Source organism: Pedobacter hiemivivus (assembly GCF_005144565.1).
GTDB classification, from domain to species: Bacteria; Bacteroidota; Bacteroidia; order Sphingobacteriales; family Sphingobacteriaceae; genus Pedobacter; species Pedobacter hiemivivus.
Genome location: NZ_SWDX01000002.1, coordinates 115,343 through 173,013 on the forward strand (window position 1 = coordinate 115,343; position 57,671 = coordinate 173,013).

Here is a 57,671-nt window from a genome sequence, read left to right on the forward strand (position 1 = left end):
AGAAAAACTAGATTTGTTTCGAAAGTTTATACTAGAATCGATATTCGGTGTTATTCGAGGCCAATGGATGGATTGGAATGTACTGGGAAGAGGTATTTCCCGAATTGGGGCGACGCAAAAAGACTACTCGTCCTATCTCGAAAGACTGGAAAAAATTGACCCTCAAGGAAAAGAACAATACAGCAACATACGGAAGAGAATGAAAGGAGAAAAACCTGCGTCCTTTAACCTAAAACCCTTTCACAAGCATTATTGGAATACCGATTACACCGTGCATAGCCGACCTTCATACTTTATGTCTATACATGCGGTATCTAACCGAAAGTATTCTCAGGAAATTGGTAATCTAGAAAATATGAAAGGCTTTTGGGGATCGGAAGGAACGCTGAACCTCCAATTGAAAGGCAATGAATATCACAATATATTTCCTTTGTGGAATTGGGCAAAACTACCGGGCACAACCTTGCCGGATACGCTACCTATTATAAAAGATAAAGCGCCAGGTGTAGGAGACAGGAGGGGTACGCATTCTTTTTCGGGTGGCGTATCGGATGGGCGCTATGGTGTCACAGCTTATATAATGAATAATGACTTGCAAACATCAGCAAAAAAATCATGGTTTATGTTTGATGATGAAATTGTATGTTTAGGCGCTGGTATTACCTCTACACTACCTAATCGGGTCAGTACGACTTTAAATCAGGCGATTCTTTCAGAAAATGGGCTGACCTTAAGTACCGGTAGTCGCGTTGTACCTTATAAAAAAGACCTCCATCTAACTTTTAATGATCAGGTGGACTGGGTACTACATGATCACGTGGGGTACCTCTTTCCTCAAAAAGGCAAAGTATATTTATCTGCCGAAAAAAGGGTTAGTGATTGGAGTGAGATTAGTATGGGTGGTGAAGAAGCCAATAAAAAAATAGAAGATAAATCTGTTTTCCAATTAACCTTGCAGCACGGCATTCGACCTGGAAATGGAAAGTATGTCTATATTTTGTTGCCGGGTATCGAAAGTCCAACAGCGATGAAACAGTACTTGAAAAAGAAAAATGTGATAATCAAATCCAATACAGAAAACCTTCAAGCAGTATATCATCGCGGATTGAAACTATGGCAAATGGTGTTTTATGTTGATGGTGCTCAGTTTGATGATGAACAAGTCAAAATATCAACAGATGTTCCAGCAGTATTGATGCTCAGGAAATCACAAACGGGGAAATATCAACTCCATGCTGCAGATCCTTCCCATCTTCATAAGACCCTAAATGTTAAGATCAAGATAAAAGGATTGGCCGATACCAAAATGATTACTTTAGTACTTCCCCAAAAGGAATATGCCGGCCAAACGGTATCTACTATTATAAATTAGTAAGGGTTTCGTTTTCAATTACATTTCAGCGTGTGGTTTTATATTTTGATTCACCCTAAACAAATTATTAAGATCGTACTTGTTCTTAATCTTTACTAACCTTTCATAATTTTCACGGTAAGTAGCTTTCACGCGCTCTTCTCCTTCGTCCATCATAAAATTCACATAAGCACCACCTGCTGAATAAGGATGAACTGCTTCCCAGTACTGTTTAGTCCATGTCGTAATTTTTTCTTTGTTTGCCGGGTCTGGGTCAACACCTACAATTACCATTGCCCATGTAGCATCGCGGTAAGCCCAAGGGGTATCTGTATTGCTAAACCGTGATGCCGCACCATTAATAGGATACAAGTGCATGGTCGAATGCATGGTGGGCAGCTCATTGCCAAACTTGATATGTGCGGTAATTGCTTCATCACTTAATTCTTTCACAAAATCAGCACGCCAATACCATTGCAATCCCGTAGGATATAAACCATCAAACATACTTTGCAAAGCAGGTTGAGGTATGGGACCAACAAAGTCAAGTGCAGGAGTCTTGAAAGCCCTAATGGGTTTAAAGGTTTCTTCTGCGTTTTCCATAGGCCCGGTATAAGCCCATACAATACCGCACATTTTTTTAAGATGAAGATGTTCTGGAAAAGGAGCTACAGGAGGAACGGTGAGGAATGCAAAAAAACCGTTCAAGTCATCTGGAGCATCTTTTATCAGTTCACGATACCATTTCATCACCGCTTCTGCTTCGGTTAATTCGTATAATATAGGCCCACCATATACCATCGATACAGGGTTCAATTTAAATGTAAAAGAAGTCACTACGCCAAAATTTCCACCACCACCTCTCACCGCCCAAAATAAGTCTTGATTTTGATTTTTATTTGCGACAACAAAACTTCCATCAGCCAATACCATATCTACTGAGCGCAGATTATCAATACTCAGACCATATTTACGGGTAAGATAACCAATGCCTCCTCCGGTAGTTAAACCGCCTACACCCGTTGTAGAAATAATCCCGCTAGGTGTTGCCATTCCAAATGCATGCGTGGCATGGTCAACATCTCCCCAAGTGCATCCTCCACCTACCACGATAGTTTTTTCCTGTAGATCAATACGAGTATATTTCATCAAAGAAAGATCAATCACCAATCCATTTTCACAAATACCTAAACCGCCGGCATTGTGTCCGCCACTGCGAATGGAAAGCAGTATATTATTTTCTCTGGCAAAATTCACTGATTGTATCACATCCGCCACATCCATACAACGGGCAATCATCTGTGGATGCTTGCTGATCATTGCATTATACACCTTGCGGGCCTCATCATATTCCTTATCTTGAGGTTCTATTAAACCGCCTCTCAAACTTTCCCTAAATTCCTTAATAGTTACCATACCATATTCTTTAAATAATCCTAGGACTATTAAATTTAGGTTTTTTTTGTGTGAAACCCTGTTTACATTTTTACAACAGAGCCATAGGTTTTTTTATTGAAATTCGGCCCCTGTTAATCATTTATTAAACATTTATTAAGGCTCGGATTATAAGTTTGGAGAATGATAACAACCAAATAGAAACTAGATGAAAAAAATAGCATTAGGAGTAGACATAGGCGGATCTCACATTACAGCGGCATTGATAGATCTGGAACAAAAGGTGGAAATCGAGGATACCTGGTCAAGGAGTAGAATTCAGTCGGATGGAAGTGCCGAAGAGATCATTAACGCCTGGGCAGAGACACTTAACCAAGCAAGCAATGGATATGATCTTAAATCGTTGAAGATTAATATCGCGATGCCGGGACCTATGAATTATAAAAACGGCATTTGTAAGATTAAAGATCAGGATAAATATAAAACATTGTACGGTTTGAATCTTAAGCAGTTGTTGGCCAGTCGACTGGGTATATCGCCTTCAGCTATTCATTTTATGAATGATGCTGCATGTTTTCTAAAAGGAGAGGTATTTAGTGGAAGTTTGAAAGGTTATGACCATGCTATTGGTTTGACATTGGGAACTGGCTTGGGGACATCTTATATGCTAGATGGAAAGGTAAAGGACTCCGGATTATGGAACATGCCATTTTTAAAAGGAATCGCAGAAGATTATATTTCTACAAGGTGGTTCGTTAAACGATTTGCTGAGCTCAATGGAACGGCTATAAAAGACGTAAAAGACCTGGTTGATAATCATGTTGGCACAGCTCATTTTGAAACTATTTTTGCAGAATTTAGCCTCAATCTAGCTAATTTTATCCATAAATTTATTCGAAAAGATATGCCTTTAGCTGTAGTGCTGGGTGGGAATATAGTCAATGCTGAGCCCTATTTTGTACAAGATACACGAAAACACCTTGCCGAAATAATGGGCTATAGTTTTCCTGTAAAAAGATCGGCGCTAGGAGAGAAGGCTGCGCTATTAGGAGCCGCATCTTGGCAATAAAAACAAAAAAAGACTGTCCATAAAGGTATGCTCAACGTCACATTACCTTTTTGGACAGCCTGCGGTTAATTGAAAAACTGTTCTGTAACCCTTACAGTGTTGGTTTTGTCGGACGGGTTGCTGTCAGTGAAATCTCGCCCCTGAACATTTTCGCCCCATCACCTGAAAGTCTTAAATAGTAATCAGAAGAGCAAGGAGTGCCATCTTCATCTAGCGTTACAAAATTGGAGCCTGCAGGAATGTAAGCTGAGGTTTCCGCAGTCTTAGCAATCTGGTTTCCTTCATTATATTCGTCAAACATAGAGATATAAAGGCCATTCACGCTTATACTTTTCATGTTGTAAAACTGCCTCCACATAAAGTCGCCGTGCAGACGTTGGTGCTCCTGTAAATCACCCGGCAATACACAAGGTTGATAATCGATCCCATTGGCCTTGCAATAAGCCATATCTGGCATATTAATAGTCCTGAACTTATTGTCAATTTCATTGATGGTGCCGATTCTTCCGATCATCCAGGGGGATATCATATCCAAGGTTTTATAGGTATTGAGAAAGGCAGGCCTGGAATCGCTGTTTTGTGTCCGCCAGTTTGTAGGCACCCCACCGATTACATAACATCCTTTACTTTTAAACCAGTTGATCACATCCAGACAAGCGGCGGCAGTAAAAGGGTGGTTGTTATCACTAAAACCAAATCCCCAGATACAGATAACAGGTTTCCCGTTTTGTTTTGCGTAGGCTGAAGAGGAAGTATAGGCAGACATTTTATTGGTCCAGTCTGTTTTTATTTCCGATTGCATGTTCATCCAGCCACTGATGTCGTACATGATGTAAAACTTTCTTCCGTGTAGCTCTGCTGCTGTTTTTACTTTTACAGTTATGGCATCGCGAATAGGTCCTTCAATTCCGTTTGGATTAAAACGCTGAAGAGCAGCAACATCAAGTCCATTCTGTTTCATCCATAAAAACTGTGTATTTACGGTCTGGTCATTATAGGATGAAAATAGTTTTGCAGGCTGACCATTGCCAAGGTTTGCGAAAGATGTGGCATAAGTACTGGTATATTCACGGACATCAGGCCATGACTTTATTCCTGAGTTGTTTGTTCCAGGTGATTTAGCCCAGTCCTGTGTCCAATGCCACCAGGCATTGATCGGAGAACCATCCCCGTTTGCCGCAAACCAGCCCTGGTAACCAACAGTTACCTTACCCACTACATCGCCAGGAGGCGAAGGCGTGATGTCTATTTCCTCTCCCGGTTTATCCGGCGTTTCCGGCGAATTACTTTTACTTTTAGAACAGCTGCTCATTACCGTAAATATGGCAATGAAGGCTAGTATGTTAAGTTTTTGCGTGTTCATTATTCAGGTGTTTAGATTATTCATGATACTTGCAAGTATTTATTTTGTAATTCCGGTTGTTGGAACTACTTTTTTTATCGTGCCATCGGCATTGTAATAAAGCTTATCTACACAGATTGACCTTAACCAATCGTGATTGGAAAGTGAGCTGTTATGATAAAATGAATACCACTGGCCTTTGTATTTTACAATAGAGCCATGATTGGTATAGCTGTCTGTTGGATCCATATAGATTCCCTCACTTTTCCATGGGCCTAAAGGACTTTTGCTGGTCGCATAACGCATCCTGTTGTCTCCGCTAACCCCATCCTTCATATTGTCATCATGGTTATCAGAGTAGGATAGGTAATAGATGCCATCTTTTTTATGTATCCATGAGGCTTCATGGAAATCCGTTAAGCCTTCCATCTTTATCATCTCTCCATCTATTTCCATCATGTTGTCTTTTAGTTTTCCTGCTTCGCAGGTACCGCCGCCGCCATAATAGAAATACGCCTGCCCATCGTCATCCACAAATACACAAGGATCAATCATTGGTTTAAGACCGTCAATGTATCCTTTAACCTCAAACCCACTGGCCGGATTTTTACTGGTAGCTACACCGATTTTCCAGGTGGCGTTCCATTCTGTTCCTGAGGGATGAGGAAAGTAGAAATAGTAAGTGCCGTTTTTATAAGCACAATCAGGTGCCCACATAAAACCACCTTCCTTTCTTCCCCATGGTACCTGACTTGAATTTAAAATTTCTCCATGATCTTTCCAGTTCTCCATATCATCAGTCGAAAAAACATGGTATCTGTCCATTAGATCACATCCCTGAGGCGGAGCAATGTCATGCGAAGCATAAATGTATAGCCTACCATCTGCCCAAACGTGTGCGGAAGGGTCGGCCGTATACATCTGCGTAATGAAGGGATTTCTAAGCTTTGCGTTTGAAATCTTTTTCTGAGCGTTGCAAACCGTTGTAAATAAGATGAATATTGTTGCTAATATAATGGCTGGTAAATATGTTTTTAACAATTTAAGCATATCATTTGTGGTATTAAAAAGGCAGAGAAACATCGTTCTCTGCCTTTAATGGTTTAAAAAAAATGGTACTAAGGTTTCATCACAAATTTAAGGTCATCTATTCCGGTAAGGACATCTTCATGGGTTTTATCTTTTGTGAAGAAGAAGATACGGAAGTGGTTTATGGCTTTATAATCTGCTCCGCCATCTCCTGACTTATTAGATTTATCCAAATCGAGTGTAATCTCATTCCATCCATTCTTTAACGATGGCAGTAATGGCGTAATGTCCCAGGCGGATTCTTTTTCATCAGATTTGCCTGAGCTTGTGATCTCAATTGAGCCATCTGCTTTAAGTGCCGATACATCAGAAATGTACCACCAGAATTTGAATTGCCCGTTAGCTTCAGTAACACCTGAATTTACTGGTACAGTTGTATCCTTGATGAACTGCATAAAGTCATCACCTTTTTTGATCGTATTTTTTAAGAATCCGGCACCTTCCTTAGGTTTAGGATTAGTGGCCTCAATCACAGGTTCTCCAACAGTCTGCCAACCATCTTTTAAGTCTGCGTTATCGAGAAAAACAGCATCAGGAAGAGGAATTCCGTTAAATTTAATACCATCTATACCAATATCAATCCCATCTTCTCCTGTTTGTAAAAACATGCGGAAATAATTAATCGCAGCAAGGTTTACAGGCCCATTAGTTATTGCAGCATCCCTGATATTTAATTTTACTTCATTCCATGCTCCAGGTTTTAAGTTTTTAATAGATACAGGGTCCCAATTGTATTCTTGTTGATCTGCATCTCCTGAACTGGAAATTTCTATTTGGCCATTAAGCGTGGCTGCTTTACTGATATACAACCAGAAAGATAACTGCCCCGTTAGCTTTGTTAATTTAGTATCCACTGGTGTGTTGAATTTCTTTTTAAAGTGTAGATATCCAGCATCAGGATGTGTTTTACCAAAGATTGAACCCGTTCCTTCTTTTTTCTTTGTGACATCTATAACTCCTGTCCCTCCGGAAACTTCCCATCCGGTTAGGTTATCGCAATTGTCAAGATATAAAGATGGGCCTTCAGGTGGAGCTTCGGATAATCTAACATAGTCAATAATAACCTTGTTTTCTTCAGTTGCTTTGGCAGTTGTGATGATGTACATCCGGAACCACTTGATCGTACTCAAATCGGCTCCACCGCCATCTGCAGTGGCATTACTAATTTTTAGTTTTACCTCATTCCATCCTGGTTTAAGCCCTAGTCCTGGTACATCCCAATGAAATTCCTGTTGGTCAGATTGTCCTGAACTGGTGATTTCAATTTGCCCTTCCTTAATGGAGAGTGGTTTCTCCACATATAACCAGAAGGATAGCTGTGCTTTGTCTGCTGTAAGCTTACTATTTACGGGAGTACTTAATCTTTTTATAAAGTGTAGATAATCGTCGCCTACCTTAAATTTTCCTCCAACAGCGCCTTCACCTTCTTTTTTAGTTACGGTTTCTATTACACCTGTTCCTCCTGAAACCTCCCATTCGTCAAGCTTATCAGCATTATCCAAAAGGACTAAAGTCGGATCTACCGGTTCTGGTATTACCGGCTCTGGTACTATACCACTAGTGTCTCTGGAACTATATTCTTCTTTTTTACAGCTGGCAAATGTAAGTGCCAGTGTAAAAATGAAGCATGCCATCATTATTTTTACTAGTTTCATTTCTTTTAGGTTTAAGTTTGTTGATTTGGTCTATTGTTAAACTCTATTAAATCTTTACTAAATTTTATGGGTTGTTTATGGGGTTCTTGCTGGTTTCTGATAATTATAACCTGGCTGTCCATGAACCCATTTGGCGGCCTGACCTGTTAACCATAAGTAATAATCAGAAGGCAAATCGTTTTCGATGCCCATAAATCTCAGGTCTCCATTTAATGGAGTTTCAGATTCTCTTGCACATTTAAAAATTGCAGTTCCTTCATCAATTTCATCGAACATAGCCACATACAGGGATTTTGCGCCGAATTGTACGGCACCCGCTACCTGTGTCCATAAAAAGTCGCCCTTTCTTCTTGGTATGGAGTTATAAAGCGTGGGATCCTTGTGCATATTGCCCCAGCTAAAACCAGGAAACACCAATGGAACATAGTCTACGTTATTGGTGTTACACCATTGCATATCCTGTCTAAGGTTGTTTGGATTGTAATTATCCATACCGTATCTGCCCACTGCCCAAGGCATAATGATATCCGCTTTCTTTATCAGTTGGTGCAATGCAGGAGTATTTTCTGTATCTGATCCAAAAGATCTCCAGTAATAAGGAACACCTAACATAATCGAGACCCTTTTTTCGCCCGATTTTAACTTATCAACCAAGGCATTTACGTTTGCAATGGTGTAATTTCTGTTGTCATTAAATCCAACTCCCCAAATGGTCATTAGTGGTTTTTTATTGTGCCACAAATAAGTGGGGTTCTCTACTTTATCATAAAGCTTAAAAATAGTGACCAGTTCATTCCAGTCCTGCTCTAAGTAGGCTACATCGGCACTGGAGCATCCACTCAAATCATACATTACACTAATGGCCCTGCCATATTTTTTTGCTGCCTTTAAAGCATTGGTAAGCACTTTATTAAAGTGCCTTTTTCCAGATGCATTAGAAGATTTTATTTCTCCAACAAAGCGTTGCATGTGTACACCATCTATACCGTAATCTTTCATCCATTTAAAGTGAAGATCTACACTTTCCTCGTCGTACGGACTATACAGATAAGCATCAGATCCGTTGGCAAATTTGAAAGGGGATTTATAGGTTTTGGAGTATTCAGCCATATCCGGCCAGAAATCAACGTTGGTGATTCCTGGAGCGAATGTGTTGTTGGGCCCCTGATAGTGGTACCAACCTCGGTTAGATCCATCTCCCTGGGCAGCAAACCATCCCTGGTAACCGGCCATTACCAATCCTGTATAAGAAGGGTACAATAATCCTGAGGTATCATAGCCTGTTTTTTTCTCGTCTGCTACCGGGTCAACAGGTGGTGGATCCACTGGCTTTTCACTCTTCTTGGAACAGGCGATAACTGAACCAATTATCATTAGAAAAAGGAACAGATATTTTATTTTTTTCATTGTTATTTCTTTAATGATCTACCTTATTGTTAAATCAGGGAACTTTTACTTCTACAATTTGCGATAAATTTGAGCTCTTAAAGCTGTCGTTTAAACGCACGCCAACTCTTACATAGAATGTTCTTCCCGGAGTGAGGTCCGGAATAGTGAATTCTATAGATTTAGTGGCGGGATCCATGTTTAACCAGTCTTTGTTAATCACTAGCTTTAGTGCATCAGAATAGTTAAAGATAGAAGCCCCCGGACCAACCATTTTGGTGGTGTTTACATAAGGTTGTGCTTCTATAATCGTTGGCAAGCCTGCTCCAATAGGAGCGTCTATATCAAAATTCAATTTCAGGGTTTTGTTCTCTATCACGTAAGTGAAATTTTTGATCACCAGGTAGGGGGTAAGCTCAAAGTCATGCTTACTAGCCGAGCCTATATTTACTGTTGCAGTATCCAGTACCGGCCAGAATGCACCTCCAACCGGAATCACCTTGTACTTTCCGGCAAATAGTTTGGAATCTTTAAACGTACCATCCATTTTACTGGGTATTTCCTGCGGTGCCGGTGTAGCGCTCCAGCTCACCTGGAACAACCTTACCTGAATATTCCCTGTAGCGGTCTGGAAATTTTGGCCAGTAACGGCATCAATTAACCGGCCTTCAAAAGAGGCGTTAGGCCCATCGTAATTATCTATTTTTGTACATGCAGCGCTTGCCAGTAAACCTACTCCTAACAAGATTCTGCTCATCAACTTCTTCATAATTGTATATTTTATCTTATTAATAATTAGGGTTATTAGGATATAGATTTGGATTTTTACCGAGTTCACCTCCAGGAATTGGCTCGTAGTAATATTTCTTTTCGAAATTGTAATTGCGATCAAAGGTCTCACGCTCCGCCATGAAAATATATTTATTCTCACTAATCACATAATATGGCATTAGACCTGTGAATTTTGCATTATTTAACAATACATCCGAAATTCTCCATCTCTTTAAATCCCAGTAATAATGATTTTCAAATGCGAGTTCTTTACACCTTTCATTACGAACTTCATTTACATTTACAGCGGCTAAGGACAACTGAGGGCCACCAGCTCTTTCTCTCAATAGGTTCAAACAAGTAAGTGCATCATCCGGGTTATTCAATTCTGCAGCAGCTTCTGCCCTGTTTAACAGTACTTCAGCATAACGGAATTCTATCCAGGCTTGTTCACTTTGGAATAGACCTGTAGCCGGTTGTGCTTTGTTATAGTCTATGTATTTTCTTACAAAAAATCCGGTACGGGTAGCATTATCAGAAGCACCAGGGCGTTTCATGCCTGCTTCACCTATAATTCTTCTACCGTTATGTAAGGTGTTGGGGTCAGAGGTAGTAATACTAGCTCTTGATTCAAGAGTTTTCGCAACTTCCTGGGTAACTGTTCCGGTAAACATAGTTTCGTATAGTCCTCTTTGTGTATCGAAAGTTTTTCCTCTCAATGTAGCTCCCGGGAAATAAACTGTAGCTAGTAAACGTGGTTCCAGGTTACTGTTATTCATTAAATCTGCAAGGTTATTAAATTTGATAGGATGATCTGTTCCATCAAGTACAGGTAGTTTTCCCCATCGTTCTACAAATTCAAGGGTAGGGTAGGCTCTTGATTCTGGACCTACTGTCATGTATCCCGGAGAGAAAGTAGCATCCCAGCTATGCGCTGTTTTTGTGGTCATAGAATAATCCCTTACCAGGATGTTCTCTTCACTAGATGGATCAAGGAATACATCAACGTAGTTCTTTACCTTGTCTGCCGGAGTTTTATTATACAATTTGTATTTTGTTCCTTCAAATAATTTTGCAGCATCCCATGCTTTCTGGAAAAAAGAATTCGCTTTGTCTGCAGGGATACCCACCAAGCCAGCAGATCTTGCTTCTCCGTCTACAAAATTTGTAGATCCGTATTTTGCAATTGATCCTGCATATAACATCGCTCTTGATTTTAATGCCAGTGCAACATATTTATTTGCTCTTCCCCTCGGACTAGAAGCAACCATCATCTCGTAAGCCTTATCTAGATCTTCGCCTATGAATGTCCACACCTCTTCTTCTTTGTTACGGTGTACCTGTAATTCTTCTACACTTTGCTGCGGATAGTTTTGTACTGTAGAAACGATAGGTACACCACCATAACGTTTAACCAAAGAGAAATAAAAGAAAGCCCTGCAAAAATAAGCCTCGCCAAGTAATTCGTTAACCCGAGCTCCTGTAAAGTTAGCTGGGTACTTAGGCAGGTTTTCTATCACATAATTTACTGCTCTGATGTCATCATACGGCCAGTAGCCAAAACCACCGCCAATATCCATTCCTCCAAAAGGGCCTACCATTTCTCCAACGGTTGCGCCTGCATGAAAGAAATTCTGCCATTCGTGGTGTAGGTTCATGCCACCTCTGCCTTCTCCTCCTGGTCTGTATCTAAAATCTTCAATCGGCAGCTTACGGTAAATATTAGCCATGTATACATCTATACCAGCCTCTCCTCCAAACACCACGTCTTCGGTTACAACATTTGTTGGCTTTATATCTAACTTCTGGCAGGAAACCAATATCCCTGCTAATACAGCTATTATTAATTTATATCTTTTCATCTTTAATAATTTAAAAGGAAATACTGGCTCCAAGGTTAAATGTTCTGTTTAAAGGGTATTTATAACCACGTGCACCATGATCGAAACTCGCATCAGGGATTTGTCCAGGGTGTTCAGGATCGCTGTCTTTAAGTTTGGTAAAAGTTAACAGGTTATAAGCATTTGCATATACCCTCATTTTTTTAATACCCACTTTGGCTAGCGTAAGTGCCGGAATAGAATAACCTAACTCTAAAGTTTTTAACCTTAGGTAGCTGGCATCCTGTACCGCTTTGGTTCCTTCTGCAATTGGCGAACCCATTGCAGGATAGTTTCCTGGAACCCATTGGGTATTAGGGTCAAATACATTATCATTTGGGTTTACGGTATGCCAGCTGTCAAGAAACTTGGTTAAAGCACTTCTTCCATACATTAATGGTTCCGCATACTGCTCATCATATTGTACATAGAAACTGGTAGCACCGGCAAACAAAGCATTCAGATCGAAATTTTTGTAGCTTAAACCCAGGTTAATTCCATAATTAACCAATGGAATATCTTTAGTAGCAATAGGCTGGTCGTCTTTCTCGTTAATCACACCATCTTCATTCCAGTCCTGGTAGTAATAATCTCCGGGAATAGTGTTGTTATTTCCTCCACCAGTATTTATAGGGTGACTAAAAATCTGGTCGTAATTAGTGAATTGTCCTGCATAGGTTTTTCCCCACCATATACTCGTGTAGCGATTGGTTCTTGATGATTTCCAGTTGCTGTATTCATTACCAGCGAGCCCCTGAATAACATCCCTGTCCATGGTACGTGTGGTAGAAAAGTTACCCCCAATGTTATAACCGAACTGACCTATTTTATTCCTGTAGTTTACAATGATCTCCACGCCTTCAGTTCTGTTGGAATTTAGGTTTTCCTGAGGTAACTCAATGCCAACAGTACCAGGTATTTGTACATCTCTAAGGGCTAATAGACCTTTCATATCTCTTCTGAATACATCAACTGATCCATCCAGTTTTCCATTAAACATGTTAAAGTCCAGTCCAATATTTTTAGTTTCAGCAGTGAACCAGGTAAGATCTGGATTAGTAAGCGCACGTGCCGCTGCGCCATTATAGAATTTACCATCGAAGAAGTAACCCCACACACTGTTGTCATTAGGGTTAAGCGTTGGATAGTTGAAGCCCGAAATGTATTGAAAAGCAGTTGCACTATCATCACCGGTTCTACCGTAAGATGCCCTGATCTTTAAATTGCTCAGGATATCTGTAGGGACTAAATTTTTAAAGAAAGTTTCTTCGCTGATTCGCCATCCGATAGAGCCTGCTGGAAAGAATCCCCATTGATCTGCTCCCGGTTTGAACTTATTGGAACCATCCCTACGGAAACTGAATTCCGCCAGGTATTTGCCCTTATAGTCATAATTTAACCTTCCTATGTAACTCCTTGTTGCTTCTTCACGTAATCCGTTAACATTCATTGATCCCAGTTGTTGGTCGTCTTCCCCACCAAATAAATAATCTATAGGAATGGTTACATTTCGTTGGGCATAAAAATTATCAGATTTGAAATGGCTTTCTTCAAGTAATACCAAAGCCGATACGTTGTGTACCTGATTAAAAGTTTTAGTGTAATTTAACGAGAGCTGAGTAAGTATTGAAACACTGTTTGCATAAGAGCGGTTGATGTAAGCAGGAGAGCCTACCACGGTAGGTGCGTAGGTATCCTGCTCAGCATTATAGGTATATAGTTTATAAGCCCTTTTATGGTCTGTATTGTCATCAGCGTTGTATCCATAATTGTACATTCCTTTTGCCTTCAGTCCTTCAATACCTGGTATGTCGTATTCTAAGGTTAACTGTCCCTGAAAGTTCTTTTGCGTACGTTTTTTATAACCTACTTGGTCAGCATCAGTAATGGAAACAGGATTGGCATCGTCCGGCATTTTATTAGGGTACAATGGATTGTTATTTGCATAGATCTGGTTAGTAGGAACCTGGCTCCAAGCATATTTAAAAATGGTCCATAGATCCTGGAAAGGTTGATTTTTTTGATCTATATGTCCAGAGGTTAATATCTGTGCCCTGATGCGCCTGGTGATATTTACGTTTACATTAGAGCGGAAATTGTAGCGATTATAATCCAAATCACCACTTTTAAAAAGACCATCCTGTTTCATGTAGCCCAGGTTAAAGAAATAATTTGCTTTCTCTGTACCACCATCTACATTCATGTTATGCTGAATTTGAGGCGAAGTAGTGTTAAATGCCGCACCTATCCAGTCTGCCGAAGGGTATTTGCCTTCCAGCCAGGGTTGCATATCTCCATAAGAAAAGGTGGATTCCTGGTTATTAGGGAAATTACTGGCAAAGGATCTTTTATTCTTTTCGTTGGTTAACAACATATAATCAACGGCACCAACACCTTCCGGCATTCCTAAAAATTGTTGCCATCCTTGGTTAACAGAATAATTGATGTCATATTTGCCATCTTTCTTGCCTTTTTTAGTCGTAATTAAAATTACTCCGTTTGCCGCTCTTACACCATAAATTGCAGCAGCAGCATCTTTCAATACAGAGATGTTATCTATCTCATTTGGATCCATCCTTGAAAAATCACCACTACCTCTTGGTATGCCATCAATAACAATTAGCGGACTACCAAAGCCCCTGATGTCAAATGTGTTTTCATAACCACCTGGTTCACTGGTTTTTTGTAATATACGTACACCAGGAATTTTTCCGGTTAACATATTGACCACGTTCTCGTTTTTCGTTACTGTGATCTGTTCCGTGTTTAGGGTAGCGATGGAACCTGTTACTGTCGCTTTCTTTTGTGTACCGTAACCTACTACAATAAGCTCATTAAGTGTATTGTTGTTTTCCTGAAGTGTGATCGCAAAATTTCTTTTGGCGTTTACCTGTAGTTCCTGCGAAAGATAGCCTACATAAGAGATTTGGATGTAAGCATCAGCACTAGGTACGCTAAGGGAAAAACTTCCCTTACTGTCAGTAAAGGTGCCTACTGTAGTGCCTTTTACCTTGATACTTACCCCTGGGAGGCCAATGTTGTTGACATCAGTTATTTTTCCGCTGATATTGACAGGCTGCTGGGCAAGCAAAATGAGGGGAAAAAGAAAAAATAATGTAAATAAGTATTTAATTTTTTTCATACTGTTTAGTTTATATGGTTTGTTTTTAGTTGATTTTGTACCTGAATAGGTATGGAGTTTGCGCTGCCTTTTATGGTCATGGCGAATTAGACTGATGATTGTTCATAATTTAATATTTGGTTATTGCTGTCAATCATGATCGGGTAATCAGAGGGTCGACTTATAATTTGTTAGCAATTAAATGAGTTGATGACTAATAAAAAATTAATAAAATATTACCAAATGGCTGTTAAGCCCGTTTTTTTTGATTTTTTTTAATTTTATCTATTTGTATGGTTAAAATGGTTGGCTAATATTATTTACGTTCTGGTATTTTGAAGGAAAGTGGTTTTTCATTACGCAGAATTTTTGCTGCTTCGCCAGTTAACCATAAATAATGATCTGAAGGTTTACCATCCATATCGATAAATGCTACAGAATTTCCCTGAGGAGGGGTATCGCTTCCTTTAAATATCGCCGTACCTTCGTTAACTTCATCAAACATGGCCACATAAAGCATCGTCGCCCCCGCGTTAAGGGTCGTTACAATTTGTTGCCAGAAGAAACGTCCACCTTGTCTTGGAATTGATCCTACAGGTTTTACATCATCAGGAAATTCTTGTTTACTTAAATTATGCCAGCTAAATCCGGGATAAATGCAGGGCACATAATCAATCTTATTTTCTTTACACCATTTAATATCGTCAACGGTATTGTCACGCAGTCTTTCCATATCATTATGCAATAGTCCGCTATAACGTTGTACAGTCCAGGGCAAAAGCAGGTCTCCTTTTTTTATAAGTTCATGTAGATACGGATCGTTAATGCAATCTGCATTCAGGTTTCTCCATGAGGTGGGAACTCCAAGCATAACGGTACAGCCACCATATACCGGGTCATTTTTAAGAAAATCGATCAATCGCTCTAACCCTATATTTCTAATATTGTAAGGTCTGTCAGGAAATCCCACTCCCCATATGGTAACTACAGGTTTACCATTGTGATGTAAATACGTTTTTTTACCGGCCTGATTGGTGATCTTCAGCTCATCTACCATGCGTTTCCAGTCTTCTATTATTGCCGAGCAGTCTTCTCCCGAAGCTTTTAAGCCAGATAAATCGTACATCAGCGCGATTGCTCTATCATATTTTGACGCGGCTTCAAAAGCATTTTTGAGTATAGTTACAGAGGCCTGGTCTTTATCTTTAACATTACTGAAGAAACGTTGCATGAAAACGCCGTCAACACCATATTCCCGCATCCATTTAAAATGAAGATCAACAGTACTCTTGTCATGGGAACTAAAAAATTTCGCGGCTTGTCCGTTCTTTAATTTAAAAGGGGTTGGATAAGTTACCTTATATTCACTTACATCAGGCCACATATCTATATTACTTACATTTTCATTCCCGTAAGCGAATCTTTTACTTCCAGTCCCATCTCCTTCGGCTCTGAACCAGCCTTGGTAGCCCGCCATTACCAGACCTTTGTAGGACGGGTACAATGTTTCTTTACTATGTTTGGATTGCGCCTGTAGGTTAAGCACTGAAAAGCCGTATAACATAAAAACGGCTATTTTTTTTAAGTTCATATTTAAAATATTTGGTTATTTGTTTGTTGCCTGCCGGCATTTGTTTATTATGAAATATAAACTTATTCTTTAGCCCTTAATAAATAATTAATTTTGGATTACCGTCAGGGAATATCCTGATTGATAGATTTTTTAATTGCAAAAGATGAATTGAAAATCTTACATTAGCTCATAGATAAGGGCTTGGGGAAGCCAAATTTATGTTTCTACCCCGAAATACGATGAGAATAAAAATTTACGCGATCCTTTCTTTATTTTTAATTATTGCTTCATTTCCGGCAAGCGCACAGTCTTATGGTCTTGGTTTTTTTGGACATGAGGTAGTGCAAGATAAAAGAACGAGTCTCGACCTCAGTTTAGAAAAACCAATATGCTTTGATCATAATTTTGAACTGTCTTTCGATCTTTCCTTTATGCCAGGTTATACCGATTACTTTGGATATATTTTTCGGCTGATAGATGAAAAAAATCGCAACATAGACCTGGTCTATGATATGCGCTTTCAGGAAAATAAGCACTTCAAATTAATTATTGGGGACAAAGTATCGGATGTTTCTTTTGATATTGATATCAATAAACTTTATAAGAACTGGTACAATTTAAAACTTCGTTTTGATGTTGAGCTTCAGGAGCTTGTTCTACTCGCTGATGGCAAAGCTTATCATCAGAAAATTAGTTTAAAAAACGAATGTTATAAGCTGCTGATCGGAGCAAATAATTATATGGATTTTAAGGTTAAAGATATACCCCCGATGAAAATAAGGGATATAAAAATAGCTGAAAATGGTAAGATCAGTTACCATTGGCCTTTAAATGAGATGACTGGACTAAAGGCGTCCGAAATTATAAAGGGGAACGACGGGAATGTAACCAACCCCATGTGGATCAGGAAAATGCATCATGATTGGCAGTTGGTTAAGGCTTTTGAGGTAAATGGAGCTGCCAGCGTAGCCTTAAATTCAGATAAAGAACTGTTATATGTGATTGCGGAGGATTCTTTGGGTACCTATGATATTGGTTCGCAAACATTGTCCTTTAAACGTTACAGCTCAGGAAAACAACAATTATTAAGCGGTAACCAATCTGTTTATGATGTGTCTACCAATAAATTGTTGAATTTTTATATGGACCAGAAACTGGTTTCTACATTTAATTTTTCAGACAATTCCTGGGATAGGAAATACGTTCACCCAGATGTGATTACCATTTTCTGGCATCCCAATAAGTTTTATTCTGCTGCAGACAGCTCTTTGTATATGATAGGAGGTTATGGACAATACTTTTATAGGCGAAGCGTGCACAAGTATCGTTTCACTGATAAGAAATGGAGTATATCTGAACCCAAGGGTGATTTTACTCCCCGTTATCTATCTGCTTTAGGGGGCGTAAAAGATGGCGTTTATATTCTTGGTGGTTATGGCAGCTCAACAGGACAACAGATCTTAAATGCTAAGAATATATATGATCTTAATTTTTATGATTTTAAACACAATGTGTTTAAGAAGGTTCTTGAATTAAAACCTAAAAACGAGGAGTTTGCATTTGCAAATTCAATGGTTATAAACGAGAAAACAGGATCTTATTATGCGCTAACATTTCCGAACTATAAATACAACTCATCGCTGCAACTTATACGCGGCTCTTTGACTTCAGCTGACTACACGTTGATGGGGAGTTCTATTCCGTATGCTTTTCATGATATTCATTCCTATGCGGATTTGTATTTCTGCCCTGTCAGTAAAAGGTTCGTAGCAGTCTTGTTGTTGCATGATGAAAAGACGAACGTAACCTCAGTTAAAGTTTATACCTTATATGGACCACCTGAAGAGTATCGTGCAGACCTATCAAAAGAATCGTCTGTAGCTACAAATAAGTATTTTTTCCTTTTGCTCTTTACGCTTTTAGCAATTGCCGGTTTTGTAGTATACAGATGGCGCAAAAGTAAGGTCAAGAATAAGAAAATGGGCGAGATATCAGCATTGCAGGTAGTTAAAGTTGAAGATACTGTGACGGGAGGTTCAGAACCGGTGGTGTCGCCGGTAATAGGGCCTATTAAGAATGCAATATTTCTGTTTGGGAACCTGCAGCTATTTGACAAAGAAGGAGAGGACATTACAAAAAACCTTTCTCCTTTAATAAGGGAACTCTTCCTGGTGGTATTATTGTATACTATAAAAGGTCGGGGCATCAGCACTGAAAAGCTTACTGAAGTGCTTTGGCTTGATAAATCGGTAGAGAGTGCCAGAAATAACAGGTCGGTAAGCATTGCCAAACTTAAATTGATTCTGGAAAGAATGGACGGGTGTCAGATCTCTAAGAACACCGGTTACTGGATGATAGATTTTAATGAGCACAACGTTAAAGTTGATTACAAACAGTACCTTAATATTGTAAATGGCGAAGGGGAAATTGATAAACAAAGTTTAACTAAACTTACAAAAATTGTAAATCGGGGTGGTTTTCTATCTAATCTTGAGTTTGATTGGCTGGATAGTTATAAATCGGATATTTCCAATGAAATTATAGATATTTACCTTCATTATGCCGCAACGGTTAATCCAATGGATGATCCTGAGTTTTTAATCGGTATTGCGAATACCATTTCTTATTTCGATCCTGTTAATGAAGAGGCGATGATTATTAAATGTAAATCATTGGTTTACCTCGGCAAACATTCACTCGCTAAAACTAAATTCGAAACATTTAATAAAGATTATAAGGTGATTTATGGCGAAGAGTTTAAAAAGAGCTTTCAGGAAGTGCTTGGATAGATGTCACTTAATTTTTACATATATCTGTTAATCTATTGATATATCTATTATATTCGTATTCCCGATTATGAAAGCCAAATATCTATTCTCGATTCTCTCTGTTTTTTTTACGCTTTGCTGTAATAAAGGTTTTTCGCAATCATACGGCCTGGGCTTCTATAGCCATGAAGTTGTTCAGGATCAGCGCACAGGTTTGGATTTAAGTCCTGGAAAAACACTTTGTTTTAATTCAAGCTTTGAAATTGCTTTTGATTTCAGCTTCATGCCGGCTAAAGCAGATTACTTCGGTTATATTCTTCGCTTTGTTGATAATAACAACGAGAATATTGATCTGATCTACGACAAAAATTCTAAACAAAAAAATCACTTTAGGCTCATTATAGGAGATAAATTTTCCAAAATTGCGTTTAACATCCCTCGGGATGTTTTATTCAGCTCCTGGAATACAATTAAATTTAAGTTCGATTATGAGCACCAATTGCTTCATTTAACCTGTGGGCAGTTCTCCTCTCAAACCAGTTTAGCCCTTAAAAAGGGGGATTGTTTTAAAATTCTATTTGGGGCCAACGAATACCTGGGATTTAAAACTACGGATGTTCCGCCTATGAAAATCAAAAATGTTAAGATTTCTGAAGGCGGAGATGTAAAATATGCATGGCCTTTAAACGAATATCAGGGGATAATGGTGAGAGAGGAGATGGGTAATAAAGATGCTTCGGTAGTTAATCCTTTATGGATAAAGAAGCTTCACCATGAATGGCAATTGCTACAAACGCTATCAATTAAAGGTGCCGCAAGTGTCGCTTTTGATGCAAAAAAAGAGGTTTTAAATATAATTGGAATAGATTCTTTATATAAATATGATATAAAATCAGGGAAATTAGACCCCATTAACTATTCATCCGGAAATCAAAATCTTTTACGGGGTAACCAATCTTTATATGACGATAAAAACAAGCGCTTACTAAACGTTTACGTCGACCAGAAATTGGTAAGTACATTTGATACGCTTAGTAAAAAGTGGAGTAAGAATTATATTCCTAATACCCCAATTACGGATTTCTGGCAATTCAATAAATTTTACTCCGAAACAGATTCATCTCTGTATCTGATTGGGGGATATGGACATTTTATCTACAAGAACCAAATCCAAAGATATCATTTGCCTTCCGGTACCTGGCAAGATGTAAAGGTTATCGGTGATCGGTTTACGCCCAGATATTTAGCAGCATCAGGTAATACCAAAACAGGTGCCTATATTTTTGGAGGGTTCGGCAGCTCTAGCGGTGAGCAGATCTTAAATCCTAGAAATTTATATGACTTGCTTTATTTTGATGTTAAGAAGAAAACGATAAAGAAAATCTATGAACTGAAGGTGGAAGGAGAGCATTTTGTCTTCGGAAATTCTTTAATCATTAATGAGAAATCGAACACTTATTATGCCTTAGTCTTTCCTAAGCATAAATTCAAGTCGCATTTACAGCTGATACAGGGATCATTGTTAAAACCGGAGTATAAACGTGTTGGCAGCCTGATACCTTATCTTTTTCATGATATTAATTCGTTCGCTGATCTTTTCTATTGTGCTGAAAGTAAAAGGTTTATTGCTGTTACTTTGTTCAGAGACGAGGGTGACCGTACACATGTTCAGATTTATTCTTTATACAGTCCTCCAATTAATGCGGATGTAAAGCTGCTGTCTGGATCCACAAAAAATGTTTTTATTGTTATTTTAACGCTGCTTGCTGCGGTTGGAATTGGATGGTTTATTTATGTCAGGAGAAAGAAACGTGCCGCTGTCGTGATTACACCTGTAATCCATAATGCTGATCCTATTTCGGTCATTTCCGCAAACTCTGCTGCTGTTGTTTCCGATCCTGTTAAACCCCTTTCTGAGAAAAAAGTGGTAGAAGAATGCAAGTCTTCCATTTTTCTGTTTGGCGATATGCAGGTGTTTGACAAACAAGGGCAGGAGATTACCAAGCAATTTACTCCATTGATTAAAGAACTTTTCCTGGTTATTCTATTGTATACCATCAGATGGGAACGTGGCATTAGTTCCGAAAAATTAAAAGAATTGTTGTGGTTTGATAAATCAGACGAAAGCGCCAGGAATAACAGATCTGTTAACATCGCAAAGCTGAAGAGCATTTTAGAGAAGATAGAACATTGCACGGTTTCTAAAGAGACGGGCTACTGGAAAATTATTTGTGATTTCGAAAGTGTCTATGTGGATTATCAACAGTATTTTGAAATCATAAAAGACAAAAAGAAACTGAATAAAGAGAAGATTTCCGAACTGGCAAAAATAATCAAACGTGGTCCGTTTTTGCCCAATACAAGCTATGAATGGATGGATCCATTCAAAGCCGAGATCTCTAATGAGATTATCGATACGTATCTACATTTTGCCCATTCTATTGTCATTGCAGACGACCCGGAGCTGCTGATTGAATTGGCCAACTATATCTTTTATTTCGACTCGATCAATGAAGAGGCGATGGTTATAAAGTGTAAGGCACTGGCGCACCTGGGTAAGCATTCTCAATCTAAAAACACCTACGAGAGCTTTTGTAAGGAATACAAGCTTTTATATGGTGATGACTTTGATAAAAGCTTTAACGATATCCTGTCGGATTAAATCTTAGGTATCCCCATTCTCTAAATTTCTCTTAATGCTGCAAGGGAATTAATTCTTATGCCCTGTTTCGCTATAAATATTGTTTTTTTTAAGATAAAAAGTTGAATTAAGCCTTTTGTTAATGATTTATTATGTAATAATTAATAGGCTGGACGTAATCTTGGTATAAATTAAATACATATGTTAATGTATTAATCATACACAAACCGAGGCCTGACCAAATAAAACTATTAAGCATGAAAAAACAGAAGTGGAGTTTGTTGTCCACAGCATTTACAATTTTAGTCCTGGCAAACAGCAGTTTTGCACAGACAGCAAAAAAAAAGAATATTCCTGTTAAGAAATCCATTTCTACTGTTGCATCGGCAGCCGATATTCTAGCTGGAAAAGCTCTAATCCAAAAGTCTGATTGTGTGGCTTGCCACAAGACGGATGTTAAGCTAGTGGGACCGGGTTTTCTACAAGTCGCAAAAAAGTACCCGGCAACAGAAGATAATTACACTTCATTAGCTTATAAAATTATAAGTGGTGGTACTGGTGTCTGGGGACAGGTACCTATGTCTGCACATTCAGCGTTGTCGCAGCTTGACGCAAAAAAGATGGTTAAATATATACTCTCACTTAAGTAACCTCAATATTAAAATAAACGAATGCAATAAAATATGAAGCAGCGTAAGAAACTTGTATTGAGCATGCTGGCACTGTCGATGCTTATTTATACTTGTAAAATATCCAGGCAAATCGTACAACGTGATGCCAATGGAAATATTATTGTGATTAATAACCCATCACCAGCTTATTTATCTCCTCAGGAGAGTTTGAAAACCATACATCTACCAAAAGGATATCATTTGGAATTGGTGGCAAGCGAACCTATGATTCATGAACCAGTGGCAATTACATGGGACGCGAATGGTAGAATGTACGTGGCTGAGATGAATACCTATATGCAAGACGCAGAGGGTACAGGTGAAATGAAGGCTGTGAGTAGAGTTAAGCGGCTGGAAGACACCAACGGAGATGGGAAAATGGATAAGTCGGTTGTCTTTATAGATAATTTGCTTTTGCCAAGGATGATTCTGGCGCTGGATGATAGAATTTTAGTGAATGAGACCAATTCCAATAATATTTATAGTTACCGGGATACCAATGGTGATGGTAAAGCTGATGAAAAGAAATTAGTTTTCAGAAATGATGACATCAGTACCAGCAATTTAGAGCACCAAAAAAGTGGCTTGATCTGGAACCTGGACAATAAAATATATGTGACTGTCGAAAATAAGCGCTATTACTATGAAGATGGTATGCTTAAAGCAGAGTACTTACATGAAGGCCCGGGAGGCCAATGGGGTTTAACCAGTGACAATTACGGAAGATTGTTTTTTTCTGCAGCAGGAGCAGAGACACCTGCACTTAACTTCCAACAAAATCCTTCGTATGGCAGGTTTGATTTTAATGATCAATATGATAACGAATTTAAAGCCGTGTGGCCAATTATTTCCACTCCGGATGTTCAGGGTGGTTTAAATAGATTAAGGCCCGACAGCACGCTAAATCAGTTTACAGCGTGTACAGGTCAATCGGTATTTAGAGGTACAGCATTGCCGGCTGATGTTCAGGGGGATCTTTTTATATGTGAACCAGTAGGGCGTTTGATCAGACGTGCGAAAGTGATCAATACAAACGGTAAAATAACTTTGAAAAACGCTTATAATAAAGAAGAGTTTATAGCGTCTACAGACATGAATTTTAGACCTGTAAACAGTGTAACCGGTCCGGATGGCTGTTTGTATATTGTTGATATGTACCGTGGAATTATCCAGGAAGGCAATTGGACAAAAAAAGGAACTTACCTGCGTAAACAAATTGATGAAAAGAAGTTTGATAAGAATATTGGTCGTGGAAGGATTTATCGCGTGGTATATGACGGCATAAAACCGGATAAAAATCTACCAAAGATGCTAGATATGACTACAGATAAATTAGTTCCTTATCTGGCGCATACCAATGGCTGGTGGCGAGATAATGCACAAAAACTGATTGTAGTTCGTGCTGATAAATCCGTTGTTCCTGCATTGAAAGCAATGGCATTGAACAAAGGAACAAGCCAACTTGGCCGTATACATGCTTTGTGGACAATGAAAGGACTAAAATCCTTAGACAATGAAACATTGATGCAAGCACTGCGTGATGAAGATGCAGAAGTTCGTAAAACTGCGGTATGGATCGCTGACGAATCCGTTAAAAAAGGCGATGAACAAATCATTAAGGCATTGGATTTACTTAAAAATGATCCTAGTGCCGATGTGCGTTTTCAATTGGCATTGACGATGCGATTTAACAAGTCAGATAGCACGCAAGGTATTATACAGTATATGATGCAGAAGTTTCCTAATGATAAGCTATTGGTCGAATCACAAAAAAACTTCCAGAATAAAAACAATGCACGTGACTTGGCTGCCAAGAAAGCTGCAGCGCTTACAGAAGAAGATCAAAAGGTTTTACTTAAGGGGGCAACCATTTTTAAACAGCTGTGCGCCATTTGTCATGGAGCCGACGGAAAAGGAGTAAGCATTGGCGGAAGCAGTATGCCGGCACCACCTTTGGCGGGCGTAAAAGATGTGAATGGCGATCCTGAAAAGCTGATCAAAATTCTTCTTCATGGATTATCCGGCCCTGTTGATGGTAAAACCTACGCAGATGCCATGCCAGCATTGGGAAGTAACGACGATGAATATATCGCTGCTGTAATTAGTTACATCAGAAATGATATGGGTAATAAAGCTTCTATCGTAAGACCTGCAGATGTAAAGAAAGTCAGAGACAATCATAAGGGCAGGGATAAAAATTGGACCATTCAAGAATTGCAAAACACGACAAAGTAAAATAAATATACATATCGCTATGCACTGATGGCCTCTTTTTAGGGGTCAAATGGGCATGTATTAAATAAAAAAACCGACTCATTAACCTTTAAGCCTTAAAAATGTTAAAAAATATTTTTCAATTGAATGCCAGAAAATCATTAGTCCTGGGGCTGCTATTCGTGATCAACGGATGTGTAAATGCTCAGGAAGAAACATACGCAGGCTCAGGAAATTTAAAATATGTAGATCCCCAAATCGGTAATGTTGGACACTTGTTGCAGCCAACCCGGCCAACTGTGCAACTACCTAATCAAATGATCAGGATGTTTCCACAGAGAAAGGACTATATGGATGATCAGATTTCAAGCTTTCCATTAAATGTGGTTTCACATCGCCTTGGAGAAGTTTTTTCATTGAAACCTTCCACGCAAAATTTGGAATCCTCCAGCTGGAAAGGAAAAATGACCTACGATCATGACCTGGAAGTTACCCGTCCATGGTATTATAGTACTTACCTTATTGATGACGAGGTTAAAGTTTCCTATGCACCGGGTAAAAAAACAGGTTATTATAAATTTCAATTTCCTGCTAAAGGGAACAAAGCATTACTCCTGGATAACTACAATGATGGTTTGAATGAGTTTAATTTTATTTCTGCCACTGAAATAACTGGTGTTGAGGTTTACCATGGCGATATCAAGGTTTACTTGTATGGTGTTTTTAGTGAGGGCGCTGTTGTAGGAACAGTTCAGGATAATAAGCTCTCACCAGTTCGTAAAGTTACTGGCAAGGATACCAGGGCATGGATTCGTTTTCCAGAGAATACTACAGGAAATGTTGAATTCAAATATGCCATATCTTATGTTAGTGCAGAACAAGCTAAAAAGAACTATCAGAATGAATTGAAAAGCACAAGTTTTGATCAGCAGCTGGCAATTGCTGAAGCTGCATGGGCAAAAGTAATCAACCAAATCAAAACAACCGGAGCTACGGAAGCGCAGAGACGCTCATTCTATACCGCTTTATATCGTTGCTACGAACGTATGGTGGATATTACTGAGGATGGGCAGTACTTTAGTGGTTTTGACAATAAAATACACAAAACTAACCGTCCTTTTTATGTGGACGATTGGGCATGGGATACTTACCTGGCGCATCATCCGCTAAGGGTAATTCTTAATCCTGCGCAGGAAGAAGATATGCTACAATCTTATGTGAAGATGTATGAGCAAAGTGGCTGGATACCGACTTTCCCGGTATTATTCGGTGATCATGCTTGTATGAATGGTTTTCACTCTACCCTGAGTTTTTTAGATGGACACAGAAAAGGACTCAAGAATTTCGATTTGGCCAAAGCGTACGAAGGCTTGGTAAAGAATGCCAATGAGGCTACCATGCTTCCATGGAGAAATGGCCCTAAAACAGAGCTTGATGATATTTACTACAGCAAAGGATTTTTTCCTGCGCTACATAAAGGTGAAAAGGAATATGTTTCAACAGTAGATAAATTTGAAAAACGTCAGGCTGTAGCGGTAACATTGGGGCATAGTTATGACGATTGGGCACTGGGACAATTGGCTAAGGATATGGGCAAAGAGGAGGATTACAAAAAATTCAACCTGAGAGGAGCTAACTACAAGAATTTATGGAGCAATGACGCTAAATTATTTATGCCGAAAGACAGTAAAGGTAACTGGATTAAAATTGATCCGAAGTTTGATGGCGGGATGGGTGGCAGAGATTACTATGATGAAAACAACGGTTGGACATATATGTGGCAGGTACAACATGATGTTAGTGGCTTGATGAACCTGATGGGCGGAGCAAAGGCTTTTGAAAACAGATTGGATCAGCTTTTCCGCGAGCCTTTAGGCAGAAGTCAATATGAGTTTCAGGGCACCTTCCCGGATGCAACAGGTTTAGTTGGGCAGTTTTCTATGGGAAATGAGCCAAGCTTTCATATTCCTTACCTGTATAATTATACGTCGTCTCCATGGAAAACGCAAAAACGGATTCGCTTTCTGTTGGATACCTGGTTTAAGGATAATGTATTCGGTATTCCGGGAGACGAAGATGGCGGTGGTATGACTGCATTTGTTGTTTTCTCGTCAATGGGATTTTATCCTGTTACCCCAGGTGTACCTGTGTATACAATTGGTAGCCCGGTTTTTGAAAAGGTAACTATTGATTTGCCAAATGGTAAGACCTTCCAGGTTATAGCGAACAAAAGTTCGGTTCAAAATAAATATATTCAAAGTGCGAAGTTTGATGGTAAGGTACTAGACACGCCCTGGTTTACACACCAGCAATTGGTTGCTGGCGGTAAGCTGGAACTGGAGATGGGACCAATGCCGAATAAAACATGGGGAACTGGGCAGGATTTAAAAGTGTCGAAGTAAGAAATCATGAGAAGAAAAATATATGTACTGTTGATTTGCTGTAGCATGGTTTTTATTGGCCATGCTCAAAATAAGCATGCTAAACAATCCAGATTCCCTAGTTACAAAGGTTTGGTGATGACCGGCTACCAAGGTTGGTTTAATGCGAAAGAGGATGGCGCCAATCGTGGATGGAACCATTATGGAAATATCGATAAAGAAAAAATTGGCGTGGAAATATGGCCGGAAGTATCAGAATATGAGAAAACCTATAAAACACCTTTTAAGCTGGCAAATGGAGACAATGCTTACCTGTTTAGTTCTTATGATGATTCAACAGTAAAGCTTCATTTTAAATGGATGCAACAATATGGAATTGACGGGGCGTTTATTCAACGTTTTGTAGCAAACCTCAAATCCAAAACGGGCACCAATCATAATAATAAAGTGCTTTCAGCTGCACTCAACGCAGCTGAAAAGTATAAAAGAGCAATTGCTGTGATGTACGATTTTTCTGGTATGCATGATGGCGATGAGCAGCTTGTTATTCGTGATTTTAAAAATCTGGTTGACAGTATGAAGTTAACCAATCGTGGTAATAACCAGAGTTATCTATACCACAACAAGAAACCATTGGTAGCACTTTGGGGTGTTGGTTTTAATGATAACAGAAAATATAACCTTAAAAACGTACGTGCGATTATAGATTTCCTTCAAAATGATCCAGTTTACGGTGGCTGTGCTATATTGTTGGGTGTTCCTACGCAATGGCGCGAGCTTGCGGGAGATACAGAATCTGACCCGCAATTGCTGGAAACATTTAAGAAGGTAGACATTATACATCCATGGTTTGTTGGTCGGTTTATAGAATCGAGGATACCGAAGATGATGGATAGGATTAGTGCTGATATAGCCTGGTGTAAACAGGAGAAAGTAGACTATGTTCCAGTTGTTTATCCGGGCTTTAGCTGGCATAACATGAGGCCAGAATCTCCATTGGATCAGATTCCGAGAAATAAGGGACAATTTTTTTGGAAGCAGTTATCTGGTGCTATCCAAAAAGGTGCAGAGATGATCTATGTAGCTATGTTTGATGAGGTTGATGAAGGAACGGCTATTTTTAAAATCAGTAAAAATCCACCCGTTGGAGCTATCGAGTTTGTAAAACCGGAAGTGGACATCCCTTCGGATTATTATTTATACCTGACTGGCTACGCAGGTAAAATGCTGAGGAAAGAAATTCCGTTTCAGCTTAATATTCCAGCGCCAAAAAATAAATAGAATGAAAAAAAATATTCTGTTAGCCCTATTTTTTATAAGTGGCTCATTGTATGCCCAACAGCAAGAAATGAAGTTGTGGTATAATAAACCTGCTGAAAAGATCTGGGAAGCGGCATTGCCAATTGGTAATGGAAGGATCGCTGGTATGGTTTATGGTAATCCGGCAAATGAACTGATCAAACTCAATGAATGTACCGTATGGTCTGGCGGTCCCAACCGCAATGATAATCCAAATGCCTTATCGGCTTTAACAGAGGTCAGACGCTTGATATTTGAAGCCAAATATGCCGAAGCTAGTGATTTGGCAACGGCCAAGATTAAACCAGAGAAGATCAACGGGATGAAGTATCAGCCTGTGGGCGACCTTCACCTGGACTTTAATGGTCATGAGAATTATACTCATTATTACCGGGAACTGGACATCGATAATGCGGTGACGAAGACAACGTATATGGTTAACGGGGTTACATTTATACGAGAAGTATTTGCTTCCTTATCAGACCATGTAATTGTGGTCAGGATTACCGCTGATCAGCCGTCAAAAATTACTTTTAATGCATCGTTTTCAAGTCCTCAAAAATCAACCATTTCCACAAAAGGTAATAATGAATTGCTTTTGTCGGGGATATCTGGAGATAAGGACGGAATAAAAGGTGCGGTTAAGTTTCAGTCACAGATCCGTTTTAAAGCGGAGGGCGGCAATATTTCTGCAACAAATTCGACTATCGCTGTTGAAAACGCGAATGCTGTTACCCTTTATCTTTCTATAGGAACCAATTATAACAGCTATAAAGATATCAGTGGGAATGAAGTTGAACGAGCTGAGGGAAATCTTGCTCCAGCATTAAAAAAATCATATGCAGTTTTGCTGAAAAATCATATTACTGCTTATCAGAAACTGTTCCACCGGGTAAAGATCGATCTGGGTAAAACAGAAGCTATAAAAAATCCTACGGATCAAAGAATAATTGACTTTGCAAAGGGGAATGATCCACAACTTGCCGCGCTTTATTTTCAGTTCGGGAGATATCTTTTAATTTCTTCCTCACAGCCAGGCGGCCAGCCTGCTAATCTTCAGGGAATTTGGAATGATAAAATGGATCCGCCATGGGGTAGTAAGTATACCATTAACATCAATACGGAAATGAATTACTGGCCAGCAGAGGTAACCAATTTATCGGAAACACATGAACCTCTGATCGAAATGGTGAAGGACCTTTCTGTGACTGGTAAAGAAACTGCGAGGGTTATGTATGGCGCAAAAGGTTGGGTGGCCCATCACAATACAGATTTATGGCGTATAACAGGGCCTGTAGATGGTGTTTATTCGGGAATGTGGCCTATGGGGGGAGCTTGGTTAAGCCGGCACTTGTGGGACCGTTTTCTATATAATGGTGATCAAAAATACCTGAGATCTGTTTATGATGCCATGAAGGGATCAGCAGAATTCTACGCAGATTTTTTAATAGAAGAGCCTGTAAATAAATGGTTGGTAGTTTCGCCTTCCATATCACCTGAAAATGCACCCGCTATAGCAAAAGGGAAATCAATAGCAGCCGGGGTTACCATGGATAATCAGATTTTATATGAGCTTTTTTCAAATGTAATCAGGGCTTCAGAATTGCTATCAAAGGACAAGGAGTTTGCTGAAAAGCTTAAAGGTTTAAGAAAACGGCTACCTCCAATGCAAATTGGCCAATACGGGCAGCTGCAGGAATGGTTGCAGGATTTGGACAATCCAAGGGATAAGCACAGGCATGTATCACATTTGTTTGGCTTATATCCTGCAGGTCAGATATCCGCTTATCGTACTCCGGAATTGTTTGATGCGGCAAGAACTTCACTTATTCAACGTGGGGATTTATCTACAGGTTGGTCTATGGGTTGGAAAGTAAACCTTTGGGCAAGGTTTCTGGATGGGAATCACGCGTATAAACTGCTGACCGATCAGTTGTCTCCAGTCCGTGAAAAAGCCGAAGGTGGGGGTACCTATCCGAACTTATTTGATGCCCATCCTCCATTTCAAATTGATGGAAACTTTGGATGTACTTCCGGAATAGCAGAAATGCTACTTCAAAGCTATGACGGTGCCATACATCTGCTACCGGCCTTACCCGATGTATGGAAGAATGGGAGTATTAAAGGTTTAAAGGCAAGAGGCGGCTTTGAGGTAGTGAATCTGCAATGGGAAAACGGGAAGTTGAAGCAATTGGTGATCAAGTCATTAAAAGGCGGTAACTGTCGGTTACGTGTACCCAATAAGTTGAAAGGCATAAAGGGATCAATACTAAAACCTGCTAAAGGTTCAAATTCAAATGAATTTTATCAGGTTGATAAGACCCCGGTTCCTATCATTTCAGCCAAAGCTAAACTAAACGCAGTGGAGATCGAACCAACCTTTCTTTTTGACTTCGATACAAAGGTCGGTCAGCTATACACATTTCAGGCCATCTAAACTTAATCATTAAAAAACCAAACCAAGTAATATGAACGAATCAACAACTAAAGTCGCATTTACTGACAAAAAATTCCTGCTCACGCTTGTCTTTGTCACTTCACTTTTTATGTTCTGGGGCATTGCCATTACTATGGCTGATGTATTGAACAAACATTTTCAACATACCATGAGTCTTTCCAAATCACAGTCAGCCTTTGTACAGTTTGCTGTTTTTGGTGCTTATGCTGTGATGGGTATACCTGCGGGTTTGTTTATGAAACGCTTTGGCTATAAAAAAGGGGTATTACTAGGCTTATCGCTTTTTGCGATAGGGGCATTTCTTTTTGTACCTGCTGCCAATATTTCCTCCTTCGCTTTTTTCGGCATTGCCCTGTTTATTGTGGGTTGTGGCTTATCTACGCTAGAAACTGTTGCACACCCATTTGTTGCTTCACTCGGAGATCAGCGCACTAGTGATCAACGCATCAACTTTGCACAGTCTTTTAACGCAGTTGGTGCCATGTTAGGTCCAGCAATTGGTAGCTACTTTTTATTGAGCAATAATGTAGAAGGTAGTACAGACCTTACTTCCGTTAAAATACTATATGCGGTAATTGGCTTAGTTATTTTGTTGGTTTCCATATCGTTTTCTTTTGTTAAAGTCCCGGAAACTACAGATCCGCATGCGGTTTCATCTCTGGATGCCGAGAATATAGATTTTGCACCAGATAAAAAGCTATTTGATCACAAACATTTTGTGTGGGCTGTTGCAGCGCAGTTCTTTAATGTGGCTGCACAGGCAGGAACATGGGCCTTCTTTATTAATTATGGTCACGAAAAAATGGGCTTTAGCGATTCCGAAGCTGGGAATTATATGGTTTTGTTTATGGGGATGATGCTGGCGGGACGTTTTATAGGCACGTTTTTAATGCGTGTAATTGCTCCAAATAAGCTCCTGGCAATATTTGCTTTAGGAAACATTGTGATGTGTATCATCGTTGCTCAAAGCTTTGGTGTAATGTCTTTCGTTGCTTTATTGATGATCAATTTCTTCTTTAGCATCATGTTCCCTACTATATTTAGTTTAGGCCTTAAAAACCTTGGCGCACGTACCCAGCAAGCCGCTTCATACTTGTCAATGGGCGTTGTTGGTGGCGCATTTTTCCCTTTTATTATGGGAGCTATAGCCGACAGAGCTGGAATCGCGAATGCCTATTATGCCCCGATCATTTGTTATGTCGTGATCTTCCTTTTTGCCTATAAGTTTTATAAAGTTAAACACTAAGGCTGTTTTACTTTTTATACCAATTATAACACACAATGACGATAAAAAAAATATACCTGTTTCGAGCCGTTCCTTTAATGTTGCTTTTTTTTACTGTAAATCTGTTCGCGCAATCAAAGATTGATTTAACAGAAAAGTTTGATAATCCTAAAAATAAGCTGGATAAAATCGGTAAAGGATTACTTAAAACAGAAAATGGAGTTTTAAAAAGTAAAGATGCCTATGCAATGTTTGGCGATGCAGATATGGCTCATTACGAATTTAGTTTTAAAGCTCGTACACCAGAAAATGAAAAAGAGGTTCAAATTTGGTCAGGATTTAGGGCTTCCAGCAGAAACGATCGGTATATTCTTGGCCTGAGAGGCGGTATTCAAAACGACTTATATCTGGCCAGATTAGGCTATATGGGCGCAGATGATCATCTTGCCCTAAGGCATCTTGATTTTCCATTAACTCCGGGTAAATGGTACGATATAAAAGTTCAGATTGTGGGCAACCGCATCAAAGTTTTTTTGAATAATGAAACCCTGCCTTGGATTGATGTTCAAGATCCAAATGCGCTGATTTCTCCGAAAGGTAAAGTAGTGTTTGGTGGCAGCTGGATCAATACAGAATTCGATGATTTAAAAATTAAATCACTGGCCGATGATTATTTCTCTGGTAATCCGGTAAAGGAATATCAGGTAAAAAGAGATGATAAAGATCAGCTGCGTATCAAACAAAGGGCTGCGTATCGAGCCATCCAGCTTAAATCAGTAGGTCAATCCAGAACAAAAGTATCTTTAAATGGTGCCTGGTTGTTTAGTCCTGGTTATGAGTCCAAAGCTACTGACGCGATTTTACCTACTGTACCCGATAAGAACTGGCATGTGATGACTGTTCCTCAATTCTGGAATCCAAACAGGGAATGGCTTCATGGAGAAAGATACAATACTGCTAGTAAAGGCGTTGCGGATAATTATTATCAAAAGGAGATTGAACGTTGTGAAGGATACACCTTTGATTATAAAAAAACTGATGTTGGCTATTACAGGCAATGGATTGAACTGCCGGAAAATATTAGTGGAAAATATCTGGAATTAACTTTTGATGCGGTATCAAAAATTGGCGAGGTATTTATCAATGGAAAAAGAGCTTCAGATCCACATATTGGGATGTTTGGAGAATTTAAAGTGAATGCTACACCTTTTTTAAAGCCTGGAAAAAACCTGATTGTTGTTAAAGTATCCCGTGATTATGTAAAAGACATTAAAGATGCAGATAAAGTGACTGACGTTGCTGTAACCGTTCCAGTTACCAATAAAATGTTGAAAGATCTGGCGCATGGTTTCTATAATGATGATCCTGCCGGAATCTGGCAGCCTGTAGCCTTGGTGATTTCGGAGCCGGTAAGGATTACCGATGTCTATATCAAGCCAAAACTAACGGGAGCTGATTTTGAGGTAACTGTAAAAAATAATACGAGCAGTTCACAAAAGTTTTCGATTTCAACAGCAATTGATTCGGAGAAAAGTAAAGCCAAATTATATGATGCGGCAAGTTTAAAAGACCTCTCTTTAAATGCTGGCGAAGAAAAGACATTCACATATAGCGTGGGCAATTTGAAACCGTTATTGTGGACTCCAGCGGCTCCAAACCTATATAATTTCAATTTTGTAGTCAATGCTGCCGGTAAAGAGTCGGATAGGCAGATGATTGTATCAGGATTCAGAACATTCCAAGCTAAGGGCGACTTCTTTTATTTAAATGATAAGCAATATTGGCTAAGAGGAGGGAACCATACGCCAATGTCGCTGGCACCTAATGATACGACCCTTGCCAATCAGTTCAATAAACTATTGCATGATGGAAACATTATGATTACCCGTACCCATACCGCTCCATATAATGAATTGTGGTTGTCCTCGTCAGATCACAATGGGGTAGGTGTAAGCTACGAAGGTGGCTGGCCATGGTTGATGATTAAGAGTAGTATGCCTGATCCCAAATTAATAGAACTTTGGAAAAATGAGTTTTATGATTTAATCAAGAAATATAGAAATCATCCGGCTTTATTGTTTTGGACGGTGAATAACGAGATGAAATTCTACGACAATGATCCTGATTTTGAACAAGCCAAACTTAAAATGGCAATCATCTCTGATGTAGTTAAAAGGATCCGCCAGATTGATCCGACAAGACCGGTTTGTTTTGATTCTAATTATACCCGAAATGAAAAGAAATTTGGTAAAGATTTCTTTACTAAAATTGATGATGGCGATATTGATGATCACCACTGGTACATCAACTGGTACCATGGTTCAATCTTTAATGAATTTAATGGCGAATGGCAAAAGAGCTTTAAAAATGAAGGCCGACCATTAATTAGTCAGGAGTTTTCTACAGGTTATGCTAGTGAAACTGGACATCCAACACGATTTTATACCTATGTGCATCAAAATCCAGCATCACTTGTCGGCAACTATGCTTATGAATTTGCCAACCCTGAATATTTCTTAAAAGCGCAAACATTCATTACAAGGGAATCTGCAGAAGCAGTTCGCAGAACAAACGAAAAGGCGGCTGGTATCTTGCATTTTGCCGCATTGACCTGGTTTAAGAATATCTATCTGGCGGATAAAATTACGCCACATCCAAGTTATCTGGCTATGAAAAAAGCACTGCAACCGATACTTGTTTCTGCAGAACTTTGGGGTAGACATTTTTATGCTGGGACACAGTTGCCAGCAAGGATTTACGTTGTAAATGATAGAGATGAAGGGACAGAGCTTGCTGAAACTGAATTGCAGTGGTCAATACAAGGTGCTGATGGTAAAGCGATCGCAAGTGGTAAAGAAGCTATTGCTCCGGTAGCCTATTATGGACGTAAATGGATCACACCTAAAATTAATATTCCAGCAACTTTACCGACTTCAAGAGTTAACGCAAAGTTGGTTTTGAGGTTACTGGAAAAAGGGAAAGTTGTTTCAGAAAATGATTATGAATTACTGCTTTCTGATAAAAAATGGTTAGCAGCAGATGCTTTAAATGGGAAAACGATTGTACTTGTTGATAAAGGCGATAAAACTACAGCGGTTGCTGATTATGTTGGCTTGACCTATAAAAAACTTAATTCAGTAACAGAGGGAATCCAACAAAAATCGGCTATATTGATTTTAAGCGGCTTGGACGCTTCAAATACTTCAGCGACTGAGATTGGCCAGATTAAGGCTTTTGTTGCAGGAGGGGGCAAATTATTACTGTTAAATTCAGGAAAATTGGCTGTATCCCTATTCCCAGAACAGATTCGTGATGTTTTGCAAGAAAATGGAGAAATCGTTTCTATGGAGATCCCTGAATCAACAGTGTTTGATGATATTGATCCAATGGATACCAGGTATTTTAATAACAATAAAAGAGAGAATCCTTTGGTTATGAAAAATGCCTACAAAATTAACCGTGATCAAGGTGCAGAAGCACTAGCATCATTCGTTAAAATTCATGGGTATTTAGAAGGGACTGTGGCTGAACGCATCAGAAAACTGGATGATATTAAAGGCTTTCCAATAGTAAAGATCAAAAATACTGGAACTGTTATCTTATCAGAAATGATGTTGGATAAGGGGATCACTGATCCAGTAGCAGGGAAGTTGTTCGTTAACATGTTAAAAGAATTATCAACTAATTGATCAATTAGTTGATAATGGAAACCTGGCGTATCATAACACGTTCGTCATCCTGAATTTATTTCAGGATCACTCTTAAGCATGTTTTTTATAGTGGTACGAGATCCTGAAATAAATTCAGGATGACGAAAATACAAAAGGGAGGCAGACCATTTGATCTGCCTCCCTTTTGTATTTAGCCCTTCAGCGCAATCGTGAATCCTTTGGGAAGCCTTGCTTAGGTTTAGGATCGAGTAAGGAGTATTACCTTCAATTTTCCGTTAGTATCTATTGATTTGTTTTGCTGCTGTGCGGAAACGTTTAGGGCCGAGACCAGCATAAATACGACTGGCAGTTAAATGAAAACGACCTGTGAGTTAAACTCACAGGTCGTTTTCATTTAATTAAAGATGATTCAATCCTCAGCGGAGGATATAGCTCTCTTTATAACGGACAGTTTGTAAAACCAAATCCTGTGTTTTGAGGACATATATTGGCAAAATTCCAACTCGCCTTTTTAGGGTGGGTTGCCATATCTGCCGGTAATGGCCCTGTAAAATTGTTAAGCCTCAATTCTAATGAATTCAGGTTTGGCATTTTGCTGAAAACATTAGCCGGAATTGGCCCTATAAAATTAGAGGTATGCATCTGAAGCGAGGTCAATTTGGTCAGATTTGCAAATTCAACAGGAATCGTACCTGTCAGACCAGATCTGCTTAATGTCAAAGCGGTAAGATTGGCCAGATTACCCATCGTTGCTGGGATTGTTCCGGTTAGCTGCTGGTTGTTGTTGTTCATATCAATTGTAGCCACCTCACTTAGGAAACCAATTTGTGGCGGGATAGGCCCTTTTAGGTTTTTTCCTCCGAAATTTAATGCTCTTACCCTGTCAACACCGTTCACTTTCGCTACAACTACTCCACTCCAGCTCGCAGCTGCCGTAGCCTCTGTTAATGGCGCTGTAATATTCCATTTGGTACCTGTCCAATTGGCACCGCCCATTGAATTGTATATCGCAATTAAAACCTGTTTGTCCAGTTCATTTCCCGTTGTAATACCAGCTTGTTTAACACTAACCACAACATTAATGGCTCCATAAGTAATCGTAATGGTTCCGCTCTGATCGATAAAGTTGTTTTTAGGAGCAGTAACCGTTAGTTTACCTCCGTCTCTTACCACAGTAAACCAGGGGGCCGTACTTGTTACATAATTCCATTGCTGATTGGTTGTGATTAGTACGTCTACAGAACTGCCATCTTTGGTAAACTGAACGTTTTTTGTGTTGATATCAAACTCTACAGTACCTTTTTGCGTAACAGTGATAGTCTGATTGAAAATTGGAGAGTCCGCATTTACCGTAACAATTGCGCTGCGCTCACCTTCAGCAGGATTTGCTGTAGCGATCAGTTTTACCTGGTCTCCATTAATCTCCCAGGTTAACCAATCTGCGGTAGAAGTTAAAGACCATGACATATTGCTCCTGATCTCTACAGTCGCATTGTCACTAGGGTTTAGGAATTTCAACGCAGTTTTATCAACAATAAGAGTCGGGGTATTTCCGTGCTGTTTAATTACGATGATTTTGCTTAAACTTTTGTCGGTACTGCTGACTTTAACTTTAGCCACCCGGTCATATAGACTGGCATTCTCCTCCATGGAAAACTCAAGCTGATCGCCTTTTTTAACCACACCGAACCAGGATTGCTCTGCCAGCGTTTCGACGGTCCATTCTATGTTTCCTGTAACGGTAATAACTGCAGTTCCTGTCCTGTCGGTATTTAGATATTCATAAACATCCCTTTCAAGAGTTATGGTGGGTTTATCTGGTGCCTGATTGGGGTCTTTTGAACAATTTACCAAAACAATCATCAGGAGTATTAAGCTGAATATTGATGTTCTTTTCATAATTGATTATAATTAAACTGTTTTTATTTGACTTTGAACTCTTCACGTACGATATCCAGATACTTGCTTCCATATCCTTCTCCGTAATTAGATACTGTCGGCTCAATTTGTGAATCCCATGTCCAATTGTTCATCGATTCAATAAGTACCATACGGTTATTCCCTAAGTTCATCTTGGCAACGTTACAACGTTCTCTGAAATCATTTTCATTTTTTCTGATCGTAGGAGCGCTATAGTCCGGGTTGGCGTTGTTGATGTAAGTGGTATAAGATGGAGATACCGATGGAATAAAATCAATACCGAAATTTTTAGACAGATAGTCCTTATTCAGCTTATAATTCTCATTAATTAATCTGTTTAGCAAATAACTTCTATCCCAGCCAGTGGCACCGCCGCCCACATTACACATATTATCCATGCTCACGGCATCAACTTTTCCCTTATTAAAAAAATACTCAAAACGTGCAGATGGTGTCCATTGCGGCTGACGGGCGATGATGTAAACATCTTTTCCCGTTTGCTCTTTAATAACGCTACGGATATTGTCATACACCTTTTTACTGTCTTCAGTGTACAATTTATCTGCACCTATAAAGACCAGCACTGGGCGACCCTGGGAATGATAATAGTTTAGGTCTTTAAAATAAAGGGAAATCCGTTGCAAAAAGTTATATAAGCGCTGTTCGCGGCTAACGGTTATATTTTGTCCATTCACATTGATTACCGTAGCTGGAGCACCTTCCAAAAGCAGGTTGTTGCTCAATCCAGCACTAAAATTTTGGATGTCTACTGATATGGCGTATTTCATCTCGCCCATATTTACTGAGGGAAGCACAGTATTGTGTTCCGCAAACATGTTTACCAATAAGGAATCTGTACCATTAAGGTTATTCGGAAATAAGACATTTCCATTTTCCCTAATTGGAGGAGTGATTAAAAAATCGATTTTGGATTCTCTGGCCCATCTTGCGATTGAATCCAAACGGCTAACGCTTGCTATTACAGGTTTCAATTCGTAACGTCCCAATGTCGGCTGAACATTTGGCCCTAGCTTTCCAATACTTGTATTATATGTTTCTGTGATTCTCGTCCACTTAATTTCATCAGCTATCAAGGCCCCAGAAGGATCATAAACATAGGCGCCAACCGGAATGTCGGAACTGACAGCAACTTTTGGAATCGTATAGTTTAATGGATAGTCTTCTATGGACGGACTTTTGTCTTTTTTACAGGAGCTGGCCATAAGGGCTATGGTCAATCCTGTCAGTACCATGTTAATATTTCTTTTCATCATGATTATTTCTATGTAGATAATCTCTATTTTTTTAAGCTGTTAAGGTATATAGGTCTTCAAAAGTGACCTGAAGTTATAACTGAAAGCCTTGGTTAAGGCAATGTTTTCATCTGTCTCTCCAGTCATCGATTTTGCGGTTGCTACAACTTCCTCATAGGTTTTACCGTATTTCTTATTGAAATACTCACAATTAGGTTTGATGATTTTATTGCCACCATATATTCTTTCGGCGAAGATGAGATCGGGGTTCAATTTTGCAAAACCCAGGGAAGTATAAACATTATCTCCCCATCTGTCTCCCCTGTAATATGGACTTACTGCTTTTAGGTTTTCAATCCCGTTGTAGTAGGATTCAGTGTTTTTACTCTGCTCTACAATTGGATACACAAAACGCTCGGTCCAGTAATTATAAACGGAATTGTATCCTTCTACATCACTGCTGCCACCATTGGCCAAAAATGGTGGAAAACGAAGTGCGCGTGTCCTGCGTTCCAGGTTCCAGCCTTCTAAACAGTTTAAATAATCCGCTATGTAACGTTGTTTATAAATTTGTTCCAGGTGATTGTCGCGGCCACCTTTTCCACGGATACTGGCACGGTATAATAAGCGTCTGTCCGCAAATCCTTTGCCGTCAGTATTCCATTTTATGCCGTTTTGTGCAAGGTAATTGTCTACGCCTCCTAAATTATATTGTGCAAAAGAAGCTTTAACACCTTGTTCGTAGTATAGTTGTGCTTTTCCTTCCGAACCAAAGAGCATTTCGGCTTCCGCTTTAAGGAAATAGGTATCGGCCCAATTTAGTAAGACCATGCTGGCATTCTCTTTTACAAAATCGGTATGCACAAAAGAGAAATTGTAAGGGCTATTCTTGCTACCCAAGGGATCATTATAGCGATAAGTTTGTCCAGGTACAAAAGCCCATTCCCAACCTGCAGCCAAACTATTTAATTCAGGGAGTGGTACATACGGCATTGCATACTCTACAAGGATAGAATCGACCCGGCTGGCATTTTTACCATCAGCCTGGTGTGCCGCAAAAGTTGGGCAGTCCTTAAGTGTACAGAATTTGAGGTGCGCACGGGTTAAGGTGTCCGAATATAACATAGGTCTTGTCCCGGCTGGCGCCATTACATTCGCTTTCATAGCATAAGCACCTATTCTAGGATCGTTATAAGAAAACAGGTAAGTCGAAAAATATTCGCCCAGGGCAGGGTAGGTCATTTCACTGAAAGTAGTCACATTCTTGATGAATCTGGTGTAATAATAAGAAGCACTTAGAGACTCGTCGCTACCCCATTGCAATTTAACCATCTCATCTAATGAAGAGATTAATTTTGAGTCATCGTTCATTACTGCAGTTGCATGTTCTCTGGCCAAATCCATGGATATATTTTGTACATGCATGGCAACATTTAAACGCAAGGTATTGGTAAACTTTTGCCATTTTACCAGATTCGATTTTCCAAAAGTAGCGCCGCCAAATACTGGGTCACGTTGTATCAGGTCGTTTGGATAAGTAGCTGAGCTGCTATATAGATCCCCGGCATTTTTAAGGTCGTTTAGGACTTGCGTATAAATTTCCTGCTCTGAATCATATTTGAAGTTGATTTTATTTTCGCCAGCAACACTTAAAGCGTCGCTCATTGGCACACTGCCGTATATAGAGGCCATCATGTAGAATACATAAGATTTCCAGGTTTTTACGATAGCCAAACGATTGGCATATTCTGGTTTACCAGCATAATCTTTTTCTAATTTCAGCAGGTCCCGGAGGATCCCCACATAAAACTGACTGAAATAATTATCTCCGATATCCTGGGATGGATTTGTAGCAAAACCAACCACTGCGTATCTGGAAAAGTTCATCAATTTGTTGAAATTCAGTTCCTGAATGAGTTTCATGGTACGCACAACTGTACCTGCAAAAATGTCATTGGCATCTACGGAATAGACCTTGTTATTATTTCTATTGGTTTCTTCAAAATTCTTTGTACAGCTTTGAAAGGCAGCTCCTAAGAAAATGAAAGATAATATATAAGCTATTTTTCTCATTATCGTATTTTTTAAAATGATAGTTTAACATCAAATCCCCAGGTTGCCATCGGTAAACTGAATCCCCTCTCGAATCCCTGGGCATTGCCTGTTGTAGAAGTAGCTTGAGGATCTAAGCCTTTTGGTGTGTTCTGATATAATATGGCTACGTTACGGCCTACGAATGCGATCCTGGCTCCTTTAACCGGAGTTCCTTTAAACCAGGTGTTTTTTAGGCTGTAGCCAAGGGTTACTTCTCTTAATTTAACATAAGAGGCATCATAGATATACCTGGCAGCACTAGAACCACTGTTGTGCGTCCAGTGGTCCATTGGAGCTACCCATGCCATAGAAGGTTTTTCTGCCCAGAATGAACCAACAGATGAATCGTATACCGTATTACCCAGTTGAACTCCTTTTGGACGAAAGCCATCTGGATAAGCTACATAACTCTCCAGGTAATTGGCGCCTGCTTTAATCGTGTTTCCCGGCTGAAGAAATCCTCTTCTTTCATCCCCATTTTCTCCCAATATCAGTTCAGATACCAACGCATCATAGCGTCCATCTAAAGATTGGACGGTACTGCCATCAATACCACCTCTAAATGCGGTATAAGACCATACTTTTCCTCCAGACTGGAAGTCAATCATAAAACCCATATCAACTGGCCCAACTCTGAAACTATTTTGCCAGCCTCCAAACCAGTCGGCTTGTATAGAACCCAAATACTGATCAGGCAAAAACTTAGCCTTTCCGTCAACGCCAACGTAAATTGCGCCGTCACTATTCCGCTTATAATCGTTGCCATAGAAAACACCATAAGGTTTTCCAACTTCTGCATAAAGTTTGATGTTATCACCGCTGGCCATCTCATATCGGGCCACACCATTATTCAGGGAGAGTACTTTTGAATCGTTTTTGGCCCAATTGAATGTTGTATTCCAGTTAAAGAATTTTGTTTTAATCGGGTTAACCATCAAACTTACTTCCAATCCCTTGTTTTGAATCTCACCGGCGTTGATTATCGTTCTACGGTAACCACTGGCTAATGGTGCATCGGCCTCCACAATCTGGTCATTGGTATGTTTGTTGTAATAGGTTACATCCGCGTTCACACGGCCGTTCCAGAGTTTCATTTCTGCTCCAAATTCCCATGATTGGGTTTGTTCTGGCTTAATTGGATTCTTCAGCACGTCCTCGCCGGTAAAATAGGGGATACCCTGGAAAGTGCCGTCATTGGCTCTATAATATCCGCTGTAGAGCCTGTCAAAACCGGTGTCATTTCCAACCTGGGCAAAAGAGCCCCTCAATTTAAGATATGAAAGTACTTTTTTATCTATTTTAAGTGCATCGGTCAATATTAAACTGCTACTGAATGAATAGTAGAAGTAAGAAGAGTTTTTTGGATCTAAAGCACTTGACCATTCATTACGTGCTGTAGCTTCTAAATATGCCCAGTTCTTGTATCCAACATTACCCATTCCAAAAATGGCTTGTTTGTCCTTCTTTTCTGGCTCCGGTGTAACGCCAATAAGTCCTTTGGCATTGGCAATGCTTGCCAAATCCGGGGTGATCAGCATGAAAGCCCTGTTCGATAATTTATCGGCCTTGATATTTTGTATGGATGCGCCAAGATTCGAGTTAAGGGTAAAATCTTGCTGAATCTTTTTGTTAAAGGAAAATAAACCGTTGAAATTGTTGTTGGTACTGGTTCTATTCCACTTATTGTATTCACCATCAACGTCCCAAGGGCTATATAAATTCGTAAGATCCCAGCCCTTTCCTTGTTGCATTTCAGTTGAGGCTACTAATCTCAGTCTTAATAAATTGTTGAACCTGATGTTAGCAGTCAGGCCCGCGTTAAGCGAACTTTTGTCGTCCTGGTTCGGTGTTTCATTTAACAACCAAAATGGGTTTACAAAACCATTGAAGTTAAAGGGCATACCACCAGCTTGTTTCCAGGGCACCAACTCCTCATAAGAAGCATCTCTTGGCAAGTTGGCCATCACATACAATGGGTTTCTATTGCTAGCGTTGCGGTAGCCTCTATTGTCCGTATTTTCATAAATATATCTCACATTGGCATCAATATCCAGGTAGTCGGTAATTTTAGCTGTGCTTCTGAGGTTAAAATTATGTCTACTCATGATATTGAAATTTTCCAGAATATCATCTGCTTTTTGCCCGGTATATGAAAACCTCAGACTCAACACGTCGGTAACTTTATCGACCGCAAAACTGTTGGTAATGGTATTAGAGATTTTATACATGTTCTCGATGGTTTGAGGTTGTGGTGTGTATTCTTTCACTACACCATTTCTACCAACAACATCAAATCCCAGCATCGGCATACCCCAGGAACGCTGATCTTGGTTTCCCATATTAGGATTCCATATTCCGTAAGGTAAATCAGGATTAAAATTTACACCGTTATTAGAGTTTCCAAAATAATTCATTCCTTCTCTTTTAAAAGCGTTACCCTGACCTGCACCGTAAATGTTCTGATAGGTAGGGAAGTTGTATAGGTGTCCAAACATGGCATTAAAGCCATAACTGATACCGAGTCCCTGTTTTCTACCTGCTTTTTTTGTGGTAATTAATATTACACCATTTGCGGCATCGGATCCGTATAAAGCTGCGGCATTTGCACCCTTTAATACCTCAATGTTTTCTACTTCATCAGGATTAATGTTATTCACCGGGCTACCAAAATCCAGGTCACCATTTTCTCCTGATCCATTCAGTACGGGTATTCCGTCAATTACAAACAAGGGTTGGTTGTTTCCAGTCAGCGAGTTATTACCCCTTAGCACTACCCGTGTTGATGCACCTGGGCCGCCTCCGGAAATGATCTGCATCCCCGCAACTTTACCAGCGAGCATGTCCAATAAACTACTTCCCCTGGCCTCAGTCATTGAGGTTGGATCGATGCTCTGTCTGGCGTAGCCTAAAGATTTGGCATCCTGCTTAATTCCCATGGCTACAACTACCACTTCATTCAGGATTTTTGGATCTTCTTGCAACACAACTTTTAATTCCGCATCCGATTTGATCCCAATTTGCTGGGTAATGAAGCCTATAAAGCTTATTCTTATCGTCGAATTAATAGTTGCATTGATTTTAAATTTTCCATTTGCATCCGTTATAGTGCCTTTTTGATCTGCAACGCCAATGATGCTTACAGATGCTCCCCCAATCGGTTGCTGAGTTTTATCAACAACTACACCTTTAAGGGTGATTTGCTTATTCTGACCATGAGCTACTCCGATAACGAAAGTCAGGAGTAAGATCAGATGATATTTATAGATCTTTATTTTCATTTCGGTTAAGTTTAGATACATGTTTTTTAAGCTCCATATTGAAAACTGGAGTTAAGGGTATTGATGTAAAACAGACTAGCTGTTTTAAAATAAAATGCTTGTTAATGCTCATGAAGGTTTGGTTTATGTTGGTTAAAACAGGCTGGTTTAAGGCCTTCAGTCTTTTTCTGCCAGATCTTATTAATTTGCCAGGCTATATTTTAGCAGGCAAGTAAATAAGCCGGATCGGTTGGTTGAATAGGTTAGGTTTTTGGTCATACACAGTTTTGCTTTTTGAAATTTATTATTTGGTTATTTATTTAGATTATCACATTGGCATGTTTTAATCTTTCATAAATTACGTGGTGCCCAATTAATAAAATAATAATAAAGCATTAATTAAGGTGGCTTTAATTCTCTAAAATGCAAGATTAATATCTAATTATCAATTTATTTGATTTAAGCAAAAAGAGTCAGCATTATTAATTCAGGATGACGATCGTATAAAAAAAGGTGTATCATAATTTATGATACACCCAGTTTACCGGTAAAAAAAAGATAAATAATTATGCGCGTTGATATGAATCACTGTTCACAGACTGTTTATTTCTCGAGCGCATGTAAATAACCAGTCCGCCAAATGCAATAATAAGTACAATTGGAATAACAAGTGTGGCTTGTAACACCTCAGGACCAGCAAGGTTTTTGGCCTCGGCTAGTGCTAATGCAGCGGAAGAGTTTTCCGTAGCTGTTGTAGCGCTTTCTAGCGTTGTGCCGTCTGGTAGATGTTTAACAATCAGGTTGTCGTAAAAACTACCCATGAAGATTGTATATATAGAAACGGCAAACATACCCGCGCCGCCCATCAGGTTTAATCCTAATGCACCAGATTTTGGAATATTCTCCGCGACAAAGCCGATCATAGTTGGCCAGAAATAACAAACCCCAATACCGAAAATGATAGCAGCAAAGAAAACGGAATTGCCACTGAATGTACTGAGCATATAAAGTCCTGCCGCCGCGAATATGGCCGAAAGGAGCAATACACCCTGAGGTGCCAGACGATGCACTACAGGCTCTGCAAAACCACGACCAATCACCATAATTCCTGTGGTCAGGGTAAGCAATAGAATTGCATTGTCAGTTACATTTTTAAGTAATAAACCAATCCATTGGCCGGTAAACAATTCGGTAATGGCGGTACCAAACATACAAACGAACATAAAGATAAATAGGGGCGATAGTACCGCTTTATACATATCTGAACTGGTGTATCCAGAAGAAACTCTTTCTGTAACAGGGAAGTCCAGTTTAGAGAATAAGTATCCGTAAACTAATGTTGGAATAATCATCATGGCGACTTGAAGCTTCCAGCCCAAACCCAGATATATAAAAAGGGTAACCAGTAGCGTGCCGATTACAATACCACCTGGAAACCATAAATGGAAATAGTTTAAACGTGTCGTTTTGTTATTGGGATATAAGGTTGCAATCAATGGGTTGCAAGCTGCTTCTACAGTTCCATTGGCGATGCCAATAAGTAAGGTAGAGAAAAATAAAGTCCAGTATCCTTGAGCGAAGATGGTTAATGCGATGCCCACAAGATGAAAAATAAAAGCCATTACCAAAAGGCGTTTCATTCCGATAAGGTCGACAATGAAGCCACCGATAACAATGGCCAAAGGGAAACCCCAAAATGCAGTTGCTGTAATGGTGCCAAGCTGGGTGGCACTTAAATGAAAATCTATAGCCAGTTGGTTCATCATTCCGGCACGTATGCCAAAAGAGAGCGAAGTAACTAATAAAGCCAGGCAGCTTGCCCAGAATAATTTGGAAGTATGAATTTGAGTCATAAGTTTGGTCTTAAATGAATGTTATTTTTTTCGGCCCATGGCATATTTAATTCCACCAAGCAAATGCTGGAGAAATAGTGGTTCTGCAAAGGATTCTTCCGTATGGCCTAATCCGGTATAAAAAGAACGTCCGCCATCATATTTATGATACCAGGCGATCGGATGGTTGTCTCCCATTTTGTTTTTGCCCGCATCATAGCTTTTCTCATCTATAAAAATCAATACATTTAATCCTTGCGCTACATTTCTGAAGTTGTACCACTCATCCTTTCTTTTCCATTGCTCAGGTAGGTGTCCGGTCGAAATGTGTTTGCGATCTGTAACGTTTAAAGTAGCTTGTTGTTGGTTAGGATGACCCGCAAAATAAGCGCCTACTAAATTTCCAAACCAAGGCCAGTTGTACTCACAATCCGTGGCGCTGTGCACACCAGCAAATCCCCCGCCAGCTTGTATGTATTTTTCAAAAGCAGCTTGTTGCTCATTATTTAATACATCGCCGGTAGTGCTTAAAAATATTACAGCGGCATATTGTTTAAGATTTTTATCATTAAAATAGGTGGAATTTGTGGTTGTATCCACCTCAAATTTATTGGCTAAGCCAAGTTTTTGGATCGCATCAATTCCTTGCTTAATTGAGTTGTGGTGGAAGCCCAGCGTTTTACTAAATACCAGAACTTTTTGCTTTCGGGCATAGGCTGAGTTACTGATTATAATCCCGAAAAGGACAATGGATAGGGTTGTTAAAAGAATTCTTTTTCTCATACATTAATTAATTTGGTTTCTCTAATGTAAGATCCTTTAATTAAAAATGTATTAATAATTAGTTAATGGGAAGACTTAATGTTAGTTTTTTTGAAGTTATTTAAGCGTCAAATGTTTTATTAACCCTTTATTATGCTTTTGTTAATCGAAAAAACGAATTTAGGTGAACGGATTTCTATTCACTACATGCTATATTAAAAAATATAATGATTAAACAAATTTATCTATTGTGTGCATTTTTACTATTCCAGGTTGGCTTACATGCTCAGGAGGTAACGGGATTAACAGGAACTGTGCATAACCAAAAGGGAAATGCTATTGCTGGTGCCGCAATTCATTTACTCAATACAAATTATAGTGTTTCTACCAATTCGAAGGGTAGTTTTAATCTTGGACATATTCCGTTCGGAAAGTATAACCTACAGGTTAGCGCTTCGGATTACGCTACATCCATAAAAGAAATTGTTGTCAATAACACACTTTCTCAAATTGATTTAGAACTCATCGCGTCGGATAAGCAATTGGATGAAGTGGTGGTTACTGCTCAAAAAAGTGCTGAAAACATAAACAATGTGCCCCTTAGTATAACTACAATTTCGGCTAGCCAGGTTGAAGCCTATGGCATCCGGAACGTTAGGGACATTCGTACCATTATACCTAATCTGTATGCAGGCAATCCGGGCGACGGCAGGAACGTGGTATCAGTACGCGGAATAGTAAGCACCTCATACGATCCGGCAATTGCCACCTATGTTGATGGGGTAAACCAATTTGGCCTGGATACCTATATTTCGGATTTACTGGATGTAGAAAGGATCGAAGTACTGAGAGGTCCGCAAGGTACTTTATATGGCCGAAATGCCATGGGTGGTGTCATCAATATCATTACAAAGCAACCTGGCAATACCACTTCAGGTTTTGCCGGAATAGATGCGGGTACCTTTGGACAACAGCGTTATCGGCTTGGTTTGCGTACGCCATTGATAGAGAATAAACTGTTTTTTGGGGCAACCGGGATGTATAATGTACAGAATGGGATCTATACCAATGAGTTTACAAATGCCCGCTTTGATCAATTTAGCGGAATTATGGGGAGTTACTTCTTAAAATACCTGGCAAATGATCGGCTGTCGATGGTTTTAAATGTAAAGCACAATGCCAACCGGAACAATGGGACATTCCCATTGGTAGGCTCAATGGAAGCCGCGTTTGACAATCCCTTTAAAGTGAATCAGGATGCGATTGCCCAAATGGTGGATAATTTAATAAATGCATCGTTAGCTGTTAATTACGTTACAGGTAAGCTTAATGTATCTTCGCAGACCGCTTATCAGTCTAACTACAGGTTTTACAAAACACCTATTGATGGAGATTTTTCCCCTTTGGATATTGTTGCTATACAGAACAATTTTGGCAAGGACTGGAACAAAGTGCAGGTTTTAAGTCAGGAGTTTAAATTCAGCTCGTCGACAGCGGTAGAAAGTAGGTTTAATTGGACTGGCGGCCTGTATGGGTTTTATCAACATAGTCCGACAAAACAAGGTACACATTACGGTGAAGACGCAGGGCTATATGGCAGTCCGATTGTTAACTTTACTAACCTGGCTACCCATACAGCTAAAAATATGGGCGTAGCAGCTTACGCACAACTGGGCTATGCTATTACCCCTCAGTTAAGTGCTACAGCAGGGCTCAGGTACGATTATGAATACAAAAAGCTGAATGGCTTTGAGGAAATTATCATGGATGGAATGATGCCTTCATCGAGTCCGGATTTTGAGCGGGATTCAAAAAGTTACCACGCTTTTTCGCCAAAAGTAATCCTAAAATATCAGCCTGTGGCGAATAGCAACTGGTTTGCCAGTTACAATAAAGGCTTCAGAGCTGGTGGTATCAACCAAACGAGTACAGAATCACTCCAATTTGTAACTTATAGGCCAGAAAATAGCAACAGTTTTGAAATTGGTAGTAAGAACACCTTTTTTAATGAGCGTTTGCGGGTGAATGCTGCGGTATTTTATACTGAAGTAAATGACGCACAGGTGCCAACTTTGATCCTTCCTGAAGCCATTACAGTAACTAAAAATGCGGGTAAGCTAAGGAGCAAAGGTGCAGAGTTAGAGATCTCGGCTATTCCTGTAAAAGGCTTGTCTATAGATTATAACCTAGGTTATACCGATGCTAAATACACGGATTTGAAATTGGGGAAAGAGAATGAGGTGTTGAATCTGGATAACAACAGACAGGTATTTACACCTAATTTCACTGCTATGCTCGCTTTACAATATGCATATGAGCTTTCTGCTGAAGCCCATATAAAGCTTATTGGAAGAGGGGAGTGGGCAGCTACAGGTAAACAATATTTTGATCTGGAGAATAAGCTGGAGCAAAAAGCTTATGGCCTGTTCAACGCCAAATTCGGTATTTCCTCAAAAAAACTAGACTTTTTTGTCTGGGGCAGAAACCTGGGTAATAAAATATATGCAGATTATGCTTATGATTTTGGCGCCACCCATTTGGGAAGCCCGAGAACCTATGGTCTTAGCATCAGCACAAAATTTTAAAAACAAATAAATTGAAATATTAATACTTTTTTAAGCTTTAATTAAGCGCGCTATACTTCTTTTGATGGAACAGTGATCAACTGCAACCAAATATTAACAATTTAAACTTAGCGTATGAACCAAGTATCAATTCAATTTATCTCCGCTGGCCTGGCTGTTTTGATGGTCAGCGGCTGTGCTAAAATAAATGCTATCGAAGCCAGTCAGCAAATTTCAACTAATGAGACTTTAAATAGTATCGCTTTAGTTGCTCCAACCGAGTTTATAGGCTCTGTCGTTGGTTTTAACAATACCATTCGCATTGGGGGTGGACCAAATCCTACAGCAGCGGGGAATGTATTGTATAACCTGCCATTGTACAAATCTTCAGCTTCTGAAAATGACTGGTGGGACAATCTGGTAGAGGAATTCGCTTATAGTGGACAGGATTTTTTTGCAGCGAATTGTCGTGGCTACAGCCCTAATTTTCCAAATGTCGATCATGGTGATCCCAGAAAATTAGCCTTATTGTCTCAGGCTATGGATCGTCGTGGCCTGGCAGGAAATTTTAAAATTGCAGTATTTGATGATTGCCCTGCATCCTGGGGAGCTAACAGAAATGTCGATAATAATCTTGGTTATCAAAATAGCAGCCCTAAATTTGATTGTGGGGATCTCGCCAATTACAAATACATTTGGGATTATAACATCAAAACTGCTTTTCAGCAGATCCCTGATGCTAAAAGGTTTAAGTATAATGGAAAACCTGTCGTCTTTTTTTGGGGTGTAGGCTCTAGTTGGGCCATCAATTATGGTAATGGCAATTTAAAAAAGATTTTGCAGTATATACGTACTCAATTTAATATAACATTTGGTCAGGATCCTTATCTGGTTGTGGATAAAACATGGTTAGATAGGGATCCATTAGTCAATGATCCTGCAATTATTGATGCCGTAGACAATTGGTTTACGATGGCCAACCCATGGACTTTATGGACCTTTAATAACGTAAAAGTGGGCTCTGGTGTACCTGGATTTAGGGTGGTGCAGGGTACAACAAATATGTTTATAGATGCCAATCATGGAGAGACACTGATCAATACGCTGAACAATACAAAAGGTGCAGGAGCAGTGATGACTTTACTTGAAGGTTTTACGGATTGTGCCGAGAATGCTGCCCTTTTTAGAAGTAAGGATGTGACTTATTATGATTATCCAAATCAGCGCATCAATATTGTACGGCGATATTCAAATGATCCTTATCCGGCAGTACTAAAAATTGAAGCTGAAGGATGCGATTTTTACCATGATTTGAGCGTTGGAAATAGCGGCGGGACGTTCCGGGACGGAGATATTGATATTGTAAAAAACGGAGATACAAATGGGGGCTGGCATGTGAACAATACCCAGGCTAATGAATGGCTGGAGTGGAGGGAATTGCCTTTGTTGGCCAATACAAAATTCCAGTTAAGGTATTCTTCCAGTCAAGCGGCATCGGTTAAGATTTCGGTTGATGGAGTAGACCTGCCGGTAGTGAATTTGCCGGTTACCACAAATGGAGTATGGTCTACTTTTGACCTGGGGACGAAGACTTTTCCACTAAACAGTTTACATACCGTAAGATTAACTATAGTCTCCGGATCCTGCAGCTTGAATTACATCAATCGAACCAGTATCTAGTCATAACATACAAACAAATATAAACACATGAAAAAAATCCTTTTTTGTTTAATGCTGTGCTCAATTTTAGGGCAATCATCTTTCGCTCAACGTTTCGGGAAACTTTTAAAAGAAGCACCTGGTGTCGTTTCCTATACTTTTAGAGATGCTTTTTCTCAAGATGTGCCTGGTACGCTAGATATGATTAAAGCGATGGGTATAACCAATATTGAATTTTCTAGCTTATTTAAATTAAGTGCTGAGCGGATGCGGGCACTATTGGATGAGCGTGGAATGCGTTGCAGCACCTATGGAGTAGGGTACGAAGCCATGAATAATACTGAAAATGTAATCAAAACGGCGAAGATATTAGGCGCCGAATTTGTGCGTATACCATCCATCCCGCATAAGGATGCGATTGATTCAAACATCATCAAAAAAGCAGTGGTAGATTTTAATGTTTTTGGTAAAAAGCTTAAAGAAAGTGGCCTGAGTTTTTGTTATCATAACCATGGTCCTGAATTTGTACCCGGAGGTGCCTTTTTTAAGGAAAGCCTGTTTGATTATCTTGTTCAAAAAACTGATCCAAAATATGTTTCTTTTGAAATGGATGTACTTTGGGTATTGGTGCCAGGGTATAATCCAATTGAATACCTGAATAAATATCCAAAACGTTTTAAATTGATGCATTTAAAGGATCGCCCGAAATCGGGTGGCGAAAATGTTGCCCTTGGTACTGGTCAAATTGATATGAACGACTTACTTAAAACGGCTAAGAAAACAGCTGTTCGATATTTTTATATTGAAGATGAAAGTAAAGGCGTGAAGCAACAGGTTCCCAAAAGTCTGGCGCATTTAAAAAGCCTTTAAAATCATATCTTAGAAAAAAAACACCGAATGTAAACCTTATACGATTATTAAAATGAGTAGTAAAGAATTTTCAAGACGACATTTTTTAAAGCAAACTATGATGTTGTCTGCTGTGGCAGCGATAACCCCAGGCGTACTGATGGGGATGAGTAAAGGAGATATAAAATTTGCCAGCCCTAATGAACGCGTAAACCTGGCTTGTATTGGCATTGGAAACAGGGGTGCCGAAATCCTTCGTGATTTGTACAAAACTGGTCTCGTTAATATCGTAGCCTTATGCGATGTGGATATGGGCGCCGCACAAACATTGGCCGTTTTGAAAGAATTCCCTAACGTACCCCGTTTTCAGGATTTCAGGAAAATGTTTGATAAAATGGGTAATCAGATAGATGCCGTTACCGTTGGCGTACCTGATTTTTCGCATTTCCCTATCACCATGATGGCTATGGGTTTAGGAAAACACGTATATGTTGAAAAGCCGATGGCCCGTACTTTTAATGAGGTAGAGCTCATGATGAAAGCGGCGAAAAAATACGATAAGGTAGTTACACAAATGGGCAACCAGGGGCACTCTGATGCTAATTATTTTCAGTTTAAAGCCTGGAAAGAAGCGGGTATCATTAAGGATGTGACTTCAATAACAGCGCATATGAATGCAGCAAGGCGCTGGCATGGATGGGATATCCATATGAAATCTTTCCCAGCAGCCCAAACAATGCCGGACACACTGGATTGGGACATCTGGCAAATGGCCACAAGGGGACATAATTATAATAAAGATTTTGTGAATGGCCAATGGCGTTGCTGGTTTGATTTAGGAATGGGGGCTCTTGGCGACTGGGGCGCACATATTCTGGATACTGCTCACGAATTCCTTGATTTGGGCTTGCCGTATCAGATTAATCCGGTGTTAGCTGGGCACAACGATTTCTTTTATCCAACAGCTACTACTTTAGCTTTTAAGTTTCCAAAGAGAGGTAATATGCCTGCATTGGATATCAACTGGTATGATGGCGTGAATAACTTACCGCCAATTCCAAAAGGGTATGGTGTTTCCGGTTTAGATCCGAATATACCGCCGCCGAGCACAGGGAAAATTGAGCCGGCAAAATTAAATCCAGGAAAGATAATCTACAGTAAAGAGCTTACTTTTAAAGGAGGATCTCATGGTAGCACATTATCAATTATTCCTGAGGAAAAAGCTTTAGCAATGGCTAGCTCACTACCAGAAGTACCTAAAAGTCCTTCAAACCACTTTAAGAATTTTCTTCAAGCTTGTAAAGGGGAGGAGAAAACACGCTCCCCATTTTCGGTAGCAGGCCCACTTAGTCAGGTATTCTGTCTGGGGGTACTTGCTCAGAAATTAAATACGAAGCTTGAATTTGACCGTAACAAGAAAATCATTACGAATAATAAAGTTGCGAATGCTTTACTTGTCGGTCCACCGCCGCGTAAGGGCTGGGAGCAATACTACAAAGTGTAGTGGTATTTACTACGCAATCAACCTTAAAAGAATTATAAACCAACGAAATTAAATGTTAGATCAGAAGAAAGAATTATTTGATAGTGTAGCAGAACGATTAAAAACGGAAGGCTTCAATATTGTTAACCGTGATGAAACTCGACCATGGGGTGGTTTTTTTGTAATTGATGAAGATCAGGCTCAACAATTTGCGAATGTATATTTTGATAGCCTGAATGTTGACGATTTGAAAATCTCAGGTAAGTTAAGTCCAAAAATATTAATCGTTGCTCCAAAAACCAGACTTTCATGGCAGTATCATCATCGACGTGCAGAAATTTGGAAAGTAGTAAACGGACCGGTTGGAGTGATGACCAATGAAACTGATGACGAAGGACATGTGCAGCAATTGGTATCGAAAGAAACGATTAGATTAAAACAAGGTGAACGTCATCGCTTAATCGGTTTGGGAGATTGGGGTATTGTTTCTGAAATATGGCAGCATACTGATCCCGAAAATCCTTCAGATGAAAGCGATATCGTTAGGGTGCAGGATGATTTTGGAAGATAGGGGATTTCAATAAGATAACCATATTCTTGCCGATCATAAAAGAGCCGTTTCTAGTAATAGTAATGGCTCTTTTGCTGAAGTTTGGTATTCTCTTAGTACGACAGTAGATTTAACCCTGATGAAACAAGGATGATGTAGAGAGTTGATACGGATTTGTCCCTGTTATCCCCCTGTTATGTCCCTGTTTGATCCCTGTTGTCTCCTTGTTTAAGGTTTCTTTAAACGAAGGGATTACCGAGCCTCCTGTAAGGAGTTTTTGAATTTATTAACTTTTGGTTAAGATACGGATTAACTGTTGATTTTATTCTAGGCCCCCTACAAAGACTCTATTTGTTCAATAGTGAGCCCTGTAGCTTCAGCAATAAAATTTAAAGCATGATTTCCGTTTTTTAATTTGATGGCTACTTTTTTAACCCCTTCTTCCCGGCCTTCATCTCTCGCATTTTCCATCACGCTAAAGTAATCACGTTCTATTTTTAATCTTTGATTGTATTCACACATTTCTTCTCGCGTTAAATTGCCAAGTTCAGCAAGCTCAAATACTTTTTCGTATTCTGTACTGCCTACCAAAGATAGCGGTATTTCAGATAATTTTTCCCTTGTTATTTCAGCAAACCTCCAGAGATAATTAATGATAAATCTCACTGTGCTGAAATTTGGTTGAAAACGCAGTGTAATCGCATTTAGCCAAAATAAAATACCGAAAAGCAGTAAAAAAGAACGCTTGAAACAAAATTAAAATGAGGAGGGGTTAATGCTTAATTTTACCCTATTTGCCGAAATATACAGCCGGTAGACAGTGTACTGAAAAAGAAGTTCCCGAAGATCAAAGGGGAATACCTCGAGACCAGGCTGAAAGTGATCACCATTCTGTCGAACCGGGATTCAGCAATTAAGCGATGAGGGATATGAAAGGCAGGTTTTGCAGGAATGGCATATGAAAAATAGAAAAACTTAATGGGCAGGAACAACTTGTATAAAAAAGGAGGTAGTAGCCTCCTTTAAATCAGATTCCAGCCAGGATCAATGTCTTGGAAACATGCTGTGCTTCTCTTTTTCTTAAATCAATGTCATTGCTGATCTGGTATTGTTTTTCTTTTTCGACCAGCTTATGCAATTGTACTGCTGAGATCAGGTTTCTGGAATGAATTTCAAACCTAATGAACATGCTTTCATTCGGTATACGGTGGTGATGGATATATTGATTGATCACTCCGGCATTGATGTCGATCTCTCTCGCAAATTCATTTTGTTTTTTATTCTGAAGTTCCAGGTATTCCTTTAAAACATAACCAAAATTGAGTTCAGGCAGATAATCAGGGCTGTGTACATAATCATCCAGACGAGTGATCAGTAACATTATTCTTTCATAAGCCTTTTGTTCAAAAGTCTGCTGTGCCCTTCTTTTGGCTCTTGCCGCAGCAAGCTCATCATCAGCAGCAGCGCTTTCTGCTTTCGTCATCTCTACGGGAAGCACATAAGCTTCTACGATCTCTTCAGGACTAAGTTCAGTCAATATTTTTTTTATGCTCATGGTATGTACTCCTTTATCAATTTAATGAGTGGTAAGCCTTCAAGAAACAGCTGACGCCCACCGTCAAACATTCCGTATTTTTTTTTGTAATGTTCCTTAAGGTCTGTTTTAGGGATCAGACTGACACAGGGGAATTCATCAAATGCCCTTAAAGCTTCCCTGCAGGCAAATGCAATTAACGTGCCTGCAATTCTGTCAAACACTTTCTCCTTTCCTTTGTTCTCCACTGAAACGGCAAGTAATAGGATTTGTATTCTTTGTTCTTCCGGATGTATCACTAAGGCCATTAAGCCTAAGATATCGTCTTTCAGTGTCAGCTTATATAACTCAGCTTGATCTTTAAATTCCTTCCACTTAAACGCATAACGCTTTATCGTTATTTTGCTAAAATCACTATCCTCCAGCCGACTTACGCTCACTTCGTGTTTTTCGTCTTCGGGCTTCTGAAGTATATGCATACCCAAATATACAAAAATCTTTACAAAGATTGTAAAGATTTTTCAAATTTTAACAAGCTGGTATTGCGGATAACAGGAGTATCGTCAGGGCATAAAAAAGGGAAATTTTCAGCGGCCCTTTTTCCCAAAATACCTGAGTGTTATTTACTGTTCTTTTGGTTCTGTACTTCCAGACGGATGGCCTGGGCTGCATTTTTAAGTTCCAGCATTCCTTTTCTTACCTTGGTTCCAGCTGCGCTGTTGCCGCCTGTGTAGAATTTCTCTGCATCTTTTTCTACAGAGGCTACAAGCTCCTATAATTTTTTAAATTATTCCATTTTTTTCTGTATTTCGGCAGATAGGGTTCTTCGTCATTTTTGGTGAAACCACATGAAAAATAATTATTTTATAGACAGGAATCTTATTCTCTCCGACGATTTGGTGCTAACCAATTGATATCGCTAGTCACTTTACAGATTTTCACCAAAAGTGACGGAGAACCCCAATAATGACCCCTCCATTTCAGTGCAAAGTGGCCGCCAAATGGATTGCCGAGTAAATACAATATTGTTCCTTTCCCTCTAAACAAATATCAACAACTCCTCCCAACTGCTTTTTAGATTCAGCTATTTTACCAAATAATCCATCCTGGACTCAGAAACAGCCCAAAATCAGACCCTCTGGATACCTCAAGTTACGAAATCTCAAAAAATGTGATATAAGCAGCTCAGAAGGGCTGATGGACTAAACACCATACCTTTGATCACAAGAGCTTCCTAGAGGCTCCAATTTCGCTTAAATTCGAAGATTATTCCTTGATGCTATAGTCTAAAAAAGCGGCTAGACAACCAAAACGGCCACTTTGCTCCGGAATCAGGAGTCAGTTTGAAGCGGAATGGAGCGTCAGTTTGAAAACGGAACGAGCGGCCATTTTCCCTGAAATACCCACTTATAGCTAAAGCTTTTCACAATTTAAAGCGAGAATTCATAGTATTTAATTAATTAAGTATTAATCAAATGATAAAAATGGAGGTAGAAGAGATTATTTTCTTAATTTGTTTACACCAAACTAAACGAACCAAACCAAATGTGCTCAGCTCTTATGAAAAAAAGTCTACTATTTCTGTTAATTTTAACACTAACAGTTCCTTTATTTGCTCAAAATCTTTCAGAAGATACGCTGGAACAGTTAAGCCAAACCATCACTAAAAAGCAAGACTTTGATGGACATAAACTGCAACGGATCGCACGATTGGAACAGGCCTTAAACGAGCATTTAAGTCCTGCAGAAAAATATAGGCTCTTTAGCGCCCTGTATCATGAATATAAGTCCTTCAATTATGATAAGGCATTCTTTTTTTCACAAAAAATGCAGGCCACCGGTCGCTTGCTAAATGATCCGGTTAAAATTGCAGATGGTAAGATTAAGTTTGGCTTTATTCTGCTTTCTTCCGGTATGTTTAAAGAAACCTTTGACTCCTTAAATACGGTTGATG

At 39.4% G+C, this 57,671-nt stretch carries 35 protein-coding genes and 1 pseudogene (2 of these 36 running past the window's edge); 17 read left to right on the forward strand and 19 right to left on the reverse strand.

The window, feature by feature from the left end; translation table 11 throughout:
- Positions 1-1,372, forward strand: partial view of a polysaccharide lyase family 8 super-sandwich domain-containing protein gene (locus FBD94_RS04415; protein WP_235884371.1) — the 3' portion only. It extends 824 nt beyond the left edge of the window; 1,372 of the gene's 2,196 nt are visible here — the last part of the coding sequence; the start codon falls outside the window, past its left edge; it ends in the stop codon at positions 1,370-1,372.
- 18 nt (positions 1,373-1,390) lie between these two features.
- Here the strand turns inward: FBD94_RS04415 and FBD94_RS04420 are convergent, their stop codons facing one another.
- Positions 1,391-2,767: an FAD-binding oxidoreductase gene (locus tag FBD94_RS04420; protein WP_136879272.1), complete on the reverse strand. Its 1,377-nt coding sequence runs from the start codon at positions 2,765-2,767 to the stop codon at positions 1,391-1,393.
- Between the two features lie 187 nt (positions 2,768-2,954).
- On the opposite strand from FBD94_RS04420, the gene FBD94_RS04425 reads away from it, so the two are divergent.
- A complete protein-coding gene (locus FBD94_RS04425) occupies positions 2,955-3,815 on the forward strand; it encodes an ROK family protein (RefSeq protein ID WP_131606960.1) in 861 nt (286 codons plus the stop codon).
- 91 nt (positions 3,816-3,906) lie between these two features.
- Here FBD94_RS04425 and FBD94_RS04430 read toward each other — a convergent pair whose 3' ends face one another.
- The 8 genes from FBD94_RS04430 to FBD94_RS04465 all read right to left on the reverse strand — a co-directional run bounded on the left by FBD94_RS04430 (position 3,907) and on the right by FBD94_RS04465 (position 16,650).
- Complete coding sequence (locus tag FBD94_RS04430) at positions 3,907-5,178, reverse strand: glycoside hydrolase family 71/99-like protein (protein WP_205945192.1); 1,272 nt, start codon at positions 5,176-5,178, stop codon at positions 3,907-3,909.
- Between the two features lie 39 nt (positions 5,179-5,217).
- The gene (locus tag FBD94_RS04435; RefSeq protein WP_131606958.1) at positions 5,218-6,207 is read right to left on the reverse strand and encodes a family 43 glycosylhydrolase; all 990 of its coding nucleotides are present in this window, start codon (positions 6,205-6,207) and stop codon (positions 5,218-5,220) included.
- Positions 6,208-6,275: 68 nt separating this feature from the next.
- Positions 6,276-7,901: a hypothetical protein gene (locus FBD94_RS04440; protein WP_131606956.1), complete on the reverse strand. Its 1,626-nt coding sequence runs from the start codon at positions 7,899-7,901 to the stop codon at positions 6,276-6,278.
- Between the two features lie 75 nt (positions 7,902-7,976).
- Positions 7,977-9,308, reverse strand: a complete 1,332-nt coding sequence (locus tag FBD94_RS04445; RefSeq protein ID WP_131606954.1) for a glycoside hydrolase family 71/99-like protein — start codon at positions 9,306-9,308, stop codon at positions 7,977-7,979.
- Positions 9,309-9,342: 34 nt separating this feature from the next.
- On the reverse strand, positions 9,343-10,056 hold the full coding sequence (locus FBD94_RS04450; RefSeq protein ID WP_131606952.1) for a DUF3823 domain-containing protein: 714 nt from the start codon (positions 10,054-10,056) through the stop codon (positions 9,343-9,345).
- A gap of 19 nt (positions 10,057-10,075) precedes the next feature.
- On the reverse strand, positions 10,076-11,920 hold the full coding sequence (locus tag FBD94_RS04455) for a RagB/SusD family nutrient uptake outer membrane protein (protein ID WP_131606950.1): 1,845 nt from the start codon (positions 11,918-11,920) through the stop codon (positions 10,076-10,078).
- 10 nt (positions 11,921-11,930) lie between these two features.
- Complete coding sequence (locus tag FBD94_RS04460) at positions 11,931-15,080, reverse strand: SusC/RagA family TonB-linked outer membrane protein (RefSeq protein WP_131606948.1); 3,150 nt, start codon at positions 15,078-15,080, stop codon at positions 11,931-11,933.
- 295 nt (positions 15,081-15,375) lie between these two features.
- Positions 15,376-16,650: a glycoside hydrolase family 71/99-like protein gene (locus tag FBD94_RS04465; RefSeq protein WP_136879273.1), complete on the reverse strand. Its 1,275-nt coding sequence runs from the start codon at positions 16,648-16,650 to the stop codon at positions 15,376-15,378.
- Positions 16,651-16,871: 221 nt separating this feature from the next.
- Between FBD94_RS04465 and FBD94_RS04470 the strand changes: the two genes are divergently transcribed.
- From FBD94_RS04470 to FBD94_RS04510, 9 genes are all read left to right on the forward strand, one after another.
- Positions 16,872-19,421: a galactose oxidase gene (locus FBD94_RS04470; protein WP_131606944.1), complete on the forward strand. Its 2,550-nt coding sequence runs from the start codon at positions 16,872-16,874 to the stop codon at positions 19,419-19,421.
- Positions 19,422-19,488: 67 nt separating this feature from the next.
- Positions 19,489-22,062 carry a galactose oxidase gene (locus tag FBD94_RS04475; RefSeq protein ID WP_136879274.1) on the forward strand — a complete coding sequence of 858 codons (2,574 nt, stop codon included), beginning with the start codon at positions 19,489-19,491 and terminating at the stop codon, positions 22,060-22,062.
- A 236-nt stretch (positions 22,063-22,298) separates the two neighbouring features.
- Positions 22,299-22,691 carry a c-type cytochrome gene (locus FBD94_RS04480; protein ID WP_131606941.1) on the forward strand — a complete coding sequence of 131 codons (393 nt, stop codon included), beginning with the start codon at positions 22,299-22,301 and terminating at the stop codon, positions 22,689-22,691.
- 33 nt (positions 22,692-22,724) lie between these two features.
- Complete coding sequence (locus FBD94_RS04485) at positions 22,725-24,947, forward strand: DUF7133 domain-containing protein (RefSeq protein WP_136879275.1); 2,223 nt, start codon at positions 22,725-22,727, stop codon at positions 24,945-24,947.
- Positions 24,948-25,048: 101 nt separating this feature from the next.
- Positions 25,049-27,328 carry a GH92 family glycosyl hydrolase gene (locus tag FBD94_RS04490; RefSeq protein WP_136879276.1) on the forward strand — a complete coding sequence of 760 codons (2,280 nt, stop codon included), beginning with the start codon at positions 25,049-25,051 and terminating at the stop codon, positions 27,326-27,328.
- Between the two features lie 6 nt (positions 27,329-27,334).
- The gene (locus tag FBD94_RS04495) at positions 27,335-28,588 is read left to right on the forward strand and encodes a glycoside hydrolase family 71/99-like protein (protein ID WP_136879277.1); all 1,254 of its coding nucleotides are present in this window, start codon (positions 27,335-27,337) and stop codon (positions 28,586-28,588) included.
- A gap of 1 nt (position 28,589) precedes the next feature.
- The gene (locus tag FBD94_RS04500; protein WP_136879278.1) at positions 28,590-31,043 is read left to right on the forward strand and encodes a glycoside hydrolase family 95 protein; all 2,454 of its coding nucleotides are present in this window, start codon (positions 28,590-28,592) and stop codon (positions 31,041-31,043) included.
- Between the two features lie 31 nt (positions 31,044-31,074).
- Entirely contained in the window at positions 31,075-32,310 is a 1,236-nt protein-coding gene (gene fucP / locus FBD94_RS04505) for an L-fucose:H+ symporter permease (protein WP_131606933.1), read from the forward strand.
- A gap of 35 nt (positions 32,311-32,345) precedes the next feature.
- The gene (locus tag FBD94_RS04510) at positions 32,346-35,978 is read left to right on the forward strand and encodes a glycoside hydrolase family 2 TIM barrel-domain containing protein (RefSeq protein ID WP_205945837.1); all 3,633 of its coding nucleotides are present in this window, start codon (positions 32,346-32,348) and stop codon (positions 35,976-35,978) included.
- A gap of 420 nt (positions 35,979-36,398) precedes the next feature.
- Here FBD94_RS04510 and FBD94_RS04515 read toward each other — a convergent pair whose 3' ends face one another.
- The 6 genes from FBD94_RS04515 to FBD94_RS04540 form a co-directional block, all read right to left on the reverse strand.
- Entirely contained in the window at positions 36,399-37,859 is a 1,461-nt protein-coding gene (locus FBD94_RS04515; RefSeq protein WP_136879279.1) for a BACON domain-containing protein, read from the reverse strand.
- Between the two features lie 23 nt (positions 37,860-37,882).
- Positions 37,883-39,154 (reverse strand): glycoside hydrolase family 71/99 protein, encoded by a 1,272-nt coding sequence (locus FBD94_RS04520; protein ID WP_136879280.1) that lies wholly within the window; start codon positions 39,152-39,154, stop codon positions 37,883-37,885.
- Positions 39,155-39,193: 39 nt separating this feature from the next.
- On the reverse strand, positions 39,194-41,206 hold the full coding sequence (locus FBD94_RS04525; protein WP_136879281.1) for a SusD/RagB family nutrient-binding outer membrane lipoprotein: 2,013 nt from the start codon (positions 41,204-41,206) through the stop codon (positions 39,194-39,196).
- 11 nt (positions 41,207-41,217) lie between these two features.
- A complete protein-coding gene (locus tag FBD94_RS04530; RefSeq protein WP_205945838.1) occupies positions 41,218-44,505 on the reverse strand; it encodes a SusC/RagA family TonB-linked outer membrane protein in 3,288 nt (1,095 codons plus the stop codon).
- A gap of 545 nt (positions 44,506-45,050) precedes the next feature.
- Positions 45,051-46,337 (reverse strand): MFS transporter, encoded by a 1,287-nt coding sequence (locus tag FBD94_RS04535; protein ID WP_131606923.1) that lies wholly within the window; start codon positions 46,335-46,337, stop codon positions 45,051-45,053.
- 21 nt (positions 46,338-46,358) lie between these two features.
- Positions 46,359-47,099 (reverse strand): ThuA domain-containing protein, encoded by a 741-nt coding sequence (locus FBD94_RS04540; protein WP_136879283.1) that lies wholly within the window; start codon positions 47,097-47,099, stop codon positions 46,359-46,361.
- A gap of 206 nt (positions 47,100-47,305) precedes the next feature.
- Between FBD94_RS04540 and FBD94_RS04545 the strand changes: the two genes are divergently transcribed.
- The 5 genes from FBD94_RS04545 to FBD94_RS04565 all read left to right on the forward strand — a co-directional run bounded on the left by FBD94_RS04545 (position 47,306) and on the right by FBD94_RS04565 (position 54,204).
- Positions 47,306-49,663 (forward strand): TonB-dependent receptor, encoded by a 2,358-nt coding sequence (locus tag FBD94_RS04545; protein ID WP_136879284.1) that lies wholly within the window; start codon positions 47,306-47,308, stop codon positions 49,661-49,663.
- 114 nt (positions 49,664-49,777) lie between these two features.
- The gene (locus FBD94_RS04550) at positions 49,778-51,322 is read left to right on the forward strand and encodes a DUF5010 domain-containing protein (protein ID WP_136879285.1); all 1,545 of its coding nucleotides are present in this window, start codon (positions 49,778-49,780) and stop codon (positions 51,320-51,322) included.
- Positions 51,323-51,349: 27 nt separating this feature from the next.
- A complete protein-coding gene (locus FBD94_RS04555; RefSeq protein WP_136879286.1) occupies positions 51,350-52,171 on the forward strand; it encodes a sugar phosphate isomerase/epimerase family protein in 822 nt (273 codons plus the stop codon).
- A gap of 52 nt (positions 52,172-52,223) precedes the next feature.
- Positions 52,224-53,654 carry a Gfo/Idh/MocA family protein gene (locus FBD94_RS04560; RefSeq protein ID WP_136879287.1) on the forward strand — a complete coding sequence of 477 codons (1,431 nt, stop codon included), beginning with the start codon at positions 52,224-52,226 and terminating at the stop codon, positions 53,652-53,654.
- A 52-nt stretch (positions 53,655-53,706) separates the two neighbouring features.
- Positions 53,707-54,204: a cupin domain-containing protein gene (locus tag FBD94_RS04565; protein ID WP_136879288.1), complete on the forward strand. Its 498-nt coding sequence runs from the start codon at positions 53,707-53,709 to the stop codon at positions 54,202-54,204.
- A gap of 315 nt (positions 54,205-54,519) precedes the next feature.
- Here FBD94_RS04565 and FBD94_RS04570 read toward each other — a convergent pair whose 3' ends face one another.
- From FBD94_RS04570 to FBD94_RS26225, 4 genes and pseudogenes are all read right to left on the reverse strand, one after another.
- Positions 54,520-54,849, reverse strand: coding sequence for a hypothetical protein (locus FBD94_RS04570; protein WP_136879289.1), 330 nt, complete (start codon positions 54,847-54,849; stop codon positions 54,520-54,522).
- 361 nt (positions 54,850-55,210) lie between these two features.
- Positions 55,211-55,738 (reverse strand): helix-turn-helix domain-containing protein, encoded by a 528-nt coding sequence (locus tag FBD94_RS04580; protein ID WP_136879290.1) that lies wholly within the window; start codon positions 55,736-55,738, stop codon positions 55,211-55,213.
- The gene (locus FBD94_RS04585) at positions 55,735-56,196 is read right to left on the reverse strand and encodes an N-acetyltransferase (protein ID WP_136879291.1); all 462 of its coding nucleotides are present in this window, start codon (positions 56,194-56,196) and stop codon (positions 55,735-55,737) included. The genes FBD94_RS04580 and FBD94_RS04585 overlap by 4 nt, the downstream gene beginning before the upstream one ends.
- Positions 56,197-56,336: 140 nt before the next feature.
- Positions 56,337-56,489 (reverse strand): annotated as a pseudogene (locus tag FBD94_RS26225) (histone H1); the annotation flags it as partial.
- A 788-nt stretch (positions 56,490-57,277) separates the two neighbouring features.
- Between FBD94_RS26225 and FBD94_RS04595 the strand changes: the two are divergent.
- Positions 57,278-57,671, forward strand: partial view of a DUF6377 domain-containing protein gene (locus FBD94_RS04595; RefSeq protein ID WP_225874605.1) — the 5' portion only. The gene runs 1,205 nt beyond the window's last position; the window shows 394 of its 1,599 coding nt (coding positions 1-394); it begins with the start codon at positions 57,278-57,280; its stop codon lies off the right edge, out of view.

Bases quoted from the DNA above. Each gene is read 5' to 3' on its own strand.
- FBD94_RS04580 (WP_136879290.1), bottom strand. From the start codon at position 55,738: ATGAGCATAAAAAAAATATTGACTGAACTTAGTCCTGAAGAGATCGTA.
- FBD94_RS04510 (WP_205945837.1), top strand. From the start codon at position 32,346: ATGACGATAAAAAAAATATACCTGTTTCGAGCCGTTCCTTTAATGTTG.
- FBD94_RS04430 (WP_205945192.1), bottom strand. From the start codon at position 5,178: ATGAACACGCAAAAACTTAACATACTAGCCTTCATTGCCATATTTACG.
- FBD94_RS04555 (WP_136879286.1), top strand. From the start codon at position 51,350: ATGAAAAAAATCCTTTTTTGTTTAATGCTGTGCTCAATTTTAGGGCAA.
- FBD94_RS04455 (WP_131606950.1), bottom strand. From the start codon at position 11,920: ATGAAAAGATATAAATTAATAATAGCTGTATTAGCAGGGATATTGGTT.
- FBD94_RS04540 (WP_136879283.1), bottom strand. From the start codon at position 47,099: ATGAGAAAAAGAATTCTTTTAACAACCCTATCCATTGTCCTTTTCGGG.
- FBD94_RS04515 (WP_136879279.1), bottom strand. From the start codon at position 37,859: ATGAAAAGAACATCAATATTCAGCTTAATACTCCTGATGATTGTTTTG.
- FBD94_RS04445 (WP_131606954.1), bottom strand. From the start codon at position 9,308: ATGAAAAAAATAAAATATCTGTTCCTTTTTCTAATGATAATTGGTTCA.
- FBD94_RS04460 (WP_131606948.1), bottom strand. From the start codon at position 15,080: ATGAAAAAAATTAAATACTTATTTACATTATTTTTTCTTTTTCCCCTC.
- FBD94_RS04450 (WP_131606952.1), bottom strand. From the start codon at position 10,056: ATGAAGAAGTTGATGAGCAGAATCTTGTTAGGAGTAGGTTTACTGGCA.
- FBD94_RS04495 (WP_136879277.1), top strand. From the start codon at position 27,335: ATGAGAAGAAAAATATATGTACTGTTGATTTGCTGTAGCATGGTTTTT.
- FBD94_RS04500 (WP_136879278.1), top strand. From the start codon at position 28,590: ATGAAAAAAAATATTCTGTTAGCCCTATTTTTTATAAGTGGCTCATTG.
- FBD94_RS04585 (WP_136879291.1), bottom strand. From the start codon at position 56,196: ATGCATATACTTCAGAAGCCCGAAGACGAAAAACACGAAGTGAGCGTA.
- FBD94_RS04475 (WP_136879274.1), top strand. From the start codon at position 19,489: ATGAAAGCCAAATATCTATTCTCGATTCTCTCTGTTTTTTTTACGCTT.
- FBD94_RS04545 (WP_136879284.1), top strand. From the start codon at position 47,306: ATGATTAAACAAATTTATCTATTGTGTGCATTTTTACTATTCCAGGTT.
- FBD94_RS04480 (WP_131606941.1), top strand. From the start codon at position 22,299: ATGAAAAAACAGAAGTGGAGTTTGTTGTCCACAGCATTTACAATTTTA.
- FBD94_RS04550 (WP_136879285.1), top strand. From the start codon at position 49,778: ATGAACCAAGTATCAATTCAATTTATCTCCGCTGGCCTGGCTGTTTTG.
- FBD94_RS04470 (WP_131606944.1), top strand. From the start codon at position 16,872: ATGAGAATAAAAATTTACGCGATCCTTTCTTTATTTTTAATTATTGCT.
- fucP (WP_131606933.1), top strand. From the start codon at position 31,075: ATGAACGAATCAACAACTAAAGTCGCATTTACTGACAAAAAATTCCTG.
- FBD94_RS04420 (WP_136879272.1), bottom strand. From the start codon at position 2,767: ATGGTAACTATTAAGGAATTTAGGGAAAGTTTGAGAGGCGGTTTAATA.
- FBD94_RS04485 (WP_136879275.1), top strand. From the start codon at position 22,725: ATGAAGCAGCGTAAGAAACTTGTATTGAGCATGCTGGCACTGTCGATG.
- FBD94_RS04440 (WP_131606956.1), bottom strand. From the start codon at position 7,901: ATGAAACTAGTAAAAATAATGATGGCATGCTTCATTTTTACACTGGCA.
- FBD94_RS04520 (WP_136879280.1), bottom strand. From the start codon at position 39,154: ATGATGAAAAGAAATATTAACATGGTACTGACAGGATTGACCATAGCC.
- FBD94_RS04530 (WP_205945838.1), bottom strand. From the start codon at position 44,505: ATGAAAATAAAGATCTATAAATATCATCTGATCTTACTCCTGACTTTC.
- FBD94_RS04535 (WP_131606923.1), bottom strand. From the start codon at position 46,337: ATGACTCAAATTCATACTTCCAAATTATTCTGGGCAAGCTGCCTGGCT.
- FBD94_RS04425 (WP_131606960.1), top strand. From the start codon at position 2,955: ATGAAAAAAATAGCATTAGGAGTAGACATAGGCGGATCTCACATTACA.
- FBD94_RS04560 (WP_136879287.1), top strand. From the start codon at position 52,224: ATGAGTAGTAAAGAATTTTCAAGACGACATTTTTTAAAGCAAACTATG.
- FBD94_RS04565 (WP_136879288.1), top strand. From the start codon at position 53,707: ATGTTAGATCAGAAGAAAGAATTATTTGATAGTGTAGCAGAACGATTA.
- FBD94_RS04525 (WP_136879281.1), bottom strand. From the start codon at position 41,206: ATGAGAAAAATAGCTTATATATTATCTTTCATTTTCTTAGGAGCTGCC.
- FBD94_RS04490 (WP_136879276.1), top strand. From the start codon at position 25,049: ATGTTAAAAAATATTTTTCAATTGAATGCCAGAAAATCATTAGTCCTG.
- FBD94_RS04435 (WP_131606958.1), bottom strand. From the start codon at position 6,207: ATGCTTAAATTGTTAAAAACATATTTACCAGCCATTATATTAGCAACA.
- FBD94_RS04465 (WP_136879273.1), bottom strand. From the start codon at position 16,650: ATGAACTTAAAAAAAATAGCCGTTTTTATGTTATACGGCTTTTCAGTG.